We start from the raw sequence: 56,219 nt of genomic DNA on the forward strand, positions 1-56,219 counted from the left end.
GAACTATGGGGGTCGTCCTCGTAATACTCTGTAATCGCTTCAACTTGCCGCATGATCGCTGCGTCAATTGGCGCGGCTGTTGGGCGGCTTTGTCGCATTTAGGGAGGGGTTTATGGCCATAGGTGACTGGACAGAGAAATTTCAGGGCACGAAGGCATTGCCGCGTCCGGTCCGCGACCGCCTGCTTAACGTCGCACAGATTCGGCACTACGCAAAAGGACAGCAGGTCTTTGGCCCGGAAAACCTGCCCGACAGTTTATTGTTCCTGTTTGACGGTACCATTCGCGTTTCTCAGACGTCTGACAATGGCCGCGATATTGTGCTTTATCGGGTCGATGCCGGGGAAAGCTGTGTGCTGACAACCGCCTGCATGCTGGCCGAAGAGGCTTATAATGCCGAAGGCGTCGCAGAGAGTGATATCACCGTTATTGTGTTGCCCAAGTTGGCCTTTGACAGATTGGTGGCAGAGGAGCCCGCGTTCCGCTCGTTTGTTTTCGCAGCCTATTCACGCAGGCTGATTGATTTGCTGCGCGTGGTGGATGATGTGGCCTTTGGTCGGATTGATGTGCGCCTCGCGGATCGACTTCTGACGCTTGCAGGTGGCGACAAAGAGATCGCCGCAACGCACCAGCAGATTGCCAGCGAGTTGGGTACAGCACGCGAGGTGATCTCGCGTGTGTTACATGATTTCCAAAAGCGAGAGTTGATCGCGCAATCTCGGGGGCGGATCACCATCACCAACAAACCAGCGCTGCGGACGCTTGCGGATAGCGATTGAGCTTGCAGTATGAAAATCGCGCTTAAGTGACAATATCACTGAACCGCCTAAGCCCGTCCTGTACGTTTTATCCAATCGAATTCAGTTTGGAGGACGTTATGGCGCCCAATGTCGGAACACTTGATCGCCTGCTGCGCATCACGCTCGGTCTGGTGCTTTTATACCTCGCATTTCTGAGTGGGATGCCATTTTTTGATAGCGTTCTCGCCAAATATGGCGCTGCAGCAATAGGCATCGTGATGCTGTTGGTCGCCGCACTCAGGGTGTGCCCGATCTATTCGATCCTTGGCGTGAAAACCTGCAGGAGATAATTGATGGAAACGGCCTTTACACCTTTGATGTCTTTCGGCGGCGGGGCTTTAGTCGGGCTGGCTGCGGTACTGCTCATGCTTGGACTTGGGCGCATTTTGGGGGCGACGGGGATACTGTCTGGTGCAGTGTTTGTGACCTCGCGCCAAGAGACCACATGGCGTGTTGCTTTGATTGCTGGCATGTTGATTGCGCCGGGCGCAATTTTTGTCGTGACGGGCACAATGCCTGAGATCTCAGTCCCCTCAAGCTCGATCATGATCGTGGTTGGCGGTCTCATCGTGGGATTGGGTGCAAGCCTTGGCTCTGGCTGCACTTCGGGACATGGCATATGCGGATTGTCCCGCCTCTCTCTGCGTTCCATCGTGGCGGTGCCGACATTTATGGCGACGGCTGCAATCACGGTTTACCTGATACGACACGCATTCGGAGGCTGAACCTATGCAACTGATTTACACGGTTCTTACCGGGCTTGTCTTTGGGATCGGGATCGCGCTCTCTGGCATGATGAATCCTGCCAAGGTGCTGAATTTCTTCGATGTGATGGGGAGTTGGGATCCCAGTCTGGCCTTTGTGATGGCGGGGGCTTTGACGGTGACTTTTCTTGGCTACCGGCTGGTGTGGAAGCGCGACACGCCCCTCTTTTCGGATCGCTTTCAGATCCCCACATCAACACTGATCGATGCAAAGCTGATTGGCGGCTCGGCGCTTTTTGGTATCGGCTGGGGCATTGCAGGATTTTGCCCCGGTGCAGCCATTCCCGCCCTTGGAACGGGTCGCTGGGAAGTTGCGCTGTTTTTAAGCGCCGTTGTCGGCGGTTTTTTCCTGCGCCGCCTGCTGTCCAATTTACCGCTAAAGGCCACATCGTAACGCGACACAATGCCCGGAGGAGGCCAAATGACCACTTATCCCGTGAAAATGGATGTCAAACCTGAGGTTCAGTCCTTCTTTGACGACGCCACCAATACCATCAGCTACATCGTAAAAGATCCTGCCTCAAATGCCTGCGCGATCATCGATAGTGTAATGGACATCGACTATGCCGCCGGGCGTATCACCTACGACCATGCGGATGAGTTGATCCATCAAATCCAATCTCAGGGCCTGCAGCTCGAATGGATCATCGAGACCCATGTGCATGCAGATCATCTTTCCGCTGCACCTTACATTCAAGGCAAGTTGGGTGGCAAAATCGGAATTGGGTCAAAGATCATGGTCGTGCAGGATACCTTCGGCAAGATCTTTAACGAAGGGACCGAGTTTCAGCGAGATGGTTCGCAGTTTGATCGCCTCCTTGAGGATGGCGATACCTATACAATCGGCACTATGCAGGCATTTGCGATGTATACGCCGGGCCACACACCCGCATGCATGGTGCATGTGGTGGGGAATGCGGCTTTTGTCGGTGATACGCTCTTTATGCCTGATGGCGGGTCCGCACGCGCCGATTTCCCGGGCGGCGACGCCGGAACGCTTTATGACAGTATTCAAAAAGTGCTCAGGCTACCTGATGAGATGCGCCTCTTTATGTGTCACGACTATGGCCCCAATGGTCGCGATATCGCTTGGGAAACCACCGTAGGCGAAGAAAAAGAGCACAACATTCATGTCGGCGGTGGCAAGACGAAGGAGGAGTTCGTCAAGTTTCGCACTGAACGGGATGCCCAGCTTGATATGCCGAAACTCATCATTCCGTCCCTGCAGGTGAATATGCGCGCTGGTGAAGTACCAACCGATAAGGATGGGCGCCCAATGCTCAAGGTACCCGTCAACGGTCTGTAACAATCTGCCCGGGAGGAATTCATGGAACTCAGAGAGATTTCATCCAAAATCACGGTAAGCCCGCAGGTCACGAAAAAAGATGTGGCCGAGATCAAGGCCAAAGGGTTTCGCGCAATCATTTGTAACCGGCCTGATGGAGAAGGGGCAGATCAGCCTTCGTTTGAAGAAATCAATGCTGCAGCAAAGCTTGCTGGAATTGAAACGCGCTACCTGCCTGTCCAGTCCGGCATGGTTACAGATGAGGATGTCGCCGCGTTTCGTGACGCCTTAGAAGAGTTGCCCCGCCCGATTTTAGCCTATTGCCGCAGTGGCACCCGCTCAGCGACTCTCTGGTCGCTCAGCGAAGCACAGTCGCGCCCAATGCCCGAAATCCTCACGGCAACCAAGGCGGCTGGGTTTGATATGAGTGGCGTTGCGCGGCGTATCGCCAATGGAGGCCGGACGCCGACCGATACCGGAGACGCAAAATTTGATGTGGTCATCGTTGGCGCCGGCGCTGGCGGTATCTCGGTCGCAGCGAGTCTGAAAGCGCGCAAATCAAATCTCTCGATTGCAGTGATTGATCCCGCAGATATCCATTACTATCAACCCGGTTGGACGATGGTGGGCGGTGGGGTTTTCAGTGCGAGCCAAACCGCCAAAACCATGGGCAGCCTCATTCCCCGCGATGTGACGTGGATCAAGGCCGCAGTTGCGGCCTTTGAACCCCAGAACAATGCGGTCATCCTGGATGGGTGCCGGGTGGTGAAATATAGCCGCCTCGTCGTCTGTCCGGGCCTTAAGCTCGATTGGGGGCAGGTTGAAGGCCTCGAAGAAACCTTGGGGCGCAATGGCGTCACGTCAAACTACCGCTACGATCTTGCTCCGTATACTTGGCAACTGGTGCAAGAGATGACGCGGGGCAGGGCGGTTTTTACACAGCCGCCAATGCCAATCAAATGCGCAGGTGCGCCACAAAAAGCGATGTATCTGTCTGGCGATGCTTGGTTCCGCCGAGGTGTCGGCAAGGATATCGACATCCAGTTTATGAACGCTGGCGGAGTGTTGTTTGGTGTGAAGGACTACGTTCCCGCCCTGATGAAATACGTCGAGAAATACAACGCAACGCTGAACTTCTTCCACACTCTGATTGCCGTGGATGGACCTGCAAAGACAGCAACTTTCAAGGTATCGCAACCGGATGCCGATTCCCGCGAGATCAAGGTAGAGTTTGACATGCTGCATGTTTGCCCGCCGCAGGTCGCACCCGATTTCATTCGGGTTTCACCGCTTGCGGATGCGGCTGGCTGGGTCGATGTGGATCAGGCAACATTGCGTCACACTCAGTTTGATAACATCTGGTCTCTGGGCGATGTGATGAATGCACCAAACGCCAAAACCGCCGCTGCGGCGCGCAAACAGGCGCCGACCGTGGCCGAGAACATTGTCGCCGACATTGCTGGAGGCTCTGCTGTAGCGCAATATGACGGCTATGGCTCATGCCCGCTAACTGTTGAGCGCGGCAAGATTGTGCTGGCAGAGTTTGGGTATGGCGGTGCGCTGAAACCCTCGTTTCCAATGTGGCTTTTGGATGGCACCAAACCAACTCGTGCCGCATGGTTTCTCAAGGAAAAGATGCTCCCGCCAATTTATTGGCAAGCCATGTTGAAAGGCAAAGAATGGATGGCTAAGCCGGAAAACCTGAAGGCCGCTGCCGAATAGACACGCGATCATGCGATCAGGGACGGCGCGCAACGCGCAAAATCCTTGGCCCCCATCCAAGCCAGCTGTGTCTCAGTTCACGAGACGCGGCAGGCTGCGAAAGGACAGTAAATCAAAGATGCACAGTTTGCGTCAGTACTTCCCAATCCTCGAATGGGGTCGGACCTATAACAAATCGGCGCTCTCCAATGATTTGATTGCGGCCGTGATCGTAACGATCATGTTGATCCCGCAGTCGCTTGCTTACGCCTTGTTGGCCGGATTGCCGCCGGAAGCCGGAATTTATGCCTCTATCGCTCCCATCATTCTCTACGCGGTGTTTGGCACCAGCCGCGCATTGGCTGTCGGGCCGGTTGCTGTGGTCTCTTTATTGACGGCCTCAGCGGTGGGGCAGGTCGCTGAACAAGGGACAATAGGATACGCAGTCGCAGCGCTCACGCTTGCCTTCCTTTCAGGTAGCTTTTTGGTGCTGATGGGCGTCTTCAGGCTTGGGTTTCTGGCCAATTTCCTGAGCCATCCGGTCATCGCAGGGTTTATCACGGCCTCTGGTGTGTTGATCGCAACCAGTCAGATCAAACATATCCTAGGCATCAATGCGGGTGGGCATACATTGCCAGAGATGCTCTATTCGATCCTAACGCATGTCGGGGATATCAACTGGATCACAGTGGCTATTGGTGTGGCCGGAACGGGTTTTCTGTTTTGGGTGCGTAAAAATCTGAAACCAACATTGCAGCGGATTGGAACGCCTCCGTTGCTGGCCGACATCCTGACTAAAGCCGGTCCGGTAGCTGCTGTCGTGACCACTACCTTGGTAGTGTGGATCTTTGACCTCACGGATCGAGGAGTAAAAATCGTTGGGGAAGTTCCGCAAAGCCTACCCCCACTCACATGGCCTGGCCTCTCGCCTGATTTGCTCAGCGCGCTCCTGATGCCTGCGATCCTCATTTCCATCATTGGATTTGTTGAATCCGTTTCGGTCGCTCAGACGCTCGCAGCAAAGAAACGTCAGCGCATAGATCCGGATCAGGAGTTGATAGGGTTGGGTGCAGCAAACCTTGGGGCCGCTTTTACGGGTGGTTATCCTGTCACGGGTGGTTTTGCACGCTCGGTTGTGAACTTTGATGCTGGCGCTGAAACGCCTGCAGCGGGGGCATTCACTGCGATCGGCCTCGCGATCGCTGCCGTTGCACTCACCCCGTTGGTGCATTTCTTACCCAACGCAACGCTCGCCGCGACGATCATCGTCGCCGTTCTAAGCCTCGTCGATCTCTCGATCCTGAAAAAGACGTGGAATTATTCTCACGCGGATTTTGTGGCTGTGGCGGCAACGATCCTGCTGACGCTGACGTTCGGGGTCGAAATCGGTGTTGCAGCAGGTGTGTTGACCTCTATTGTTTTGCACCTTTACAAAACCTCGCGCCCCCATGTCGCAGAAGTTGGCTTGGTCCCCGGCACGCAACATTTTCGCAACATTGACCGTCACGACGTCGAAACCGACCCTACACTTGTGTCGCTGCGGGTGGATGAAAGCCTCTATTTTGTGAACGCGCGCTTCCTAGAGGATCTGATCCAGAAGCGAGTGACCGAGGGCTGCGCCATCAAACACGTGGTGTTGATGTTCTCTGCGGTGAATGTGGTCGATTATTCCGCTCTCGAAAGCTTGGAAGCCATCAATCATCGCCTGAAAGACATGGGAGTGGGGCTGCATTTGTCCGAGGTGAAGGGGCCAGTGATGGATCGATTGCAGCGTTCGCACTTTGTCGAGGAGCTGAACGGTAGAATCTACCTGTCGCAGTATGAGGCGTGGAGCAGTCTCATGAACTCGCCGCAATCCAACGCTGCGCGTTAGCGACCGCGTGGCCTGGTGCTCCTGGCCGGGCAGAATGTGGTTACTTGTAGAAACCTTCTCTCAGGTTGATACCGTGCTCAAGCCATGCCTTCATCGCGCAGATCATGCCTGTCCATCCTTCGCAGTTTACAAAAGACGAGGACAGACCCTCAGGCGTTGAAGGCCAACCAAATTCAGTGATCCGAACCAGTGTTCGGTCATCATCAAGCGGTTGAAATTCCATTATAACTGTCGTCCATGTTGCGGAGTCCTTTTCCGGCTCCCACTGTAGGACAATCTTGCGGTTGGGCACGACCTCCTGAACCAGTACAGGGCACGCGCCAGTGCTTTCATGGAAATTCCACGCGACCTCTACACCTGCCTCCAGCCTGCCTGACGCACCACCCGTCGCAAAGTATTGCGTTAGCTGCCCCGGTTCGACCACAGCTTTGAAAACCTCTTCGACAGGTTTGGAAATACGTCCAGCGACGGTGAATTTTGGTTCCATTGGGTATTCCTCCCTTTGCTTCACGCAATTAATGTTATAATATTATAACATGTCAATAGAAGACCAATACGACGCTCTGTTCAAAGCACTTGGGCACAGAGTGAGACGGCGGCTCGTTGACCTGTTGAGGTCAGGACCGCAAACGACAGGTCACCTGTGCGAGGCGATGCATGAACTTGATCGATGCACTGTGATGCAGCACTTGCGCGTATTGGAAAGGGCTGGATTGATCGTCGTCGAGCGACGCGGAAGAGAGAGGTGGAACCACTTTGACGCCTTGCCCATCCACGATCTGCAGACGCGCTGGATTGGGCCCTATGCAGACTATGCAGTTTCTGTGCTTTCTGATCTAAAAGCGGGCGTGGAAAACGATGACACAGAGCTGAATGAGCCGCCCATGCAGGCTCAGGACCAGATCAAGTAAACGAAGGCCACTGTCCATGCGATCTGTGAAACCTAAGGATATGCCCCACCTTCATGACGGGCAAAAAACTCAACACATTTGCCAAGAATCGATCTTGTCTTTTAAATCCTGTCGCGATAAACGCTCTGCACGGTGAGGACGAGGTTCTCGCTACTTGCGTTTTAGCTGGCTGCAACCTTGGTCAGTCATTAAATGCGAGAAAAGTGTAGTATTAGTGCCCCTATAGCTCAGCTGGTAGAGCAACTGATTTGTAGCGTCGTCTCAGGCTCAATTCTGAGGCAAGTTGCAGCCCTCGATGGAAACGTTGAGGTGAACTGGTGTCAAATTCGGGGAAACCTTAGCAGCTTCGGTTGTTGGCAATCCCGAGCGAAGCTTTCCGAGGCAACTTGGATTGAACGTGTAGAGACTTGACGGCACCCACCTAAAGCCTTTCGGGGTCATGGTGAAGAGAAAGTCCAGACCACAAAGCGCCATGTGCGTGGCGGCGAAAGTCGTAGTGGTATGAATCAGTAGGTCCGCGGTTCGAGTCCGTGTGGGGGCACCATATCATCACCTTAACTACATGATAAATATCCGGTATTTTCAGGTGCTGCGTGTCTAGTCCCCCTTTAAGTCCCCCTTTCACGTGTTGCTACGTCGTCAAAATCCATCATGCTCGAAATCAAGCGTCTAGTCGCGGGGTCGTATCCATAGCGCTCTAAGAACAAAGAGCAGGCTTCCCGCGCGGCATCATCTGCGCCGCGCCGCAAGCGCTCATAGGTTCGCCAGTGCATTCCTTTGGGTTTGGCCTCCGGCAAGTCAAAAATCCCACCATGCCAGCCAAGGCGCGCACGTAGGCGTTCGCAGCGCCGCGCTGCGCGGTCGGGGGCAGCTTCCTGCTGTGAAGGGTAAGCGAGGTCATGGCAGCGACGACACGCAAATACAGCGCCCCCATACAGCTTGGCAGCACGGTTTCCACAGCCCGTCGCTGGACAACGGAACCAAGGGCGTTCGCCTCCGAAGTGGCAAGAGGTCCAATCCATCAAGACCGGGTAGTCAAAGCCCTTCCAATCTGTGCCGGGTGATCGGCTGCGATAGTTCAGGCGCAAGGCGTGGCGTGTTTCTATCCGCACTTCAATGGACGCGGTGATTTTCTCATCGGTCCTCCACTGCCAATGAAACTGAGTAGAGGGGCGCAACAGTCCGTCGCGCGCCCAGCGCCTAATATCAACAGCCTTCAGGCTATCGGTAGTGTCTTTTGCTGAGAAAAAACTGCGCTTGCCGATACCTTTCGCCCCCATGGTCAGTCGTGATATCCTTCGAAATCATTTGCAAAGTTTATCATAGCGCCTAATCCTTGGCGAGAATGCGACAAGCCGGGGAAGCAATGAAAGTTGCGCGATGTTTGATGTGTGTCGCCTTTCTGTTCTCAGGAACGCTGGTCAGTGCCGGGTCAATTTCGGGAAACGATTTGCTTGAAGGGTGCGAAGCGGACAACCCAATAGGAGTAGAACGTGGTTTTTGCCTCGGCTTTATAATGGGGGCAGTGGATGGTCTCAAATGGGGTGCTTTGCGCGGCATACAGTTGGTCAAGCCAGATGAGTTTGACAGTGAAAGTTACAACGCCATTACGGATTTGGCTTTGCAGACCTGCCCACCGGACGGCGTTGAGAATGGGCAAATCGTGGACATCGTGGTTCAATACCTTGCCGCCAATCCCCAAGCTAGACACAACAGCGCAAGAGCGTTGATCCAGTTGGCTCTATCCGAGAGCTTTCCTTGCTTTTGAATCCCTCGTGGCGGCTTACTTATTCCCCCTGCCCATGGCTATATCTATAAATGCCCCCAAATTTTGGGCAGAGGAAACAAACAATTTTCTCGGATACTGCCCCAATTTTTGGGGTGATAACCGCTGCGGATCGGGCCTCAATCACAGTTTTTGGGATGGCCACGCACAGATTTTGCGCGGGGGGTCTGTTTTTTCCATCTGGCAAATTCGCGGGTGGCGGGCTTCCTGTCAGCCGTCTGAGCTTCCGTCAGCGCGTAGAGTGAGGCGCGCCCGTTGCCCTCTGGTCCGAGGTAGCCTTTCCGCGTCACGCGGATGAACCCATGTTCGATTAACGTTTTGAAGTAGGGACCAATCGTATTGCGCGAAACGCTGATTGCCTTCGCGGCCTCTTCGTGACTGATAGAAATGCGCCCGTTGTTGTGACCGTTATACCGCCGCTTGATAGCGACATAGAGTGCACGAGGGCCAGGTTTCATATGCGCCCATGCCTCTGTCGACTGTAGGTATTCAGAGAGCTGGACGTGACGCCCAGCCCCCTTTTTTCGCTGTTTGTAGGGCTTGGCCATCAGTCGGGCAGCCCCTTGCGAAGATCGGCGTATGCGCGCGCCAGAGGTTGCGGGAAGCCGTGTTTGCGGATCAGGCGGCGTTCCCAAGGGTCGCGGGGCTTTGTGTGCTTCTCAGAGGCCATTAAGCTGCGTCCCCGTTGTCCAAACGCGTGACTGTGGAGCGGATCACATAACGCGCATGTGTCCCCTTGAATGGGCCGTCATGCGGTTCTGTGATGGTTTCAATCGTGACGCCCAGTTTTCGCAGATTGTGGACATATCCCGACCAACGTGGGCCGGGGGTATCGATGGGGGTGCAGCCCTTTTGGTCTGCGTCGATCAGGCATTCCAGCGCCCAGCGGTCTCGCCCGGATACGGTGATGGTCTCGCCAGCGCCGCAAGTTTTGGTCACAGTGAAGCGCGCCGCGCCCCATTTGGAGTCGGTTGTCATTGGTCGTCCTTTACATTGAATGTGCAAGGCGCTGGGCTTATGTGTGGGGGATATCTTGCCGGATATATTCCCGCCTCCGCCCAGCGCGTTTGCGCAGGTGGGGCGGGTCTTACTCTGCAAGAGCCGCGATTGCGGCGTTGACAGCATCTTCACACCAATAAAGGCGAGAGCCGATTTTCACCGGACGCGGCAAGCGGCCTGCTTCAACGTCGCGGTAGATTGTGGTCCGGCCACGGTTGCCGAGTTTGGACTGAAGGTCTCTGAAGGTCAGGTACTTCACATGATACTCCTTGGGTTGTGTAGGAGCATCATGAGTAAATTTAGAATTCTTCGGTCGGAAAAAACTTCATAAGTCTTTTCCAATTCCCGGGTTTGCGACCGGCCTTATCGTAGCTTTCAATCGCGGAATAACTCAAGTGGCAGCCTCTTTTGGAAAGGGCGACGCGTACAGCGTCAATAGCAGAGTGTTCTTCCAACGTGGCGCTGTGCCGCCCCTTTTGCAGCCCGAGTTCCTCAGCTATCACAACAAGATAATGCGTTAGCGATTTTGCGAATTCGCTGGCTATGTTGGGTTTGGGGCCGCTGCTTGATGGTTTTTTCACATCTCCAGCCATGAAGTCTGCGCTCCACTCAGCAGTTTTTGGGTCAAGATAGTCCATGTGTTTTTGGGTAACGATTGCACCCCTTCGCATTGCTTCGAAGGCCCATCCGTCACTCTCAGCCTTATCTATCAGGCGATCCAGTTTGCGAGTGTCGTGCTTGGCGATACCGTTGGCAATCAAGCCGTAACTCTCTTGGTAAAAATCATTAATACCGTCCGCATTTGAAAACATATCGGCGACGATGTCCACGAATCCAGTCTTGAGTAAATCATCAACGACGTCTTCAAACCTTTGCTTCATTTGTTTCCTCCCTACTGGAAACATAGGCGGACCAAGATTGTGATAAATGCCGCCTTTGGTCGAGAAAATCTGTTCGCCGATATGCACGCTCAACTTTCCCGCCGACAGTGTGCCCGAGAGCGGTCTCTGCCACATCATGCGGCGTGCTGGTCGCCTCCGCGACCCAATCCCGAAAGCTGGACCGAAAGCCATGCGGGCGCGCCTCCATCCCGCGCCGCTTCATCAGGTTTGACATGGTCATGTCTGAAATCACCCCCTTGCGCGCGCCCGGGAAAAGCGACCCATCACGGGCGAAGGGCTTGGCCTGTTCAATGACTGTCAGCGCCTCTGATGAAAGAGGCACGCGGAAATCACTGGTCGCGTCGCGCCGCCCCTTCATGTTCTCTGCCGGTACGGTCCAAACATCACCCTCGATCTGGTCCAGATGCAGAAACCGCACGGCCTTTGAACGCACTGCCGTTAGGATCAACAGACGCAAGGCAAGGTGCGTCGGGCTGCCTTCATCAAGGCTCTGATAGAAGGCTGGCACCTCCTGCCATGGGAGCGCCGGAATGGATTGCGCCTTGTGCCGCTGCTTGCCAAGAAGGGCGCGGGCTTTGTCTGTGGCTTGCAGGTCCACTTCCAGCCCCAAGGCCGCAGCATGGCGCATACAGATGCTAAGCCGGTTCATAGCCTTTCGTGCCGTATCCGCCTTGCTGTGCCAGATGGGGGCGAGCGTGTCGCGAATGTCGCGTTGATCCAGTTCTGAGACGGGCACCTTGCCCAGCTTTGGCAAGACGTGGATTTCCAGCGGCGAGAACCACCGTCCTGCCATACCGTCGCCTTTGAGTTCTGCCTTCCTGCTTTCGAAAGCATCAAGGGCCACATCTTGAAGAAGGTGCATTTGACGGGCTTCCTCGCGCCGCTTGCGCTCCCGGTCCTTGATCGGGTCTTTCCCTGCCTCGATCAAAGCGCGCCCCGCTTTGGCCTTGTCACGCGCTTGCGCGAGGGTGACAGAAGGATAAGCCCCAAGCCCCATTTCGCGCCGCCTGCCGTGGACCGTGAAGCGAAAGACCCATTTCGCATGATCGGCATCTTGCTTGTAGAGCCACAAGCCGCCGCCGTCAGAATGTTTGCCGGGGTGGGCATTCCTGATTTCAGCTGCGCTGAATTTGTGCAACGGGCGCGCCATTCCAGTCCCCCTTTCGGTCCCCCTCCAATATATAGTATAGGATGGGGCAAGACGGAACAGGCTGAAACACCTTAGCCTATATTTTTATGGGTCGATTGGTGCGCAGCGGTCAGGGCGGCACATCAAGATATAGATATAAGATGCCGTGTGGGGGCGCCATTCTACAATCAACCCATTGATAAAAATGACTTATTTCAGATTGTGGACCGCACTGAAATTGCGCGTGGTCCACATTACCAGGAAAACCCACTGATCGAGCGCATCGCTTCGGCGGCTATCGCGCGACGTTCTGCGCCTTTCGTGTAGATTGCAGAGGTACTAGGTCGCGTGTGCGATAGAACGGCCATGATCTGGTGCTCACTGCGGCCTTCTTCGGCCAGAATTTCAGCCAAGGCCTTTCTCACGCCATGGGATGACCTGCCCTGCAGGCCCGCCTCATCACAGCGTTTCCTAAACCAATTACGGTAGGTATCAGCACTTTTGAATGGATTGCCGTGCTCACTCAGGATGTAGGCGTCGCCAATTCTGGCCACTGCAGAAATAGCTTCACGCAACGGTGCGGCCATAGGGATTTCGACGAAAGCAGCGCCGCGTTTTTTGGGTTGCCAACCCAGCCACCGTGAACCGTGGCTTTCAAATTCTTGCTTGCGGCCCAACCAAATTGCATCGCTCGATCTAGCCGCCGTAAACATGTGAATGGTTAGCGCGAGGTGAGCCATGGTCCCGGTGGGGTGGGCTTCTTTGAATTTGCGTAGGTCATCAGGTGTCCATGGAGTTGCGCCGCCTTGGCTGCGGTGAATTTTCCTTATTCCTACGAGTGGGTTCACCTCGGCATGCCCAGCGTCGCAAGCCCAGTGATACATTGACCGGGCAGCTTTCATCATGTTGTCAGCTTCTGCTGGCGTCGCCGCGCGCACATCTCGTACTTTCACAAAGGCCGCTGGCAGTGCGTTCAGGCTCGTTCTCCGTATTCATCGCCATCATCTATCTTGTGTTGGCACAGGCGGGTTAGAAGGCTTTTACGCTGGCGAAGTGTTGCTGCAGAAGCCTGTCGGGCTTCGATTATACGTTCCAGATGCTGAAGATCCTTGTCCCTCAGCCATTGGATCGATTGACGCACGGTGGTCGTTTCTGGCTCATGTTTCAATTCGATACCCGCGCGTCTGCTCCAGTAGTGCTCCGAAAACTTGGGGTGATCCATCCCGACATTCAGGCGGATCTTTCTATTCGGGTAGCCCTCGACGCACACCTGAATGCGTGCTTGCCTGATTTGAGCGTTTCAACTGTTAGCCGGGATAGTTCTTGCGAACGTCGGTCACCATTGCTTTGGCCCTAGAGCATTGCGCTTTTTCTCAGGCTCGTCCACTGGGCAGAAAATTCTGATGGATCCGTCCGGACCTAATTCCACAGCGGAGACCACAAGATCACAGGCCTTTGCGGCCTCCACTCCGCGCGTGATTTCTGCTTTAGTGATATGGTTTTAGCCATGGCTAATCCTTCCATACCCAAGGCTGCCGCGCTATGGTGGCGTTACCTACATCGAGGCGGGCTTTCACGTTTAGCGCGCTTTGGCGGGATGTGCCGGTGTATTGATGTCCATCAGAACCACAAGCCAGAGCGCCTCGTCATAGCCCCATGCATCTGACATACGCGAGTGATGCATCCGCCGAGGTCTGAGAATTGTTCTGACCTCTCGTGCATCAGTATCGCTCGGAGGGTTTCAGTCGCGGCATTGAGCGTGAGAGCATTGAACTCGGCGGATGTTGCGCGGGCTGTGGGCAACTTGGTGGATTGATCTGCCCGTGCGAGTTTCGCACCGCAGGAGCAGTGCGAAACCTCGGGGCAGTCGGCGGCGCGCCGCGTGTGGTCAATGGCCGCAGAGGGGCGGGGTCGTCGGGATGGGTCCGCCATGATTTCGAAATGTGAAGAGATAGAGTTTGTAATTGCGGGCGAGCCTGAGATCTGCTGCGCATTTCGCAGCACGGTTTCCAGTCTGTCTTGCATTCGAGCCTACCTCGATTGATGGGGAGGTCGTAATCCGAAAAATATGAACCACCCAAGGCAGTGATTCAAATATGTTGGACTATTTCGTGTTGGCGTTTCCTTGTGAGCCTAGGGTCACGACCCATTGATTTTCATCGGATGGCATGAATCACAGTTCAAAAAACGAGCGGTGCACATGACTGATCTTGTCTGGCTGACCGACGCGCGGATGACGCGTCTTGAGCCTTTCTTCCCGAAATCCCACGGCAAACCTCGCATCGATGACCGGCGTGTGTTGAGCGGTATTATCTTCATCAACCGCAATGGCTTACGGTGGCGTGACGCACCAGCAGCCTATGGCCCGCACAAGACACTCTACAACCGCTGGAAGCGGTGGAGCGATAGAGGCATCTTTGCCCGGATGATGGCTGACCTAGCGTCCGAGCACTGCGAACAGAAGACCGCCATGATCGATGCGACCTATCTCAAGGCCCACCGAACGGCGACCAGTATGGGCGTGGAAACGGGGGGCGTGGACGCCTGATTCGCCGAACCATAGGCGGCATGAACACAAAGCTGCTCGCCATCTGCGACAGCAAAGGCCGCCCACTGAGCCTGTTTGTGACCGCTGGACAGATCAGCGATTGCATCGGCGCACAAGCAGTGCTGAGCAGCCTGCTGGATGTCGACTGGCTGTTCGGGGACCGCGGCTATGATGCCGACTGGTTCAGAGAAGCGTTGAAAGATTGAGGAATGCGCGCATGTATCCCTGGTCGAAAGCAGTGGAAGAGAACCGTCAAGTTCGACAAGCGCCGATACAAGCGGCGCAACCGGATCGAGATCATGTTTGGCAGGCTCAAGGATTGGCGGCGTGTGGCAACCTAATACGACCGTTGTCCCACAGTACTCCTCTTGGCTATCGCACGGGCTGCGATCGTCATCTACCGGCTGTGAAAACCAATGAATCCAGACCCTAGCTCCTTGCTGTATCTGCGGGTGCTTTCGGTCAGGTTATTCTGAACATCTTTCATGTTGCAAAAATGCAGCTCCGAAAAACTGTCAGAAAATTATTGATGCCACAGTTTTGACATAGCCCACGCTGTTTGGCTTTCCTGACATCAGTCTGAGAAGACGTGGTGTTAAAATTAGCCGCACCACATAGATGCTGACCCTTGGGATGATCCTGCGGAGAGATCCGTGTCGGCGCAGGCAGCAGGCTGTTTGGTTTGTGCTTCCGCTTTTGGCGGATTCATATGCTTTGCAGGGTTGTCAGTTTGGACGGAATTAAGATTCATACTCGGTTTTGGGATCAAGGCATCTCGATAGGTGGAGCCTGGGGTCGCCTGCAGGCTTGGGGCCGCGTTCTCAAGCCGATCTCTACTTCTCTCAAAACCATTGCGCGCGACCACTCTGGTCAAGGACCACCAAACGCTGTGTGCGAATGCAGCGTGCCGGATCGGTCATGGGTGAGAGCCAACGCACAAAATGAAACACGATCATCAGGCAAGCGGCACTGGGGCTCTTACTGCTCAACTCAAACTACACGCCACTCTTGCATGATTTCAGATGAGGACAAAAAGTGAATTTTTCAATGTCGATTTTTCAATCGTTCTGGCGCGTTAGTCAGTTGGCAGCACTGTGGGTCATGCTCATTTTTTGCGCGCCTGCTCAGGCACAATACATTACCAGCCAAACAGCTTCACCGAGTAATTTTTCCGGATCTGGTGAGACGATTACCTTTACGGTGGCGATAGATACCCACAATTCCGCGGTCTCGGCAGTGAGTGTATCCAATAGTGTCGGGCCGATGCTCAATTGCTCTCCCACAAGTGCTGGTCTCAATTCGACCATTACCTGCACTGGTACATATATCACAGCAGCGGGTGACACATCGGTGACGGCGGCGGGTACCATTACGCTCACGACGGGCAGCTCGGTCACGCTAAGTTATAACGTATCTGCCGCCGATCCCAGTCCCAACACACCTTATTTCTCAATTGGTAGCGCGCCTACTACGGCAGCTGAAGGCAGCTCTGTCTCACTGGCGTTGGTGACACCGTCTGGGATGACGCCCTCATTGGCCAGCAATACATCCAGCGTGTGTACGGCGTCTGGGTTAACACTGAATATGGTGGGTGTCGGAACCTGCAATGCTGTTGCGACCGGGCCAGCGTCTTCTCCGTTCTACACCGAAGGTACACTAAATATCTCAATAAGCGTCACCGACACAGAGCCGCCGGTGATCACAGCCCCCGGTGCGCAATCTGCGTCCACCGATGCTGGCGCAAACACCGCGACGCTGGATGTTACGTCGCTGGGGTCGGTCACGGACAACAGCGGCACCACGCCAGCCATTACCTATGCCATCGGTGGCACACCTCTTGCCGGGGCATATGCCTTTCCGATGGGGGTGACCACGGTGACGATGGATGCCTCTGACGGGGCGGGCAATGCGGCGGTGCAGCAGAGCTTTACGGTTACCGTGACGGATGGCGAAGTGCCGGTGATCACTGCCCCCGGTCCTCAATCCGCGTCCACCGATGCTGGCGCAAATACCGCGACGCTGGATGTCACGTCGCTGGGGTCGGTCACGGACAACAGCGGCACCACGCCAGCCATTACCTATGCCATTGGCGGCACGCCTCTTTCCGGGGCTCATGCCTTTCCGATGGGGATGACCACGGTGACGATGGATGCCTCTGACGGGGCGGGCAATGCGGCGGTGCAGGAGAGCTTTACGGTCACCGTGACGGATGGCGAAGTGCCGGTGATCACTGCCCCCGGTCCTCAATCCGCGTCCACCGATACGGGCGCAAATACGGCGACGCTAGATGTCACGTCACTGGGGTCGGTCACGGACAACAGTGGCACGACACCAACCATTACCTATGCCATCGGCGGCACGCCTCTTTCCGGGGCTCATGCCTTTCCGATGGGGGTGACCACGGTGACGATGGATGCCTCTGACGGGGCGGGCAATGCGGCGGTGCAGCAGAGCTTTACGGTCACCGTGACGGATGGCGAAGTGCCGGTGATCACTGCACCCGGTGCTCAATCCGCGTCCACCGATGCTGGCGCGAATACCGCGACGCTGGATGTCACGTCGCTGGGGTCGGTCACGGACAACAGCGGCACCACGCCAGCCATTACCTATGCCATTGGCGGCACGCCTCTTGCCGGGGCTTATGCCTTCCCGATTGGGGTGACCACGGTGACGATGGATGCCTCTGACGGGGCGGGCAATGCGGCGGTGCAGCAGAGCTTTACGGTTACCGTGACGGATGGCGAAGTGCCGGTGATCACTGCCCCCGGTCCTCAATCCGCGTCCACCGATGCTGGCGCAAATACCGCGACGCTGGATGTCACGTCGCTGGGGTCGGTCACGGACAACAGCGGCACCACGCCAGCCATTACCTATGCCATTGGCGGCACGCCTCTTGCCGGGGCTTATGCCTTCCCGATTGGGGTGACCACGGTGACGATGGATGCCTCTGACGGGGCGGGCAATGCGGCGGTGCAGCAGAGCTTTACGGTCACCGTGACGGATGGCGAAGTGCCGGTGATCACTGCCCCCGGTCCTCAATCCGCGTCCACCGATGCTGGCGCAAATACCGCGACGCTGGATGTCACGTCGCTGGGGTCGGTCACGGACAACAGTGGCACGACACCAACCATTACCTATGCCATCGGCGGCACGCCTCTTTCCGGGGCTCATGCCTTTCCGATGGGGGTGACCACGGTGACGATGGATGCCTCTGACGGGGCGGGCAATGCGGCGGTGCAGCAGAGCTTTACGGTCACCGTGACGGATGGCGAAGTGCCGGTGATCACTGCACCCGGTGCTCAATCCGCGTCCACCGATGCTGGCGCGAATACCGCGACGCTGGATGTCACGTCGCTGGGGTCGGTCACGGACAACAGCGGCACCACGCCAGCCATTACCTATGCCATTGGCGGCACGCCTCTTTCCGGGGCTCATGCCTTTCCGATGGGGATGACCACGGTGACGATGGATGCCTCTGACGGGGCGGGCAATGCGGCGGTGCAGGAGAGCTTTACGGTCACCGTGACGGATGGCGAAGTGCCGGTGATCACTGCCCCCGGTCCTCAATCCGCGTCCACCGATACGGGCGCAAATACGGCGACGCTAGATGTCACGTCACTGGGGTCGGTCACGGACAACAGTGGCACGACACCAACCATTACCTATGCCATCGGCGGCACGCCTCTTTCCGGGGCTCATGCCTTTCCGATGGGGGTGACCACGGTGACGATGGATGCCTCTGACGGGGCGGGCAATGCGGCGGTGCAGCAGAGCTTTACGGTCACCGTGACGGATGGCGAAGTGCCGGTGATCACTGCACCCGGTGCTCAATCCGCGTCCACCGATGCTGGCGCAAATACCGCGACGCTGGATGTCACGTCGCTGGGGTCGGTCACGGACAACAGCGGCACCACGCCAGCCATTACCTATGCCATTGGCGGCACGCCTCTTTCCGGGGCTTATGCCTTTCCGATGGGGATGACCACGGTGACGATGGATGCCTCTGACGGGGCGGGCAATGCGGCGGTGCAGGAGAGCTTTACGGTCACCGTGACGGATGGCGAAGTGCCGGTGATCACTGCCCCCGGTCCTCAATCCGCGTCCACCGATACGGGCGCAAATACGGCGACGCTAGATGTCACGTCACTGGGGTCGGTCACGGACAATAGCGGCACCACGCCAGCCATTACCTATGCCATCGGTGGCACGCCTCTTGCCGGGGCTCATGCCTTTCCGATTGGGGTGACTACGGTGACGATGGATGCGAGCGATGATGTAGGTAACGCGGCAACGCAGCAAAGTTTCACAGTGACTGTGACGGATGGCGAGGCGCCGGTCATCACCGCACCAGCCGACCAAACCGCGCCTGCAGATATTGGAGGTGTTACCGCCACATTGGATGTCACCAATTTGGGTTCGGTCACCGATAACAGCGGCCCCACACCGTCCATTACCTATCGTGCAGGCAGTACTATTCTGACCGGGCTACATGTTTTCCCTCTTGGGGTGACCACGGTGACGATGGACGCAACAGACAGTGCGGGCAATGCTGCGACGCAGGTCAGCTTTACGGTCACCGTCACGGATAATGAAGCCCCTACGGTCACCTTGACGACCAATTCGACACAGGTGGCCGCCGGAGATCGCGTGGTCGTTAACATTGCATTCTCAGAACCAGTCACGGGTTTTTACGGGTCCGAACTCAACTTGGGCAATGCTACGCTTACCTCCTTGTCCGGAACAGGTACTGCGTGGGTCGCGACGCTTTCTGCAATAGGTGGAGGTGAAGTCACCGTCTCTGTTCCCGCAGGGGCTGCCACAGATGCCGCAGGCAACGGCAATGAGATGTCAAATACACTCAGCGTAAGGGACACGACGATCACTGAGACACAGACCCAGATCTCTCAGTTCATGCAATCACGTGTTGATCTATTGCTTAAAAACCAACCGGAGCTCGCACATTTACTGTTGGGATCGGAAACCGGGCGTCTCAATAGTCAGGTGTCTCGAGGGACGGGGACCTTCAACTTTGCCAACCGGTCGGACGCTCCGGTCTGGATGATGCTAAATGGTTCTTGGACGAATGAAAGCGACCGTGATCTGACATATCTGTTTGGCTCTATCGGTAGTCATATAAAGCTCAATCCGAACTTGCTTGTTGGCGGCATGCTGCAGTTTGACCACATGGATCAGACAGATGGCGCGGCTACAGTCCAAGGTACCGGCTGGCTTGCTGGTCCGTATTTTGTTGCTCGCCTTCCTGAGAAAGACCTCTACTTTGATGGGCGGCTGCTCTACGGGCAGTCCTCAAATAAAATCACCCCATTCGGCACGTATACTGACAAGTTTGACACCAATCGATTGCTCGCTTCGCTTCAGGTGTCCGGTGTGCTGGACTACGGGGAGGTCGATATCATTCCAAGTCTGAAGGCATCTTATGCCCGAGAGGCTCAATCCGCGTATACGGACACACCCGGCAACCGGATACCTAAACAGACCGTTGAGCTTGGGCAGATCGAGGCGGGGCTCGCTTTTGTTGCCCCGATGCCCCTTTACACCGGGGAAGGTGAGATGACCCTAACTGGTGGCGTCAAAGCCATTGGCTCGTTCGTCAACGGGTCAGGGCATGCTGCATCGGTTAGCCCTGACTACGAAGGGGGGCGTGCCCGTATCGACCTGGGAATGATGCATAGAATGGTGAATGGCGGACAGTTCCAGATCCAATCCTACTATGACGGGATTGGAGCCAGTGGATATGACAGCTATGGGATCTCTTTCAGACTGGAATATCAATTCTGAGGCGAAATTCAGCCAGAGGTCGGTGTGAAAGCTGATTGATCGCAACGCTCTCCGGGGACTTCAACCGGTGCAGATGGGCAGATAGGTGTCATCGCATCTGCCCATCCGGACATCCAATCAGCTGTGCTCTGGCCCTTTTTTCGCCATATCGCGTGGCCACGGGATTTCGATGATCTTACCCCTTGATCTGGGTGATATAAGCTCTGTTGGCTAGGTGTTAGATCAAAGCGGTTGAAAGCAAGGGAAAGCGGCTTAACAGAACAAGAATGATCGCCACCGCGAGCAGAAAGGGCCAGAGCGATCTCAGAATACGGCCGGGTGAAACATTGCTCATCGACGAGGCAATATAGAGCCCGACGCCGACAGGAGGTGTCAGCAGACCCAGCACGAGGTTCAAACACATCACGACGCCGAATTGATACGGGCTGATATCATAGTCGTTCATTGCAATTGGCAAGAGAATCGGTGTGATCAGGATCACTGCCGCGATGCCATCAATCAGCATACCGGCGAACAGTAAGATCAGGTTCACGATCAATAGAAACAAGAAAGGATCGCTGGAAATCGAAGTGATCAGAGCGGCCAGCTTTTGCGGGAGAGCTTCGTAGATGATCACCCAACCAAACACATTGGCGGTCGCGATCATAAAGATGATCATTGACGCATTAACTGCAGTGCGGCGGAACATCCCAAATAGCGTTCTGGGTTTCAGCTCTCCGTAGATCAACCACCCAATCAGAAACGCCAGCAGGGATGCAATTGCGGCACTTTCGGTTGGGGTTGCGATACCAAATAAGACGCCTCCAATGATGGCACAGGGGATCAGTGCAGCGGGCAGGCAGTAAAGCAATGCCGAGAATGCCTCACGGCCTGTGAACCAACTCCCTTTGGGAAAACCCGTCATGACGCCGATGACAAAAATCACCAATGCAAAGGCCGTGGCAAGCATCAGGCCAGGCAGGATACCGGCGAGGAACATATCCCCAATGGGAACCTGCGCCAGAACGCCAAAAATCACAAACATCATCGAGGGTGGAATAACTGGCGCTAGCAGCCCACCTGCTGCTGTCGTTGCGGCGGCAAACCCCGTGTCGTAACCTTCTTTTTCCATCTCCGGCGTCATGGCACGGGCCATAACTGCAATCTGGGCCGTCGCTGATCCAATGATTGCCGCCATGAACATATTCGTCAGGAGGTTGATATAGGCCAGACCGCCACGAAACCCGCCGACAAAGACTCGAGCGGCATTAATCAGGCGGCGCGTCATGCCGCCTTCATTCATCATCTCTCCGGTGAGCATAAAAAGTGGGATCGCGAGCAGGCCGTAGTTTTCGAGCCCTGAGAACATTTTCTGTGCGAAACTGTCATACAGGACAGTGTTTCCGCTTTCCCAAATGTACCAGATTGCGGTCAGTGCTAGAACCAAAGCAACGGGTACAGCGATCAGCAGTTTGAAGGCAAAAATCAGCGGTGTCATGAGGGGTCATCCTGCTGCTCGGTCCCTTGGCCGATCAGGTTGGCAAAGCTATGTAGAGTAGCGCCCAAGGAGAACACCCACATCACCGACCAGATCCAATACTTGGGCACGCCCAGTGTCGTAGTCGGCTCGGCATAGACAAAATTGAACGTGGCGCCCTGAAACGCCTCGACGTCGAAGCCATTTTGGATCAGCGCCAGCGGGGCGTACCAACGCCAACAAAACCACAGCATCGCGAGCGCAAAGATCAGTACGATCAAGTCCACCAATTTCGCCGCAATTTTGCGAACCATTGACGGCAGCGTATCCGTGAGGATTGTGACGGCCACGGCATGGCCAAAGTGCAGTGCTGCTGATGCCCCCAGAAAGGCCATCCAGGCCATGGCGTAGATGGCCAGTTCATCCACCCAAAACAAGGCCGCGCCAATGCTTCGTGTCACAACATTGAGCAGAATGAGCACCGTGATAGAGACAGCGAGGAATGCAGCCAGTGTCAACTCAATCCGCGCCCAGCCTGCCGAGATACGTCCGATCATGTAGGTCTCCGCATAATAATCGCGGGCACGTGTCCGTACCCGCGACGGATACTTCGGGTCGAGTTACTCTTGCGCAGTCGCAGCGGCAGCGTCGCGCAGGTCAACAAGCATCGTTGAGCGCTTTGACCAAATTTCATTCCAACTCGAGATCGCATCACTAAAGAAGCTCGCATCCACAATCTTATAGGTGCGACCTGTGTCTTTGATCTGGTCCAGCCAGATTTGCTCTTTCTTGACGTAAGTATCGATTGTGCTGTCGACATGCTGCGCCATCAGATCACCGATAAGAGCACGATCTTCCTCGGAAAGTCCCGCCCAAACCCGAGCAGACACAAGGCCCACCATCGGAAACATCATATGGTTGGATTGCACCACGGTATCTGCGTGCTCGTAGTATTTCAGAACCCAGATCAACTCTGCGTCCATGTCGATGGCATCGACCTGCCCATTTGCAAGTGCATCATAGACTGCGGGCAGCGGCATCGGCGTCGGGGCTGCGCCAATGGCGTTGTAGAAATCTAGGATCGGCTCAAACGGAGTGATCCTTAGTTTCAGGCCTGACAGATCTTCGACGCTGTTGACCTCCCCGCGGGCCACAATCTGACGCAGACCTGCCATTCCGTAGCCGGTACCGACCACCCCAGTCTTTGCCGGGAGTTGCGCCAGCATTCCTTTTGCAGTCTCGCTGCGCAGAATGCGACCTGCATGGGCGATATCATTGGCCAAATAGGGCGCATAGAGGGCCCCAAAGTCGGGTGCGCGGTTTGATACCTCGGCAACGGTCATAAATGCCATATCGAGCGCACCAGTTTGCAATTGCTGCAACATCTCCGCTTCATTGCCGAGCTGCCGAGCGGGAAAGACCGTGACACTATGGGCACCATCGCTCGCTTCCGCCAAGTCTGCTCCAAATGCTTCTGCCGCTTTGGTCCAGATGTGCGGAGGGGGGGTAATGAGACCCAGTCGAAATTCTTTGGCTTGGGTTGCGACAGCAGAGGCCAGCAGGATTGCTGCGCCGGTGATTGAGTTTCGAATGATGTTCATTGGCCGTTTCCCTGTTCTATTTTTGCTTTGTTTATGTGTTCAAAGCTGTACCCACTCCGCAGGTGGTTTTCCCTTGCCGGGGTGAAGCTCGCCGCAATGCGGACAGGTGCGGGCTTCTACGCTGTCATGAAATTTGCTGTAGATTTTGGGGAGCGCGGTTACGATGCCCTCGGCACCATCCAGAGCGACCTCCTCGCGGTGAACCAGCCCCTCGCATTTGAAACAGTACCACTCAAAGCCCTCTTTCATACCGGGCTGACGTGGGGCCTCTACGACAATCCCCACAGATCCTTCCTGCGGGCGCTGAGGTGCATGTCGTACATGCGGCGGCAGCATGAAGACCTCACCCTCGCGGACGGGGACATCATAGATTTTGCCGCCATCTGCGATCTTGAGCATCATGTCGCCCTTCTGTTGGAAAAACCATTCCTCGACAGGGTCATCATGAAAATCGACACGCGTGTTGGGGCCACCAACAACCATCACAATCATGTCGCCTTCTTTGTGGAGCAACTGGTTGCCGACGGGCGGACGCAGCTTGTCAGCGTTTTCTTCCACCCATTTCTTGAAATTGAAGGGCTTCAATGTGGGATGTTGAGTCATGGGTCTCTCCCGCGTGCAGTCCCTCACTCAGAGGGAGTGGATTTCTGTCTTCTTTCGTTCAGCCTAGAAAATCTTGGCCTTGCAAAATATTTATTTCTACGAAAGTAGATATCCGGTTTCCTGATACCCATGTCAGCCAACAACAAGAAGTGCGGTACCGAGCGCCGCAAAGGCCGACGCCAGCAAGAGTTTTTTGATCTCAACGGCTTCACATCTGCTGACAAACAAGACGAGTGCTGCCGAAAACAGCACTTCCAGTGAGCCAAGAATTGCAACGGTGGCGACAGATGTGAATTTCAGCGCAAAGAACTGAAGCAACTGGCCTGCACTCAGTGCAATGGCTGTGCGCCAATGAGCGGGGGTGCGGTCTGATGTGAGGTGCCAAAACCCTTGCCGCACACCGTGTCTGACCATCGTGGCATTCATGAACCAAACAACGGCGACCGAAGCCCCAACTAGCGTGCCAAGTGCCGCATCTGGCACCGTGCGCAATCCCGCTGCACGCAGACAATATGCCAACGCATATGCGGCGGCTGACAACAAGCCCAACACCACGCCGATCGACGGCAATCTTCGACTAAGGTTGCGGGACGGGCGCATATAGAAAACGACACCGGCTATAACAATAGCTCCGCCTAAAACGGTGCGCCAGTTCGGGATCTGACTGAGGAGCATATACGCGCAGGGCAGGGCAAAGACAGGTATCAGACGACGCAGCAGGCCGGCCCTCACCGCCCCTATTTTTTCGGTCGCACGATACATGGCTTGCCGTCCGAAAATATTTGACGCAAACCCTGCCAATGCAAAAAATGCAGCGGCCCAAAGACCTTCCGCGCTCTTCAACGTCACGGCCGAAGTCGTGCCCCATCCGAGCCAGAGTACACCTGAAGCGATCAGTGTAATGACCACCGACAAAAAGACGCCATTGTCGCCTTGTGCGGTGGTCTTACTATGTACGATGGAGACGCCAGCACAGCCATATGCCGCTGCAGCGAGGAGCGCCAATGTTTCTCCGAGCATCCCGCGTGATCAGAGCAACAATCCGCAATCCTCAAAGGCGACTGAGGTCGCTGCTTTTTCCGCTTCAGTCAGCTCCAGCATCGGATGACGGACACGCCCACCGGTTTGTCCCAGTAACTCCTGCCAGTATTTTCCATGCGCTGTGGGCTTACCCGCAGGTTTGGAGTTGCGAATGGCGTCTCGAACGGGTTGCAGACTATCGTGCACGCGACGCGCAGCTTCATATTTGCCCGCGAATGCCAATTCTGTGTACTCATGCATGCGCCGGTCATTCTTAGTCTGCAATTGGTATGGAGGTGAGGAGCAAAGATAAAGCTGCCAGCCCAGCTCCTCAATATTGTCGAGCCAATCGTCCTCCGCAGACGTCGAAACCAAAATCTTGTCCCCGACCATCTTTGTGAGACGGGCGTACATGTCGCGTGGAACGGAGTATTTAATGGCCATGATGTTGGGAAGTTCAGCGATACGAGCGCAGGTTTCTGGCTCCATCAGATAGCCGCTGTCGGGGTGGCTCCACATGGCAATGCCGATGTCGAGCCGGTCACATAGGTATTTGTAGTAGTTATACAAAACCTCATCGCGATCATGGCAAAAGCTCAACATTGGCGCATGCACGACAACATAATCCGCACCACAATCCTGCGCGTGGCGGCCAAGCTCCAGAACGGTGTCGACGTTCTGATCCGAAATCGACATGATCGTGCCTGCTTTGTCGGCGCATTCTTCGACTGCGACGGTCATGTTCCGCTTGCGCTCCTCAAGCGACATGGACCAGAATTCACCTTGTTTCCCTGCGATGAACAGCCCCTGAATACCCAGATCATCAATCCAATGACGAATATTGGTGCGCAACCCTGCCTCATCTAAACGCAGCTCGTTATCAAACGGGTTCAGCGCAGCTGCCCAGATCCCCCGCATTGTCTCGCGCGCATAGTCCTTGGCTTGATTTTTGCTGTACTTCATTGATTTAGCTCCAGTTTGCACGAGGAAACGGCAATGTGTTTCCCGGCATTTAGGGCCGGTAACGAGGCAAAACCAACTGGATTGACGGAAACTAGATATCCAATATTCTGATATCAAGGTGCGCGCAGTTTCCGATATTCTAGCTCCAAAATCAGGAGGCACGTATGCAGATCGGACTGATCGGAGAAGGAGCAATTGGGCGTTATGTCATGGAACAATTGCGGTTACGCGGGTTGCGGCCACAATTTATTTTGACAAGATCAGATCACACCCCAGACCATTCGGGTGATGCACCGACTTACGTTCGATCCGTTTCGGATTTGCCCTCAGAACTGACGCTTATGGTCGACTGTGCAGGTCATAGTGCTCTGGCACAGCACGGTGCATCAATCCTGGAGCGCGGAACAGACTTGGTCACACTCTCGCTAGGTGCGCTTGCAGATGAAGCGCTCGCATTCGAACTCGCCCGGGCAGCAGAGCGAGGATCTGCGCGCCTGCATCTTGCGAGTGGCGCAATTGGTGCTCTTGATTGCCTGCGCGCAGCCAAAGTCGGCGGTCTAGAAACAGTCACATATACAGGTCGTAAGCCCCCAAAGGGGTGGAAAGGATCTGCGGCTGAAAATGTTTTGGATCTCGATAGCTTGCAGGAAGCAGTCATGCACTTTCAAGGGAATGCCCGCGACGCGGCGGTGCGCTATCCAAAGAATGCAAATGTCGCGGCGGCTGTCGCGCTGGCCGGGCAGGGGTTTGATGAGACCCGCGTGGAACTCATTGCAGACCCCACGATCGCCTCGAACATTCACGAAGTGCATGCATCGGGTGCCTTCGGCAGTTTCCACTTTCGCATTGCAGGGCAGACATTGCCGGATAATCCGCGTAGTTCAGCACTTGCCGCAATGAGTGCTGTGGCAGCAATCGAGCGTGAGATTGATGCAATCACCACCTAGGGAGATCCAATGGCCACTCGCCATACTCGTATCGTTGAGCGTGCTCTGACACGTCTGAAGCTGCGGCAGCTAAGGCTTTTGGTTGCCGTGGGGCAGCATGGTAGCATTCAAAACGCGGCCCATGATCTGAATATTTCGCAACCCGCGGCAACAAAAATGATTCAGGATCTTGAGGTCGATTTTGAGGTGAAATTATTTGACCGGACCAACCGCGGCGTCGTGCCTACGGTTTTCGGCGAGTCCTTGACCCGACATGGAAAGCTCATCTTTGCTCAGGTCTCAAACGCAGCGCAGGAGCTTGATGATCTAAACGAGGGCAACAGTGGTCGGGTGGTTGTCGGCACGCTTCTGGCGGCGTCTCCGTCACTGCTGCCGATGGCGATTGAGTTGCTGCTGGAAGACCGCCCCAAGGTCGCAATCAAAATAGTCGAAGGCACCAATGAAGTGCTGATGCCAGGACTGCTCTCCGGCGAAATTGACATGGTTGTTGGCCGGTTGCCCAGCCAGCGGCACCGCGAAAATATCGTGCAAGAGAAATTCTTCGACGAGCGTGTGCTCGCAGTTGTGGGCACGCAGCACCCGCTTGCACAACGCAGCAATGTTTCATTTGAGCAGCTCAAGCCCTTTGGTTGGCTTTTACCTCCTGTTGAAACGACGTTGCGGCGACAAACAGATCAGTTCTTCGTCCGCCAAGATCAGTACACACCGCGCACTGCCATTGAATCAGTCTCTTATCTTGCCAATCGCTCCTTGTTGCGCAGTCATGACTTTGTCGGGTTGATGCCCGCCCATGTCGCGGCGCTCGACATTGATAGTGGCCTATTGGCTCCGGTCGACTGGGTTGTCCCATTTGGTGCCGGACCGGTGGGCGTTTCGTATCGAGGCAAGCAGAGCCTCTCGCCAGCAGGTAGCGCACTCTTAAAAGCGCTTCATGCCGCGTCGGGTGACATCAAGCATTCACAGCCTCGAACTTGATATCGGCGTTTGTGATACCTGTATTTGTTCAATTCGGTTGAGGTGATGCCGTTGGCGCAGGACAGTTGAACCATGGCAACTGCAAGCAACGAGGCCGAAATGAGCACCTATCCGGACCTGAAACTCTTTATCGGTGGCAAGTGGCGTGAAACGCCAGACACTCTGCCAGTTGTGAACCCAGCCACCGAAGCAGAGTTGGGGCGGCTACCGTGCGCGCGGATTTCGGATCTGGAAGAGGCTTTAACCGCAGCTCAAAAGGGGCTGGAAGTCTGGCGTAGGACGTCGCCTCGTGCGCGCTCCGAGCTGATTATGCATGCAGCCTCGATCATGAGAGATCGACAAGAGGAAATTGCACAAGCGATCACTGCTGAACATGGAAAACCGTTGGCGCAAGCGCGGCTCGAAGTTATTCGCGGTGCTGAGTTTTTCGAATGGGACGCCGGAGAAGCCATGCGAGTCTACGGACGGGTGATCCCTTCTGCTTCTGGCTCCAAAATCTCCGTTCACCATCACCCGATTGGTGTCGTAGCTGCCTTCTCGCCGTGGAATTTCCCGATGAGCCAGCCAGCACGTAAGATCGCAGGCGCGCTCGCTTCGGGGTGTTCTATCATCCTGAAAGCCGCTGAGGAAACGCCTGCGGGTGCGATCCATATTGTTCGGGCTTTTGAAGAGGCAGGGCTTCCCGATGGTGTGCTCAATCTGGTTTTTGGCAAGCCATCCGAGATCTCGGAGTTCCTGATCCCACAGCCAGCCATTCGACTTGTTGCCCTGACCGGATCAACCGTTGTAGGGCGGCAACTGACAGGGCTTGCTGCACAAAGCGATACGCGGGTGTTGATGGAACTTGGTGGCCATGCCCCAGTGATCGTCTGCGAAGACACCGACGTCCAAAAAGCCGCGATCAGCGGCGCAATTCGAAAAATGCGCAACGCCGGGCAGGTCTGCACCTCGCCCACGCGCTTTTTTGTGCATGAACGCATCTTTGACGAGTTTGCCCATGCCTTTACTGCACGGGCTGCGACAACTGTGGTCGGAAATGGTATGGATGATGGCGTGGAGATGGGACCAACGGCAAATGAGCGCCGTATCCCTGTTTTGTCAGAACTGGTTGAAGATGCCGTGTCTAAAGGCGCAGAGCTGCGCACCGGGGGGGCACGCCTTGGTGACAAGGGATACTTCTTTCAGCCAACTGTATTGGCAAATGTGCCAGACACAGCCCGCATCATGCAAGAAGAACCCTTTGGCCCGATTGCGATCCTCAATCCGGTTCGCGATCTTGATGACGCGATCACACGGGCAAACTCGGTTGACTACGGACTCGCGGGATACGGCTTCACCAATCGTGCAGACTATATCGATCGGATGATTGACCGGGTGGAAGTTGGCAACTTCTCCATCAACACGTTGGAGGCGTCTCTGCCAGAAACCCCATTTGGCGGTGTCAAAGCGAGCGGCTACGGACGTGAAGGCGGCACCGAAGGATTGGAGAGCTATCTGACAACGCGCAACGTCTGGTATAGCACAGAGATCGTCTGACCTTACACTTACAGTTGCCTGTGCCATTCAGAGCAGTTTGACTTCTCTCGCCACACTTGATACCCGGATAGAGAACCGTTGGGGTGCCTCATAGAGGCTGAGAGGCGCGAATGCGTTAACCCATCGAACCTGATCCGGGCAATTCCGGCGTAGGGAACGGTCTTCTGATATGCGGACTCTCTCTTTGCCGGTGCCCCAATAGTGTGGGAGCATTGCTATGGCGCATATCGCATTGACCATCGCAGGGTCTGACAGCGGAGGCGGCGCAGGCATTCAGGCTGATCTGAAGACAATGTCGGCCCTCGGTGTTTATGGTGCCAGTGTCATCACGGCAATCACCGCACAGAACACACGTGCAGTCACAGCGGTGCATTCTGTCCCGCTCGATATTATAGCGGCGCAGATTGATGCAGTCCTCGAAGATCTTGATGTGCGTGCGATCAAGATTGGAATGCTTGCGACCCCCGGTATTATCGAACGTGTCGCACAAGCCCTTGAAAATTATGGAGAGGCAATCGTTGTTGATCCGGTGATGATCGCAAAATCAGGCGATGCGCTGCTTGCACCAGAGGCGGTGGAAACTCTACGGGACCGGTTGCTTCCTCGCGCGTCGGTGTTGACGCCGAACCTGCCAGAGGCTGCCTGTTTGCTTGGCCAAGATACGGCAACGTCAGCCGATGAAATGATCACGCAAGGCATTGCGCTCTGTGATCTCGGGGCAAAGGCAGTACTGATGAAAGGCGGTCACGCCTCCGGAGATATCTGCGAAGATATCCTGATTTCCGGCGGGAGTGTTGTCGCCACATTCAGCGCCGCACGACAGCACACAAATAACACTCATGGCACCGGTTGCACGTTGTCATCGGGAATCGCTGCGGGACTAGCCAAAGGAATGGTGTTGCGCGAGGCCGTACAAGAGGCACATCGCTACCTCCAAAACGCCATCACCGCAGCAGATGAGTTGAACGTTGGACACGGTCATGGGCCTGTTCATCATTTTCACCCTTTCTGGTCAGCATGACACTCTATTCCGTCATAGGGGCAGGGGTTGCAGGGCTAGCTGTCGCGACCGAGCTGGCAGAGAGCGGCGCAAAAGTTCAAATCTTTGATCCATCTGGCCCTCCAGGCGCACATGGCTGTTCATGGTGGGCAGGAGGTATGCTCGCCCCGTGGTGCGAGTATGAAAACGCCGAGGAACCGGTGTTGCGGCTGGGTCAGGAAGCGATCCACTGGTGGAAGAGCAAAACCAATGTGACCGAACGCGGCACCCTTGTGGTCGCCGGGCGACGCGATCTGCCGGATCTGCGCCGCTTTGCACGCCGTACCGAGGGATACCGTCAGATCGGGCCGGAGTTGTCAGAACTGGAACCGGATCTCTGCGGTTACTCGCAAGGATTGTATTTCGCGAATGAGGCACATCTTAATCCACGTCGGGCGCTGATGGATCTTTATCACGCGTTGCGGGATAAGGGCATCATCTTCCACAAGGAAACCGCTCCAGATCAACTCGTCAACGCAATAGATTGCAGAGGCTTACAAGCACGTGAGGCACTGCGAGATCTGCGCGGCGTCAAGGGTGAGATGCTGGTGATCCGCTGTCCGGATGTGACGATAACGCGGCCAGTACGTTTACTGCATCCGCGCATACCGCTCTACATCGTGCCGCGCGGCGATGGTGTCTACATGCTTGGCGCGACGATGATTGAGAGCGAAGACAGCGGGCGCATTACGGCCCGCTCCATGCTGGAATTGCTGAGCGCAGCCTACGCGCTGAACCCAGCTTTTGGTGAGGCCGAAGTGCTTGAGGTCGGTGTCGATCTACGGCCCGCATTTCCTGACAACCTGCCACGCATCCGCCGTCTCGGCGGGCGGATCTATGCAAATGGGCTTTACCGGCATGGCTACCTGCTCGCACCTGCGCTTGCACGCGGCGTAGCTGATTTGGCGCTGAACAACATACATTCGGAGATGGTCGATGAAGATCGTAATTAACGGTGCCGAGTTGGACGTTGTCGCCACCACGCTGGCAGCGCTTCTCGAGGAACGTGGGTTTTCCGGGCGCGTGGCGACAGCGGTGAACGAGACGTTTGTTCCCGCCGCAATGCGCGCAACCCACATGTTGCAAAACGGCGACCGCATTGAGGTCGTCGCGCCAATGCAGGGAGGCTGATCATGAAAAGTTTCTACGGGACCCAATTGCCCAACCCGCTGATGCTGGGCACTGCACAGTACCCAAGCCCTGCGATCCTGGAGCAAGCCTTTCGCCAGAGTGGTGCAAGTGTGGCAACCGTTTCCTTGCGCCGTGAAGGGGCAGGGGGAGCAGGGGCCTCATTTTGGAAAATGATACAAGACCTCGGTGTTCTGATCCTTCCGAATACCGCTGGCTGCCATACGGTAAAAGAAGCCGTCACCACTGCTCATATGGCACGCGAAGTCTTTGATACTAAATGGATCAAGCTCGAGTTGATAGGTCATACCGACAGTTTGCAGCCCGATGTGTTTCAGCTGGTCGAAGCCGCGAAAATCCTGACTGAGGACGGCTTCGAAGTTTTTCCCTACACCACAGAGGACCTGATCGTAGGCGAGCGACTTCTGGCAGCAGGTTGCGAAGTCTTGATGCCTTGGGGAGCGCCGATTGGATCGGGCAGGGGGCTCAACAACCCCTATGCACTGCGCGCGATGCGGGCCGAATTTCCAGAGGTGCCATTGGTGGTCGATGCGGGCATTGGCCTGCCGAGCCACGCATCCCAAGCAATGGAACTGGGTTATGATGCGGTGCTTTTGAATACCGCTGTTGCACGGGCTGGTGATCCTGTGGCGATGGCGCGCGCGATGATGGCTGCGATCGAGGCTGGTTTATTGGCTCATCAAGCAGACCCAATTGAGGCGCGTGATATGGCCGAAGCCTCAACGCCAGTCATTGGAAAGGCTTTCCTATCATGACCTTGGATCGTTTCTATCCGATATTCGATCATGCCGACTGGCTGAGGCGCATGCTGCCCTTGGGGGTGAAACTGGTTCAATTGCGGATCAAAGACCAGTCCAGGGACGTTGTGAAAGAGCAAATCGAACAATCTCGCGATCTTTGCAGCAGATATGGAGCCGTTCTGGTCGTCAACGATTATTGGCAACTCGCGATAGAGCTCGGTTGCGATTGGCTTCATCTCGGCCAAGAAGATCTGGATGAGGCTGACCTCAAGGCGATCCGCGCGGCGGGCATCAAACTGGGTGTCTCGACCCATGACGAAGACGAACTCGACCGCGTGCTGTCAATAGATCCAGATTACGTGGCGCTTGGACCAGTCTATCCGACGATCCTCAAAAAGATGAAATGGCATCAACAAGGGCTGCCTCGGGTGAGCGAATGGAAAACCCGCATCGGGGACATCCCATTGGTGGGCATTGGTGGCATGTCGGTTGAACGCGCTGCGGGAGTGCTGGAGGCGGGAGCCGATATTGTCTCCGTGGTGACTGATATTACGCTAAACCCGGATCCCGAAACGCGGGTGCGTCAGTGGATCGAGGCCACAAGATGAGCCGCTACGCGCGTCAGATGATCCTTCCCGAGGTCGGGCATACAGGGCAAACTCGTCTTGCCGCAGCCCAAATCTTGGTGGTTGGAGCCGGTGGTCTGGCTGCACCGGTGTTGCCGCTCCTCGCTGGTGCAGGCGTTGGGCATATCACGCTGATTGATGGCGATGAGGTGGCCCTTTCCAACCTGCACCGCCAGACATTGTTTACCGAAGCAGACTGCGACCACATGAAGGTCGACGTGGCCGCAAAACGCTGCCGCGCACTCAACAGCGAGATCACCGTCGAAACCGTCGCGCAAAGGTTAACTCCGGCTAATGCGCCGGCTCTACTTGCGAATGTGGACCTGGTTCTGGACTGTGCGGACAGCTATGCAGTCAGCTACCTGCTGAGCGATCTCTGCTACGCAAAACACATTCCGCTCATGAGTGCCTCTGTTCTGGGACTGGGCGGATATGTCGGTGGGTTCTGCGGCGGTGCTCCTTCGTTGCGCGCAGTCTTTCCCGAGGCACCGGATAGTGGTGCAAGCTGTGAAACAGCAGGAGTCTTGGGCCCTGTTGTTGCGATGATCGGCGCACAGCAAGCGCAGATGGCGCTAAATGTGCTACTGGATCTGGACCCTTCGCCGCTGGGGCAGGTGGTGCAAGTCGATTGCCGATCTTTCCACTCCACCAGCTTTCGCTTTGATCACGCGCCCGAGCCTGAAACCGCATTTCCCTTTGTGGCAGCGTCGGATCTGCAAGATTGCGATCACATTATTGAACTGCGCAGCGATGCCGCGTTGCTTCATCCGACTGCGCGATATGCCAGTGCAGAGGCCCTCGAACAAGATTTGCCAGATCCGGCCAGCCGTCTGGTCCTGTGTTGTGCCACTGGCCTGCGAGCCTGGCGGGCCGCAGAAAAAATCCATGACATCTGGCCGGGCAAGATTGTGCTCGTCGCGGCCTCAGCATCCTAAAGACACGAAAGAAACGCACTATGAAAAACATCATCGCCGCATTGGCCATTGTGGCTGCAACCCCGGCCATGGCGCAGGATAAAATGACCCTGCTCTTGGACTGGTTCGTCAATCCCGACCACGGTCCAATCATTATCGCTGAGGAGAACGGCTATTTCGCGGATGAAGGCCTTGAGGTGGAGGTCGTCGCACCTGCTGATCCTTCGGCCCCTCCACGATTGGTCGCTGCAGGTCAGGCGGATCTGGCAGTGTCTTACCAGCCGCAACTGCATTTGCAGATCCATGAGGGCTTGCCACTGAAACGCGTGGGAACGTTGGTCGCAACCCCGCTGAACTGCCTTCTGGTATTAAACGATGGCCCCATTCAGGAGCTATCTGACCTCAAAGGCAAAAAAATCGGCTTTTCAGTTGCGGGAGTCGAAGAGGCCGTTTTGCAGGCCATGCTGGGCGAACATGGCGTGACTCCGAACGATATTGAGATGATCAACGTGAACTTCTCGCTATCGCCATCTCTCATGTCCGGACAAGTCGATGCAGTCATCGGTGCGTTTCGGAACTTTGAACTGAACCAGATGGAAATCGAAGGCGTTGAGGGCCGCTGTTTCTATGTCGAAGAAGAAGGCGTGCCGTCTTATGATGAACTGATTTATGTCGCCAATCCCGACCGTATGGATGCCGACAAGATCGCACGTTTCCTCGCAGCGACAGAAAAAGCGACCCAGTATATCGTCAATAATCCTGAGAAAAGCTGGGAGATCTTCGCGGCTACCTCCACTGAGCTCCAAGATGAGCTGAATGCCCGTGCTTGGGTCGATACGCTGCCACGTTTCGCATTGCGTCCGGCAGGATTTGACGCGGGGCGCTATGCACGGTTTGAGGCCTTTCTCAAAGACAGCGGTATGATCGACAGTCTGAACCCTGTTGAGGCCATTGCAATCGATGTGACAGCACAATGAGCACCTCATATGGCAAAGCTTTTGCACTGATGCGCGAAAGTGCTTCGCAGGCGTGGCGCGCCTATACCCGCCATGCCTTTGTAGAAGGCCTCAAAGATGGCTCTCTCTCGAGAGAGGCGTTTTTGCATTACTTGCGCCAGGATTACGTCTTTCTGATCCACTTCTCCCGCGCGTGGGCGCTCGCCGTGGTCAAGTCCGAAACCCACGGTGAAATGCGCGCCGCAGTGGCCACTGTGAACGCTTTGGTGGCAGAAGAGATGCAGCTTCACATCGGCATTTGTGAGGCTGCTGGCATATCACAGGAAGACCTGTTTGCGACGACTGAGCGTGCGGAAAACCTGGCCTATACACGCTTTGTGCTTGAGGCGGGCTACAGCGGTGACCTTTTGGACCTGCTCGCAGCACTTGCGCCCTGTGTAATGGGATATGGCGAAATTGGGTTAAGACTGTCGACTGAGGCCAGTTCGCAAACCTATGCAGACTGGATCGACACCTACGCGGGCGATGATTACCAGGAAGCCTGTAAAGCCGTTGGTATACTGCTGGACAATGCGTTGGAGCGCCGTTTGGGCAAAGACTTCACCACCTCCCCACGCTGGCCGCGACTGTGCAAAACCTTTAAAACCGCGACCGAGCTTGAAGTGGGCTTTTGGCAAATGGGCCTCACTCCGTGAAGCCTGCGCCCGGCATCATGGTGAAGGGATCGGCGTCGATTGACGAGGCGCCGCTCTTTCGACCGCTCTCATTGTCCCTTGAAGCTGGATGTTGGACTTGCCTGTTGGGCGGGTCAGGTGTCGGGAAGTCAACGATTTTGCGTCTGGTTTCGGGCTTGCCCACAGAGGCAGTGTTCGAGGGCGACGTTACTGCCAGTGACAACATCGCAGTTGCCTCTCGCGTGGCCTATATGGCCCAAGACGATCTGTTGCTGCCTTGGGCAACGCTAGAAGAGAACGTCCAACTGGGCGGACGTCTTCGTGCAGAACCAAGGTGTAAACAGAAATTGCAGGATATTTTGGCGTGCGTTGGTTTGTCCGATCACGCAGGCAAGCGCCCATCAGAACTGTCGGGCGGGCAACGCCAACGTGCCGCATTGGCCCGCACTTTGATGGAAGACAAACCAATCGTTCTGCTGGATGAACCGTTTTCAGCACTGGATGCCCAAACCCGCGCCTTGATGCAGGATCTGGCGGTCGATGTGTTGCGCGGCAGAACAGTTCTTATCGTGACACATGATCCAGCTGAGGCTGCGCGTTTGGGGCATGCGATTGTAGTGATGACCCCAGATGCCCTGATTGCATGCCCGACGCCAGAAGCGCAAGTGCCTCGGCCCGTGGATGATTTGGCGACATTGGAATGTCAGGCAGCGTTAATGCGACTTTTGCGGGGGCAGGCCGCGTGAAGTATTTTCCGGTCCTCGCGGCAACCCTATTTGCGTTACTCCTATGGCAGGCAGTGGTCAGCCTCACGGGTTTGCCCAAGTTCATTTTACCCGGTCCAATCATCGTAGCTGAGGCTTGGTGGGGCAATGTCGCGATCATTGCAGAGCATACATTGGTCACAGCCTCAGAAGTTTTGATCGGGCTTTTGATTGGGGTAATTCTGGGTGTGATTACCGCAGTTCAATTGGCTACATCTCGCATCGCCCGCGTATTGGTTCAGCCAATCTTAGTGTTTACGCAAGCACTGCCAGTTTTCGCCCTCGCACCGATCCTGACCCTTTGGTTCGGCTTCGGGCTTTGGTCTAAGATTGCTATGGCTGTTTTGATTATCTACTTTCCAGTGACGGCATCGTTTTTTGACGGATTGATGAGAACGCCCCAAGGCTATCTGGATTTGGCACGGACCATGCAGGCAAGCCCGTCGCGCATATTGTGGCACATCCGTATCCCAGCTGCATTGCCATCACTGGCGTCAGGCATTCGCCTTGCTGCGGTTTATGCTCCGATCGGAGCAGTTATTGGGGAATGGGTCGGCGCATCCCGCGGTCTGGGCTATTTGATGTTGCTGGCCAATGGCCGTGCGAAAACCGACTTAATGTTTGCCGCGATGCTGACGCTGGGCGTGTTTTCAGTCCTGTTGCATCTGGGCGTAAGAAGGCTCACTCGGGATCTGGGACGGCACGGTGTCTAGATGATGCCTTCGTGTACGTAGTATTAACATAACTACCATTATAGGACATTTGTGATTGTTGCGGTGCAACGCACCGCAATTGTCATATCTCTCGGCTCACAAACCCAAGCGACAGTAAAGACCTGCAGCCAGACGTGCCCGTTCAACAAGGCTGTCTATCTCAATGTGTTCCTGCAAGGTATGTAGACCCTTCCCCCTTACCCCAATGGAGTCGAGCGTAGGTAGCCCCATAAAGCCAGTAAAGTTCCCATCAGATCCTCCACCTGCAGATCCTGCAGGAAGGTCAAATCCGATTTCGCCAGCGATTTCGCGCGCGATGCTAAGCATTGCCATAGTGCCCGGTTGGTCCGGTTCCCACACGGGCCGTGTCACACCACGGCGGACCTCCATGACCACATCGCCCTCTGTCGTATTCAGCGCCATCATTTTCGCGATGCCCTCATCAAGGAGTTCCTGCGTTTTGGCCATCGTAAGCACTTCGGCGTCACAGACTGACGAGACGCAGTTTACCCATTGGCCTGCGTTGAACACACCGACCGAGTAGGAACAGTCAGCACTGGTCATCGCCTCGATGCGTGCAACACTGCGCGCCATCTCTGCTATGGCAGAGCGTCCCTCCGACAGCGCCCAGCCTGCATGACTGGGACGACCACGGGTCTGGAGATTGAAACGTGCGATTGCGTAGCGGCCGATGACAGCGCCCCCATCAGGACGTGCGGGTTCAGGCACAAGAATATACTGGTGGCGCGCGGCCTCCATTTCAATCAGCCGACGCGCCATAGGCGTTCCGATTTCCTCGTCTGGAGTGAACAAGAACGTCACCGGTAACGGTGTCTCGATCCCGGCAGCCAGGATCTGGCGCATGGCTTCCAGATAGACGTAATTGCCACCTTTCATGTCCATGATACCGGGGCCGTAGCAGAGATTGCCTTCACGTTTAAACGGCAGGGACGCAAGTGTGCCAACCGGATGCACCGTATCAAGGTGTCCCAGAACAAGGATACCACCCTCGCCAGCACGCGGATGCGGCATGGTGGCTCGAACGCTATCCCCCAGCCCCATACGCCCGGGGATACGTTCAACACGCGCGCCAAGCGCAGCAAGGTCATACTGTGCGACGTCCATCATTCGGTTAACGGCGCTTGCGTCAAAAGTTGGGCTTTCGGTCTCAACCCAAAGCCGCAGCCCCTCGAGCATTTCATTCGCATCAAATGGCAGTGCGATTGGAGTATTCGTCATGCTCAGTTCCTTTTCAGGCGCGTCTCGATAATGCGCGCGTAGACAGACGCACCCACCGGCAGGATTGCATCATCCAATACAAATCCAGGGTTATGCAGCGGCACAGTGCCCGCGTGACCGACGCGACAATAGGCGCCGGGCACGACCTGTAGCATGTCGGCGAAATCCTCGGACCCGGTCGCCTGTTCTTCGGTGATCACTGCCATATCAGCGCCCACCACATCGGCGGCAGCTTCAATGTAGGCTTGCGACAGTTCGGGATCATTCTGCAGCACGTCAAAGACGTTACGCAAGTCCAGCTCGATCTTGACACCATAAGCCGCAGCCATACCTTCGCATAACTCGCGCATACGTGCTTCGGCCATCTCAATCACATCGGCATGGAAATAGCGGATAGTTCCCGCCACGCTCGCGCTGTCTGGAACCACGTTGTAAGCGGAGCCGGAGTTGAATTTGGTCACCGACAGGACAAGCGGTTTTGTCGGTGGTGTATTGCGGCTGACCACGCTTTGAAGTTGTTGAACCAATGCGGTGCCAATCACAATCGGATCTTTGGATTGATGCGGCATGGCGGCGTGACTGCCTGTCCCGGTGATCTTGATGTCAAAGAAGCTAGCCCCCGCCATTGCCGGTCCGGGCGTGATCTCTACCCGCCCCGGCTGACCATTGGGGCTATTGTGCATGCCGTAGATTTCATCGACGGGAAACCGCTCGAACAACCCCTCTTCAATCATACGGCGCGCGCCACCAAGACCCTCTTCGGCGGGTTGAAAGATCAAAACTGCGGTGCCGTCAAAATCGCGGGTCGCTGCCAGATAACGTGCCGCGCCGAGCAGCATCGTGGTGTGACCATCATGCCCACACGCATGCATTTTTCCCGGGTTGGTCGAGGCATAATCTACGCCCGAGGCTTCTAAGATGGGCAGTGCATCCATATCGGCACGCAGTCCAATACGACGGTTGCCACCCCCCTGCCCTCGGATCACCGCGACAATGCCGGTGCCGCCGAGACCCTCGTGCACCTCATCAACACCATAGGCTCGCAGCTGCTCAGCGACGATACCAGCGGTGCGGGTTTCCTCAAACCCCAGCTCGGGATGAGCGTGGAGGTCCTGGCGGATTGCGGTCAGGTCAGACGCGAAGGCGTCGATCTTGGGAAGTACGCTCATGCGTGATCTCCTGTCTGATGGGTTACCCCTTCCAGGGCGCGAAAGTTTGCAAAATCCCAGTTGCGACCGGGGGCGGCCTCAATCAGGCTTTGCGTGTATTCATGGGCAGGATTGGCGAGTACCGCCGCCGCTGGCCCTTGCTCCACAACATGGCCGCGCTGCATGACGATCACGTCGTCGCAGATCTGGGCAGCCACGCGCAAATCATGTGTAATGAACAACATCCCGATGCCAAAGCGAGCCTGAACGTCGTCCAATAATTCGAGCACCTGCGCCTGTACGCTGACATCGAGTGCCGAGACGGCCTCGTCCGCAACAAGCAAATTTGGACGCATCGCCACAGCACGGGCGATAGCAATGCGTTGCCGTTGGCCGCCGGAAAATTGGTGTGGATATCGATCTAGCGCGTTCCGTGGCAAATCCACGAGTTCCATCAGATCCCCTGCATGCGCCATCGCTTCGTCCTTTGATGTGCCGAAGTTGATTGGCCCTTCACAGAGCGAACGTGCCACAGTCCAGCGCGGGTTGAGAGAGCGATACGGATCCTGAAACACGATCTGAAAATGCTTGCGATGCGGCTGCAACTGACGTCGGCTGAGATCAGCGACCTCAGTATTTGCAACACGGACGGAACCATTGGTCGGGTCGATCAGACGCATGATACAGCGTGCAACCGTGGACTTACCCGACCCGCTTTCACCCACGATTCCAAGGGTTTGCCCCGGTGCAATTGCAAAGTTTACGTTCTGCGCAGCTTGAACCTCATCCCGTTTGCGCAAGAACCCACCGCCACCATAGGTCTTTTTCAGATCACTGACGGTCAAAACCGGCGCCTCACTGACGGGAGGCCGCGCTGGACGGGGGGCAAGATTGGGCACCGCCCGCAGCAGTTTGCGGGTGTAGTCTTCTTGCGGTGCGGTCAGCAATTGCTGGATGGGTGCGCGCTCCACGATCTGGCCTTTTTGCATGACGCAAACCGTATCGGCGATCTCGGCAACCACTCCCATGTCATGCGTAATAAACAGCACCGCAGTCCCGTGCCGTTCCTGCATTTCTGCGATTAGCTTCAGGATTTGCTGCTGCGTTGTCACATCCAGCGCCGTTGTCGGCTCGTCCGCGATCAGAAGGTCTGGATCAAGAACAAGCGCCATTGCGATCATGATCCGCTGCCGCTGCCCACCCGAAAGCTGGTGTGGAAAAGCCGAATAGATCCGGTTTACGTCTGGCAGGTGGACTTGCTCCATGATGTCGAGCGTCCGCGCCTTGGCCTCCGCTCCAGAGAGATCGGTGTGCATGTTCAGCACTTCCTCGATCTGCTCGCCCACGCGCAAGACCGGATTGAGCGCAGTCATAGGTTCCTGAAAGATCATCGCCACGCGTTTTGCGCGCAAATCACGCATCTGGGAGGCACTCGCAGCAGTGATCTCCACTTCCTTTAGGTCAATGCGCCCGCCGGTGATTTCCAGTGCGTTTTTGGGCAGCAATCCCATTGTTGCAAGCGATGTTACCGACTTACCTGAGCCGCTTTCCCCCACCAGACAGAGGGTTTCGCCTGCGCGAATGTCTATGTCGACCCCGCGCAGAACGGGCTCGGCACGCAGGTTTGCACCAAGGCTTACAGTGAGGTTGCGGATCGTGAGCACCTGCTCCGCGTTTGTGAAGTCCTTTGATTTGAACTGCATCTTATGCCTCCCGCTTTTTCAGACGTGGATCGAGAAGATCGCGAGCGGTATCACCCAAAAGGTTGATGGACAGGATACAGAGCGACAACATCACTCCGGGCCAAAAGATCAGTCCCGGTTTGATCTGAAAGAACGTCCGCCCCTCGGCCATGATGTTGCCCCAGGTCGGGATTTCAGTGGAAACGCCAGCACCCAGAAAGCTGAGGATGGCCTCGATCAAAATGGCAGAGGCACAGATATAGGTGCCCTGTACAATGAGCGGTGCCAGCGTATTTGGCATCAGGTGCTGGATCAGAATTTTCGGCATTGACGACCCAAGCGCGATGGCCGCCTCAACATAGGGTTCCTCTCGCGCGCTCAGCACCACCGAACGAACCAGTCGCACCACGCGAGGCACTTCGGGAATGGTGATTGCGAGGATCACGGAATGCAGGCTCGGCCCATTCAACGCAACCAGCGCAATGGCCAGCAGGATTGCAGGGATCGCCATCAGGCTGTCCATGATGCGCATGATAATGCTGTCGGCGGTTCGGAAAAACCCAGCCACCAGACCAATCGCCAGCCCGATCGTCACGCTGACGATTGCGGCACCGATCCCGATCAAGAGCGACACACGCCCGCCGGTCATCACACGACTGAAGATATCGCGACCATATTGGTCGGTCCCTAGAATATGGGTGTCCGAAGGTGGTTTGAGGCGCGCCAGCGCATCCATCGACAGCGGATCATAAGGCACATAGAGCGGTGCCAGCAGTGCTGCCAGCACGATGATCACTAACATAAGCGCCGCGAAGATCGGACCGATTCCGATGCGGGCACCGGCAGGCAGCGACAAAAGGCGGATCAGCGGTTGGAAGGCACTCTGACTGGAAGAAGAATGATCGATCATGTCAGTAACGGATCCTCGGGTCAAAAATGGAGTAAGAGATATCCACCAAGAGGTTCACCAGTACGTAGATACCTGCTGTCAGCAGGATCATCGCCTGAATAACTGGGTAATCTCGTGCAAGGATCGCATCCACAGTCAGTCGGCCGATACCGGGAATATTGAATACGCTCTCCGTCACAACCACGCCGGAAATCAGCAGGGCAAATCCAGTGCCGATGATGGTCAGGATCGGCACGGCCGCGTTGCGCAACGCATGGCGAAACAGAACCGTGTTTTCACGCACGCCCTTGGCGCGGGCGGTGCGGATATAGTCCTCCCCCAACACCTCAAGCATCGATGCGCGGGTCATGCGTGCAATCAAGGCGACATAGATCGTAGCCAATGTGAGCGAAGGCAAGATCGCCCGGATGAAGAAGTTCCAGATCCCATCCGATGGCGCGGCGTATCCCTGCACAGGCACCCAGCGGAGTTCAATTGCAAAGATCTGGATGAGCACATACCCGATGACAAACACAGGCACGGAAAATCCCAGAACAGAGAACGACATCACGGCAAAATCTACCCACGTGCGATGACGCCATGCTGCGATGACCCCCATGGGCACAGCCAACAACACGGAAATGATGATCGTCATCACTGCAATATTGATGGTGGGGCCCAGGCGGCTGGCAATCATGTCAGAGACAGACGTATTGGAAATCAGCGACGTCCCGAGATCCCCCTGTAGCATTTGCCCAGTCCAAGTGAAGAACTGAACATAGAGCGGATCATTGAGACCCAGGTTGTCACGAATACGCTCAAGCTGTGCTGGCGTTGCGGCATCCCCCGCAAGGATCGCCGCCGGATCGCCGGGCGTCAGCCGGAGCAACAAGAAGACAAAGACAGCCACAATGATCATGACCGGCACCGTCGCAAGGACGCGCTTCAGGATATAGCTGAGCATGAACAGCTACCTTTTGATTGGGTTCTGAAAAGGCGGGGCGCGGGCCTAAGCCGCACGCCCCGGAGTGGGGAGAGGTATCAGTCGCCCTTGGTCATATTCCAGAACACCGGCACAGGCGATGGAATGATATTTTGGATCGCGTTCTGTCGCGCTTGCGGCATGATGTATTCACCAAGATGGATGTAGTTGACGTTGTCCATCACGTGTTCTTGGATTTTCACTGCGATTTCTTTGCGTTCCGCATCAGACGCTGCGGCGACGAAATCTGAGCGTAGAGCCTCGATTGCGTCATCCGAGGGCCAGCCAAACCATGCGTCATCACCACGGCCATTGACCATCACATTGATCAGCGGGTCCGAAATCTCAGGCACCATCCAATTGGTGAAGAAGATGTTCCAGCCGCCCTCAGCCGGCGGTGATTGCTGGGCACGGCGGTTGACAACGGTTTGCCAGTCCATTGGCTGCATATCGACGTTAAAGCCCGCCTGACGCAATGCCTGCGCAGCAACCACGGGCTGATTAACCAATGCAACCACATCGGTCGGTGCCATCAAAACGATTGGCGTGCCGTCATACCCTGCCTCCTCAAGAAGAGCCTTAGCTTTGTCGGGATGCGCCCCGGAGGTAATTGGTTCTGAACCGGCTTCATCACCCAATGGCGTGTCACAGCCAAAGATCGCACCGCAAACTTTATAATACTCTGGGTCTCCCATCATGGTTGCCAGAACATCTTCTTGGTTCAGAGCTTCGAGCGCGGCCTGACGGACCTTTTTGTTGTCAAATGGTGGGTGCAGGAAATTTGGACGCCCGATCGTCACATAGCCAAGTGGATCTCGGGTCTCGACGGTCACGTCTGGAGCGCTTTGCAAGATCGGCAACAGGTCTACCTGGACTTGCTCCAGATAGTCGATTTCGCCCGCAGCCAATGCATTGATGGCTGTCAGAGAGTCCGGCATCGTGGTCCAGACAACCTTGTCAACGTTGACCACTTTGCCGCCGGCCATCCAGCTGGCGGGCTCATCGCGCGGAACGTAATCGTCGTATTTGGTGTAAGTCACGGAGACACCCGGCTCATAGAGGTCCGTCTCGAACACAAAGGGACCAGAGCCGATATATTCAGTGATGGTTTCATCCGCAGATGTCTCCGCCACCCGCTTTGGCATGATGAAGGGGGGAACCGCAGACTGTTTGGAGATTACATTCATCAGCGGTGGGAACGGTTCAGACAGCGTCCAAACCACGGTCTTGTCATCGGTGGCCTCGAGGCTCGCGGTGACGTCGAATATCATCTGGCCGCCACTGTCGCGTTTGCCCCAGCGCGTGAGGGAGGCCACAACATCCGCGCCGGTAACTGGTGCTCCGTCGTGGAATTTTAGCCCATCGCGCAATGTAAAGGTGTAGGTTAGGCCATCATCCGAGACTGCAAATTCTGCCATTTGTGGCTGCGGCTGGAAGTTCTCATCTACCGCAGTCAACACGTCATAAACCATGTAGCCATGGTTGCGGGTGATATGGGCGGTGGTAATCACCGGATCGAGCACGCGAAGACCGGAGTGCATCACCGCAGTAATGACCTTTTCTTCCTCTGCCTGCGCCGCTAGGGGCGTGAGCATGGTTGCACCAGCCATAAGCGTTGCAGCGAGGCTGCCACGCAAGGCTGAGAGGGGACGAAGTGTTTTCATCTTTGTATTCCCTGTTGATATGAAAATGAACGTTTTGTTCTTTTTTGTATTGGGGTCCGGCGGTTGCCGCCGAAACCAGAGCGCAGAACGCTATTTTGTGTCAGGCCGCAAAGGCAGGCCCGTTGGGGGACAAGCGAAGGCCGGCCCGCAAGCGCGTAAACGGAAGATCCGCTGGGCTGAAAGCCATCGGCCCTGGTGCAAGACAGATAAGAGTTGCCCCTGCAATCGGGTCGAAATCTGCCCGAAAGTGTGTCGAACTTTTCACGACAAGGATCGCTTGTTTCTCGGGTTCAATTCCAACGAAGCGGAACATCTCCCGATCTGCAAGTTGTGCGATCTTGCTGGTCACAACCACACGCACACCACCGATGCGCAGGCAGGCTGCAGGGCTGAGGTCGAGCCAGCTGCCGCCGTAGTAAGGACCGGTGGCATGAAGTTTTTCGGTAACGAGCCGTTCCACTATCACGTCAGTTTCAAACGGCTGATCGTCGGGAAAGTCGGGATGTCCGCCCAGCGACATATGCGCACGCGCGCCCTCGCCGGCATCAAAGGCCTGTTGCACGGATGTGGGATCGACCAAGAGGCCCAATGCCGCATCTTGCGCGTCAGTATCCACCAATGCGCGCAACATGCCTGTTGTCGTGGCCGCCCCTCCTGCCCCCGGATTATCCTGTGTATCGGCCAGCACAATGGGTGCAGAGGACCCGGACCTCAGCAATTGCATGGCTTTGGCGACCCCGTCAGCCGCCGAATAGATCGGCCCGTCAAAGGCATCCTCTGCATCCTCATAGGCGTTGGCGATGGCTGTTACTGCCTGATCCGCCTCGACCTGACTGGGGGCATAGGCAATCGCAACCGGACCACAATCCGGAATATCCGCTGCCGGGAAACCCATGAACAATGAGGCGCAAACGCCTTGCGCATCTTGCCTTGCAACACCAGCGTAAAGGCTGGCGGCAGGTTCCATTGTTGTGCTCTGCAGAGAAATCGGAACCATGAACGGCAATTGCCTGTAAGCACGTACATATCTTTTGCCGCTGCGCATGATCTCATCCAAAAGTCGCGCCGCACGCGCGCCAGTTTCCGCCATGTCGACATGGGGATAGGTTCGAAACCCAGTCAGTACGTCGACGGTGTCGACCAGACGCCGGGAAATATTTCCATGTAGATCCAGCGCCACTGCAATCGGAACGTCCGGGCCAACCGCCTCTCGTACGCGGGCAGCAAGCTCACCTTCACCATCGTCCAGATGACTTGTCACCATCGCGCCATGCATATCTAAAAACACACCATCCAAAGGACCTGCATCGCGCAAACCACTGATGATACGGGCAGAGATCGCTTCAAACGCATCCTCGGTGACATGGGCCGAGGGGATCGCACCTGCCCATAAGATCGGGACCATCTCCCAGGAACATTCAGCGCCCACGCAGAGCGCCCCACTAATCCCAAGGTTTACGTCCGCACCAGCATCGATCAGCGCGGGTCCTTCTGTCAGCGGAATGTATCCTCCGCCCTGATGGAAAGCGCACAAATCTGCCGGATTGCGCGCAAAGGTATTCGTTTCGTGCAAAAACCCGGCCAACGCAACGCGCATGTCATCCTCCGAATGGAACGAGGTGCCGTTGGGGCACCCTTGTCAACAGTATCACATAGTAATACAATCGTATTGATAATTAATCGTACGCATCCAGTTTTGGATTCGTCAACACTTAGGCGGTCAGATGAAATCCATTGTCAGGGCGACACCAGGCAAAGAGCTGAAATTTGAAGCAGAGGAAGGGGACGCGCTGTTTGTCAGATCAGCTGCACGCTCGATGCAGGTGTTGGCGGCATTTCATGGTGTTAGTCAGCCGCTAAGCCTTGGTGATATCGCAAGGCTCTCAGGTCTGGACCGTTCCGCGGCGCAACGGATTGTTCATACACTCTCAAAACTCGACTACCTGCGTCGCAGCTCCGATGATCGCGGCTATTTGCCGGGCATACGACTGTTGGATCACACACTTGACGTTTTGCGCCTAGATCCGTTGGTGCAAAAAGCAACGCCGGTTTTACTTGAGCTGCGCCGCACTCTGCGCGAGCGGATCGACCTGAGTTTGTTCGACGACACACGTCTCATTTATGCATTTCGCATTCAGAGCAAGCGGGAGACTTTCTATGCCACATTGGTGGGACATAGCGTGCCAGCCTACGCTACCGCTGGTGGGCGCGCCGCGCTTTCGTTGCTGAGTGATGACGCGGTGCGCGACGTACTAGAGCGATCTGAGCTGCTCCAATACACCTCTGACACGCGAACGGATGTCGATGATATTCTCGCGCAGGTGCAACGCGCACGCAGCAAAGGCTATGCGCTCATCGTCGACGAATTTCTTCGAGGCGAGGTTGCAATCGGCACAGCAATTGCACGCGAAGGCGTGCCGATCGGTGCGATTCACGTTGCGGGATCTTTGTCGGAATGGTCGCCAGACGAGTTCGAGCAGCAGGTCGCCCCTCTCGCGATGGAAGCAGCCCGCGCGATCATGGCGAGCCTATAGAACATCGCGCTCAGGAGAAGTTCAGGTAAACAAACGCCTGCCGGAAACTTTCCGGCAGGCGTTTGTTTTTTCTTAGAGGTTCGGCATTGCCTTGCGGACTTCGCGTGCGATCAAGACGGTCAAAACAGCCTTGATCAAATCGCCGGGCAAGAAAGCGACGGACCCAACGAGGGCTTGCCACAGGGTGATCTCTGCAACGGTTGCAAGCCACGGCACACCGAAGACATAGACAACCCCGATCCCGCCAATCAACACGTAGATCAAGCCCTGTAGAAAAGAAGGCTGCCCAATGTGACGATCAAACAGATAGCCGATGACAAATGCACCAACAGGGAAGCCGAACAGAAAGCCACCGGATGCGCCAAAGAACACCCCTGCACCACCGCGACCACCGGAGAGGAGCGGCAACCCGACCGCAACCAAGACGAGGAAAAGCACTATTGCTAAGCCGCCGCGCTTCGCTCCGAGTAAGGCACCAGCCAGCATAACGCCCATGGATTGTGCGGTGATCGGAACTCCGCCCGCCATTGGCAAGGTGATGTTAGGCACAACCCCAAGTGCTGCAACAAGTGCTGCAAACAATGCGATAAGTACGATGTCCTTCGTGGCCATGGATGGCTCCTTTATGTCCGCATGACAGTATTCAGATGTTCAGAATCCACGCGCATCTATGGCGTCAGAGATTTCTTCTGACATCCTGAGCGTTCGGATGATTGATGGGATCGCAATTGCAAAGACGCTGCGTTCAAGACCCCGAGCGCTCTGCGCCTCGCGGACCTCGCGTACGACAGATGTCAGAACCGGAATGAACCTAAGAGTTAGTGAAATCGCTAAGCTGATGCTCTCAGTGCGCACCCCCGGTCGGTGCAACGGGCGCATTCCCGCTTCTAATCCGTCGATCATATCGCTGGACCGGGTGGTCAATGTCAGCAGTCCGGCCAAGAGTAGCAACACAGCAAATCGAATGATCACCAAGAGACCCAGCTGCCAGCTGTGTAACAGGACTTGCACCACAAAAATTAGCGCGAAGAGCCATAGAGCTGGGCGGATTTGTCGCCAAGCCCGCCAAAGCGGCAGCCCCGCGACAGCGTAGAGAGTGAGCGATATAGCAAGCCACAGGATCGACAGCCAGACATGGTCCACCGCAAAGAGAACCGTACCAGAAAACGCCAGCCCGAGAATTTTCCACCCTGGTCCCAGACGGTGCAGGGCCGAACGCCCGTCGACATAGAGATCAAGCATCCAGCATGGCCTCTACGTAGCGCCGCAGCGCTTTGTTTGGCACGTCGTCCGCGATGACCCGCCCTTGGTCAAACACGATGACACGATCAAAATTTTCCACGAGATCAAGATCATGAGTGACCATGATGGCAGTCTGATCCAACCCATCAATCGCCTGACTGACCCGCAACTTATTGCGTAAATCAAGCAGGGTTGTCGGTTCATCCAGCACGACATACGCTGGTTTCATCACAAGTACACCAGCAATGGCGAGCAGCTGCTTTTGCCCACCGCTCAGCGTATGAGACGGTTGCTTGCGCTTAGACAGCAGGCCGTAGCGATTGAGCACCTCGTCAACCATCTGGTCGCGTTCTGCAACGGGAACCCCTAGGTTTTTCAGCCCAAAAGCAACGTCTTCTTCGACAATCGGAAAGACGATCTGGTTGTCTGGGTTTTGAAATACAAACCCGACACGCCGACGCACCTTGCGCCCCTCGGTTTGCGTATCATAGCCATCTACGAGCACCCTGCCCTCGCTCGGCTTGCGCAACCCATTCAGCAATCTTGCGAAGCTGCTTTTACCGCTGCCATTGCTGCCAACGATCGCGATCCGCTTTTCTGTCAACGTGAGCGTCACCTCGTGCAGGATCGGGTTGTCATCCAAAGTCAGGCTGACATTTTGAATTTCGATCATACGTCTTGATCCCAGTTTCCTAGCGGCACGCCGAACAGGTGGTTCGTCAAGCGCTATACGGGAAACGGCTCAATATGGAAAGAATATATTATCTATAATATTCCCGCGCAGTGCTAGGCATGGTCTCTTCCGATGTCCTGCGGCGCGATCGCCACGGACTTCATCACCGCAAATACGGGCTTTCCGACTTCCAGCTCTAACGTCGCAACTGATCTCTGCGTCACCCGAGCGAGCAATGAGCCTGCCGCAGTCTCAAGCGTTACCAGCGCGCCCGGTCCGCCCCCCGAATGAATGGCGGTAATGGTGCTGGGCAAGATATTCAGCGCTGAAAGGCCCTCCGGTTTTTTGAGGGACAGGATGATTTCATGTGCCGCAACCCGCAGTCGCATGACGGTGCCAATTGGGCGGTCGATGCGCGGAACGAAAAGCGGAACACCCTTACAGCTCAACTCGCTCAGCCCATCTACGTGATGCTGAAGAAGCTGCGCCGTGATAACCGAGCCCACATTTCGCACACCTGTGGGAACGATTTGCGGATCGGATAATACCTCACTGGCGGAACCGACCTGCGTGACACGCCCCTGATCCAGTACAACAACGGTGCTCGCCAATCTCGCCACTTCCGTGACAGCATGGCTCACATAGAGCACCGGCAACTTTAATTCATCTCTGATGCGCTCAAAATAAGGTAGGATCTCTAGCTTTCGCGCTTCATCCAGTGCAGTCAGAGGCTCATCCGCCAACAGCAGTTCCGGTGCCGCTAGCAATGCGCGCCCAATCGCAACCCGTTGCTTTTCTCCACCAGAAAGCTGTTCAGGGCGGCGTTGCAATAGCGCCTCTAACCCCAAGAGCGATATGATCTGCTCTGGATCGGTCTTGCCAAGGGATCTGGGCAAAAATCGTTGGCCATAGAGCAAGTTCTTCTGAACGCTGAGGTGGGGGAACAGTCGGGCATCCTGAAAGATGTAACCCAACCGTCTTTTGTGAGCAGGAAGCGCAATCTTTTGCTCTGAGTTGAACAAGACACGCTGGCCAACACGCACCCGGCCACGATCTGGCATCAGCAATCCAGCAACTGCGTTGATCAACGTGGTTTTGCCCGAGCCAGATTTCCCAAACAGCACCGTAAGACCGCTTGGTACGGAGAACTTTGCATCGAGCTGAAAGCGACCCTGCGCCAGCGCGATATCGACGTCAAAACTCATGTGGCCGCCAGTCGCTTGATCAGGCGACGATTTAGCGCCTCAGACACTAGCAAGGCTGCAAAGGAGATCAATACTGAGACGACGACCAGCCTGAGCGCGGACGTCTCTCCACTGGGCACCTGAAGAAATGCGTAGATCGCGGATGGTAAGGTTTGCGTCTCTCCCGGAATATTGGCGACGAATGTGATCGTGGCCCCGAACTCCCCCATCGCCTTTGCAAACGCCAAAACGGTTCCCGCCACAACACCCGGCAGTGCGAGAGGCAAAGTCACACTCCAGAACACCCAAAGCGGCGAGGCCCCAAGGGTAGACGCTGCGCGCTCCAACTTTGGGTCGATCAGCTCAAACGAGAGCCGCAACGCGCGGACCATGAGTGGAAACCCCATGATCGCGGCCGCCAGTGCGGCCCCCGTCCATCTGAACGCAACCGTGATGTTCAACGCTGCGAGCAACTGACCTATGGGCCCCATTGGCCCAAACAACAGCAAGAGCAAATAACCCGTTACAACCGGAGGCAGGATCAGGGGCAAGTGAACGAGACCATTCAACAGCTGTTTACCGGGAAAACTCCACCTGGCGAGCGCATAGGCCGTTAGAATCCCAACCGGCAAGCTTGCGACCATTGCCCCAAATGCCACTTTGATCGAGAGGCGTACGGCCTGTAATTCCTCCGGTCCAAACCACGTCATCATGGTCGCGATCACGGCGCACCGATGGGGGTAAAGCCCTGAGACAGGAACACTTGTCGCGCGGCGTTCGACTGAAGGTGTTGCAGAAACGCGCGGCTGGTTTCTGTGTCGCGCATGGCGGCCGCTGGATAGATAATCGGGGGGTGGGCCGTTTCGGGGATATTGAACGCAACAGATACGCGTGTTTCGGCATTCGCATCGGTTTGATACACAATGCCAAAAGGCGCCGCACCAGTTGCAACCAGTGCCAAAGCCGCGCGGACATTGTCGGTCTGCGCAACGCGTTCTGAGAGATCGTCCCAAACGCCTGCATGTTGCAGCGCAGCTTTGCCATATATTCCCGCTGGCACGGCATTGGTTTGTGCCGTCGCGAGCCGTCCGTCATCCAACGCATGTGACAATTCCCCGAGATTGCCAAGGGGCACAGATTGTGATGCTGCGATCACAACCAACCGATTTCGCAATAGATCAATCCGGGTGCCTTTAACGACGCGTTCCTGCTTTTCCAGTTCATCCATCCAACCCACATTTGCAGAGATGAACACATCCGCAGGTGCACCCAACCCAATCTGACGCGCGAGTGCAGAAGACCCTGCGTAGGAGATCGAAACCTGCGTACCGGTGTCCTTGGAGAACTCAGTCGCGATTTGGTCCAAAGCTGTTTTTAAACTCGCTGCAGCAAACACGCGCAAAGGCTCCGCCGTCACTTTCGCCGGTGACACCATCGACACCAAGCAAGACAACGCGAGCGCAACATAGGTCCAGAGTGGGAGGCGGAGAGATTTCATGCGACATTTCTTAGCATTGTGAGGTGATGACGAACCTAAGTTGTGAACACCCGCCGCGCAATACTCCGAAGTTCAGCGCGTCTTCACCCACAAGAAAAAGGCCAGAGATTGATGTCTCTGGCCTCTTCGGTGAACTACTCGGTCACTCACAATGTCTGCTCATGCTAGCATTCGAATTTCCATCTCAGAGCTGCGCTCAGGCCGCTGACTTTCGCTTCTGAAAGAGCAGTGAGATCAGGCCAAGTGCTGCGGAAACGATGATCAGCAGCAAAGACACCGCATTCAGTACGGGCGTCGACCCTTGCTTGAGCTTGTCGAACATCGTGATGGTAAGCGGTGAATCCGAGCCAACCAACATCAACGTGGTGTTAAAGTTCTCAAAACTCATCAAGATAGATACCACCGCGGATGCGACAATCGCCGGGAGCAAGAATGGCAGTGTGATTTGCTGGATTGCGCCCCATTTGCTCGCGCCTAGGTTCAGTGCAGCCTCTTCGAGGCTTGGATCAAACTTTTGCAGGCGCGCTGTAATCACCAATGTGGCGAACGTCGTGATGAAGGAAAACTGACCAAGGATCACCAGTGGCAAGCCCGGTCGCAGCCCATCGAACCACATGCCGGTTGCATCCTCTAGTGCATTGGCCGCAGAGCTCGAGAACACCAGAATTGAAATACCAAGGATCACGCCTGGAATGATCAACGGCATCAACATCAGCATGTAGAGCAGCGCTTTGCCGCGAAAATCATGCCTGACAAAAAGGAAGGCGTTGCAAGTGCCCACTGCCACTGCGAGGCCAGACACCCAGAACGCAACAAATGCCGATGTACCAATGGAGCGCAGGATGGAACGTTCGTTGAACACACCGATGTATGGCGTCTCTGAGCCAAAGAACCATGCGAGCGTAAAGCCTTCCCACGGCAACGAAGGAAAGACACTATTGTTAAACGCAAAGACGCAGACGACGGTCAGAGGCAGCGCAAGATAGACAAAAAACACGGTGACATAGGCACGATAGCACCATTTTGCGAAGCCGGGTTGGGGAACTGTAGGTATCATGAGCGCCCCATCGTTTGCGAAAGTGTTTGACCGGAGAGTTTCAGGCCGAGAAACACCACCAGAGACGACAGTCCCAGAAGCAAGAACCCAAACGCAGACCCTAGCTCCCAGTTAAACCGGGTGATGAATTGCGTGTAGATCATGCCTGTGAACCAAAGGCTGTCTTTGCCTCCGAGTAGGATCGGCGTCAGGTAATTTCCTAGCGACAGCATAAAGACCACGATGCAACCAGACACAATCCCCGGCATCGCATGCGGAATGACGATTTCGCGCATGATGGACGTGCTCGTCCCGCCCAGGTCATAGCCCGCTTCGATCAGGCTGTCGTCGAGGCTGTCGAGTGTGGTGACAAGCGGAACCACCATGAACAGGATCGATGTGTAAACAAGCCCTACCATAATCGCTGCGTCGTTATAGAGCATCTCGACGGGACCACTCACGAGGCCGAGCGACTGCAACAGATTTGAGAAAACACCCGTTTCCCGCAGAAGGATCATCCACCCGAATGTGCGGACCAGTTCTGAGACCCAAAACGGGATCATGCACATCAGGAACAAAACCGTCTTGGTGCGCCCTCGCGTGAGTTTTGCGATGTAATAAGCAATCGGAAACCCAAGAACCAAGGTCAGCGCCGTTGCGAGGATCGACATAATCGCAGTCCGCGCAAATGTCCGCCAGTAGAGCGGTTCGCTAAAGAAGGCCGTGTAATTCCCGAATCCGGTCTCGTATTCTCGCGGGCCGAGTTTCTCACTGATTGAAACGATGAACAGCCCGATATGCGGCAAGATTATCAGCACGACCAGCCACAACAATATCGGCGCGAGCAGGAGATAAAACCCTAAGCGGGAGGCATCGGATCTCATGATCCAGCCCCCGCCGCTGAAAAGCAGCGCGCGTCTTTGGGTTGCCAGCGCGTGAACACCGCATCCCCTTTTTGCAGTGCCGCAAACCCACCGGTTTGAGGAAGCGCGACTTTTACCAACCCTCCTGCACTGTCCCGCACAGTCACCGTGCTGTTCGCACCATTGAACAACACGGACTCGACCACACCGGGACTGACATTGCAGCCCTCGTCGTTTGTGGCCGCGGTGGCGACCAATTCAATGGCCTCGGGGCGCAAGAACACCTGCGTGCGCTCGCCTGCGTTAAGGCTGGCCCCAGCAGCATCGATTTTCATCTCGGTTCCGGCGTCTGTCACCAGCGACAGCATCGAGCCATTCGCAGAGGTCACCTTTGCGTCGAACTTATTCGCATCCCCAACAAAGCCGGCGACAAAGGCCGTTGCGGGTTTGTGGTAGACGTCATGCGGTGCGCCAATCTGTTCAAACCGGCCTTTGTTCATGACCGCAATATTATCACTCATTACCAAAGCTTCAGACTGGTCATGGGTGATGTAGACAAAGGTTGTGTTGAATTCGGCCTGCAGCGCTTTGAGTTCAACCTTCATATGTTCGCGTAGTTTCAGATCAAGCGCGCCTAAGGGCTCGTCCAGCAACAACACATCTGGTTCCAGCACCATACAACGCGCAATCGCGACACGTTGCTTTTGCCCACCTGACAATTGATCCACACGGCGCGCAGAGACACCCGGCAACCCGACCCGCTCCAGAACCTCTTCTACGCGCTTTTTGATTTCGGTTTTGCCGACCCCACGCTGCCGCAACCCGAAACCCACGTTATCCCCGATATTCATTGTCGGGAACAATGCAAGGTGCTGAAACACCATCGAAACAGGCCGTTTGTTCGGCGGCACACCGATCATGGACTTGCCCTTGATCCGCAGATCACCACTGGTGGGCGACTGAAAGCCGGAAATCATCCGCAAAAGGGTTGTTTTGCCGCAACCGGACGGGCCAAGAATGGAAAAGAAGGACCCTTGCGGGACGTCAAAGCTGACACGATCTACAGCTTTGAAATCACTGAAGTCCTTTACCAGATCGCGGCATTCCAAATCGGGGTGAGAGTCAGTCAAATTGTAACCTCATAAGATGAGAAAGGGCACCCTTCGGCGCCCTTCACTTGGGTTTTGTCGGGCCTTAGTTCGCGGCGTTGATCCGGTCGAGGCTTGCCCCTTCCATCGCTTCCAGACCTGCGGGAACCGGCGGATACCACTTGATGTTGTCGATGGCCTGCTGATCAAAGCTGCCCTGATAGCGCGCTTTCAGATCCGCATTCACCTCGGCGTCACCATTCACTGCCGCAGTAAAGTTGCCAGCGGTATTGGTGATCATTGCAGCGATTTCTGGCTGCATCACGAAGTTGATCCAATCATAGGCTGCATCGTCGGCGCGGCCACGCGCGGGCAGAACGAAGGTATCAATCCAACCCAGAGCACCGGATTTTGGCGCGACAAAAGTGATGTCTGGGTTGTCAGCATTCAATTGCCAACCGCCCGTATCCCATGCCATCGATGCCACAACCTCGCCAGAGCGCAGCAGGTTTTTGATCTCGTCGCCACCGTCCCAATAGGTTTTCACATTGGCCTTACATTCGGTCAGCTTGGCTTCGACTTGATCGAGGATACCCTGATAGGCGGCGCTGTCGCCGTAGGCGGCAAACGGATCGAGACCCATGGAATAGGCAAAGCCGATCAGGGTCGGACGCTTCAGACGGTAGGAGACCTTACCCGCCACCGCATCATCGCAAAGGTCGGTGTAGTCCTGCACGCTTTGCGCCATGGCAGTGTTCACCACCAACCCGCTGGTACCCCAAACATGCGGCAAACCATAGACTTCACCGTCAAACGTCGTATTTGCGGCAGTCGCACTCAGCATCGATGGGATGAACAGATCCGCGTTGATACGGGACATGTCGATGGGTTTGTAGATGCCAAACTCTTCTTGCGCGCTGGTGATGCGATCTTGGCTTGGCTGTGCCAGATCAAAACCACCGCCGTTTGTGGCGCGCAACTTGGCGATCATCTCTTCGTTGTTGGAGGTCGTAACCTCGACGGTATGACCCGTCTCTTCCTCAAACTTGGCAATGACTTCTTCGGGCGCATACCCGCCCCAAGTCAGCAGGCGCAATGTCTCGGCTCCTGCCATCATCGGCACGGCAACCATTGCTGACGTCGCAATGGCCACGCGACCGAACTTGCTGAGTTTAACTGTCATGGTAAAATTCCCCTTTGTTGTCGTTTGGTGACCAAGAGTACTGGCGCAATGGCTCCTGCCACCTCGGCAGTTGACCAATGAAATCCGCAGTCTGCTCAGTGCAGAATACAACGCAGTATGCTCCCTTTGTGTCGCCGCCCTT

The 56,219-nt window shown here is 55.8% G+C and carries 56 protein-coding genes, 1 pseudogene and 1 riboswitch; of the genes and pseudogenes, 25 read left to right on the forward strand and 32 right to left on the reverse strand.

Annotation, left to right across the window (positions count from 1 at the left end; all coding sequences use genetic code 11):
• Positions 1–112 precede the first annotated feature (112 nt).
• From K529_RS15710 to K529_RS15740, 7 genes are all read left to right on the forward strand, one after another.
• Entirely contained in the window at positions 113–778 is a 666-nt protein-coding gene (locus K529_RS15710) for a Crp/Fnr family transcriptional regulator (protein ID WP_005613150.1), read from the forward strand.
• A gap of 98 nt (positions 779–876) precedes the next feature.
• On the forward strand, positions 877–1,089 hold the full coding sequence (locus tag K529_RS15715; RefSeq protein WP_005613148.1) for a YgaP family membrane protein: 213 nt from the start codon (positions 877–879) through the stop codon (positions 1,087–1,089).
• A 3-nt stretch (positions 1,090–1,092) separates the two neighbouring features.
• A complete protein-coding gene (locus K529_RS15720) occupies positions 1,093–1,524 on the forward strand; it encodes a YeeE/YedE family protein (protein WP_005613145.1) in 432 nt (143 codons plus the stop codon).
• A gap of 4 nt (positions 1,525–1,528) precedes the next feature.
• Positions 1,529–1,957 (forward strand): DUF6691 family protein, encoded by a 429-nt coding sequence (locus tag K529_RS15725; RefSeq protein WP_005613142.1) that lies wholly within the window; start codon positions 1,529–1,531, stop codon positions 1,955–1,957.
• A 27-nt stretch (positions 1,958–1,984) separates the two neighbouring features.
• Positions 1,985–2,869 carry an MBL fold metallo-hydrolase gene (locus tag K529_RS15730; RefSeq protein ID WP_005613138.1) on the forward strand — a complete coding sequence of 295 codons (885 nt, stop codon included), beginning with the start codon at positions 1,985–1,987 and terminating at the stop codon, positions 2,867–2,869.
• A 21-nt stretch (positions 2,870–2,890) separates the two neighbouring features.
• Positions 2,891–4,570 (forward strand): bifunctional protein tyrosine phosphatase family protein/NAD(P)/FAD-dependent oxidoreductase, encoded by a 1,680-nt coding sequence (locus K529_RS15735; RefSeq protein WP_005613136.1) that lies wholly within the window; start codon positions 2,891–2,893, stop codon positions 4,568–4,570.
• A gap of 118 nt (positions 4,571–4,688) precedes the next feature.
• Positions 4,689–6,422, forward strand: coding sequence for a SulP family inorganic anion transporter (locus tag K529_RS15740; RefSeq protein ID WP_005613134.1), 1,734 nt, complete (start codon positions 4,689–4,691; stop codon positions 6,420–6,422).
• A gap of 40 nt (positions 6,423–6,462) precedes the next feature.
• On the opposite strand, the gene K529_RS15745 is transcribed toward K529_RS15740, so the two are convergent.
• On the reverse strand, positions 6,463–6,909 hold the full coding sequence (locus tag K529_RS15745; RefSeq protein WP_005613133.1) for an SRPBCC domain-containing protein: 447 nt from the start codon (positions 6,907–6,909) through the stop codon (positions 6,463–6,465).
• Between the two features lie 49 nt (positions 6,910–6,958).
• On the opposite strand from K529_RS15745, the gene K529_RS15750 reads away from it, so the two are divergent.
• Positions 6,959–7,333 carry an ArsR/SmtB family transcription factor gene (locus K529_RS15750; RefSeq protein WP_040641510.1) on the forward strand — a complete coding sequence of 125 codons (375 nt, stop codon included), beginning with the start codon at positions 6,959–6,961 and terminating at the stop codon, positions 7,331–7,333.
• A gap of 608 nt (positions 7,334–7,941) precedes the next feature.
• Here the strand turns inward: K529_RS15750 and K529_RS15755 are convergent.
• A complete protein-coding gene (locus K529_RS15755; protein WP_005613128.1) occupies positions 7,942–8,613 on the reverse strand; it encodes a hypothetical protein in 672 nt (223 codons plus the stop codon).
• An 86-nt stretch (positions 8,614–8,699) separates the two neighbouring features.
• Here K529_RS15755 and K529_RS15760 point away from each other — a divergent pair, with 86 nt between their 5' ends.
• A complete protein-coding gene (locus K529_RS15760) occupies positions 8,700–9,101 on the forward strand; it encodes a Rap1a/Tai family immunity protein (RefSeq protein WP_065335393.1) in 402 nt (133 codons plus the stop codon).
• 137 nt (positions 9,102–9,238) lie between these two features.
• Here K529_RS15760 and K529_RS15765 read toward each other — a convergent pair whose 3' ends face one another.
• The 7 genes from K529_RS15765 to K529_RS15790 all read right to left on the reverse strand — a co-directional run bounded on the left by K529_RS15765 (position 9,239) and on the right by K529_RS15790 (position 13,054).
• On the reverse strand, positions 9,239–9,667 hold the full coding sequence (locus K529_RS15765) for a helix-turn-helix domain-containing protein (protein ID WP_005613123.1): 429 nt from the start codon (positions 9,665–9,667) through the stop codon (positions 9,239–9,241).
• Positions 9,667–9,789: a hypothetical protein gene (locus K529_RS23980; protein ID WP_264753296.1), complete on the reverse strand. Its 123-nt coding sequence runs from the start codon at positions 9,787–9,789 to the stop codon at positions 9,667–9,669. Before K529_RS23980 ends, K529_RS15765 begins: the two co-directional genes overlap by 1 nt.
• A complete protein-coding gene (locus K529_RS15770; RefSeq protein WP_005613120.1) occupies positions 9,789–10,097 on the reverse strand; it encodes a winged helix domain-containing protein in 309 nt (102 codons plus the stop codon). Before K529_RS15770 ends, K529_RS23980 begins: the two co-directional genes overlap by 1 nt.
• A gap of 109 nt (positions 10,098–10,206) precedes the next feature.
• Positions 10,207–10,377, reverse strand: coding sequence for a helix-turn-helix transcriptional regulator (locus K529_RS15775; protein WP_005613117.1), 171 nt, complete (start codon positions 10,375–10,377; stop codon positions 10,207–10,209).
• A gap of 40 nt (positions 10,378–10,417) precedes the next feature.
• A complete protein-coding gene (locus K529_RS15780) occupies positions 10,418–10,999 on the reverse strand; it encodes a hypothetical protein (protein WP_005613114.1) in 582 nt (193 codons plus the stop codon).
• Positions 10,983–12,170 (reverse strand): tyrosine-type recombinase/integrase, encoded by a 1,188-nt coding sequence (locus tag K529_RS15785; RefSeq protein ID WP_005613111.1) that lies wholly within the window; start codon positions 12,168–12,170, stop codon positions 10,983–10,985. The genes K529_RS15780 and K529_RS15785 overlap by 17 nt, the downstream gene beginning before the upstream one ends.
• A 233-nt stretch (positions 12,171–12,403) precedes the next feature.
• A complete protein-coding gene (locus K529_RS15790; protein WP_052032002.1) occupies positions 12,404–13,054 on the reverse strand; it encodes a tyrosine-type recombinase/integrase in 651 nt (216 codons plus the stop codon).
• Between the two features lie 1,295 nt (positions 13,055–14,349).
• Between K529_RS15790 and K529_RS23135 the strand changes: the two are divergent.
• Both K529_RS23135 and K529_RS23140 read left to right on the forward strand, forming a co-directional pair.
• Positions 14,350–15,107 (forward strand): annotated as a pseudogene (locus K529_RS23135) (IS5 family transposase).
• Between the two features lie 826 nt (positions 15,108–15,933).
• A complete protein-coding gene (locus K529_RS23140) occupies positions 15,934–20,496 on the forward strand; it encodes an HYR domain-containing protein (RefSeq protein ID WP_157888509.1) in 4,563 nt (1,520 codons plus the stop codon).
• Between the two features lie 217 nt (positions 20,497–20,713).
• Here K529_RS23140 and K529_RS15810 read toward each other — a convergent pair whose 3' ends face one another.
• The 6 genes from K529_RS15810 to K529_RS15835 form a co-directional block, all read right to left on the reverse strand.
• Positions 20,714–21,973 carry a TRAP transporter large permease gene (locus K529_RS15810; protein ID WP_005605951.1) on the reverse strand — a complete coding sequence of 420 codons (1,260 nt, stop codon included), beginning with the start codon at positions 21,971–21,973 and terminating at the stop codon, positions 20,714–20,716.
• Positions 21,970–22,509, reverse strand: a complete 540-nt coding sequence (locus tag K529_RS15815) for a TRAP transporter small permease (RefSeq protein ID WP_005605949.1) — start codon at positions 22,507–22,509, stop codon at positions 21,970–21,972. The genes K529_RS15810 and K529_RS15815 overlap by 4 nt, the downstream gene beginning before the upstream one ends.
• A gap of 63 nt (positions 22,510–22,572) precedes the next feature.
• The gene (locus tag K529_RS15820) at positions 22,573–23,553 is read right to left on the reverse strand and encodes a TRAP transporter substrate-binding protein (RefSeq protein WP_005605946.1); all 981 of its coding nucleotides are present in this window, start codon (positions 23,551–23,553) and stop codon (positions 22,573–22,575) included.
• A gap of 39 nt (positions 23,554–23,592) precedes the next feature.
• Positions 23,593–24,156 carry a 3-hydroxyanthranilate 3,4-dioxygenase gene (locus K529_RS15825; protein WP_005605943.1) on the reverse strand — a complete coding sequence of 188 codons (564 nt, stop codon included), beginning with the start codon at positions 24,154–24,156 and terminating at the stop codon, positions 23,593–23,595.
• A gap of 132 nt (positions 24,157–24,288) precedes the next feature.
• Positions 24,289–25,176 (reverse strand): EamA family transporter, encoded by an 888-nt coding sequence (locus K529_RS15830; RefSeq protein ID WP_005605941.1) that lies wholly within the window; start codon positions 25,174–25,176, stop codon positions 24,289–24,291.
• Between the two features lie 9 nt (positions 25,177–25,185).
• Complete coding sequence (locus K529_RS15835) at positions 25,186–26,139, reverse strand: dihydrodipicolinate synthase family protein (protein ID WP_005605938.1); 954 nt, start codon at positions 26,137–26,139, stop codon at positions 25,186–25,188.
• Positions 26,140–26,303: 164 nt separating this feature from the next.
• Between K529_RS15835 and K529_RS15840 the strand changes: the two genes are divergently transcribed.
• The 13 genes from K529_RS15840 (at position 26,304) to K529_RS15900 (ending at position 37,172) form a co-directional block, all read left to right on the forward strand.
• Positions 26,304–27,086 (forward strand): aspartate dehydrogenase, encoded by a 783-nt coding sequence (locus K529_RS15840; RefSeq protein WP_005605934.1) that lies wholly within the window; start codon positions 26,304–26,306, stop codon positions 27,084–27,086.
• Between the two features lie 9 nt (positions 27,087–27,095).
• On the forward strand, positions 27,096–28,061 hold the full coding sequence (locus tag K529_RS15845) for a LysR substrate-binding domain-containing protein (RefSeq protein ID WP_005605931.1): 966 nt from the start codon (positions 27,096–27,098) through the stop codon (positions 28,059–28,061).
• A gap of 72 nt (positions 28,062–28,133) precedes the next feature.
• The gene (locus K529_RS15850) at positions 28,134–29,597 is read left to right on the forward strand and encodes an NAD-dependent succinate-semialdehyde dehydrogenase (RefSeq protein WP_005605928.1); all 1,464 of its coding nucleotides are present in this window, start codon (positions 28,134–28,136) and stop codon (positions 29,595–29,597) included.
• Between the two features lie 69 nt (positions 29,598–29,666).
• Positions 29,667–29,770: riboswitch (TPP riboswitch) on the forward strand.
• A gap of 44 nt (positions 29,771–29,814) precedes the next feature.
• Positions 29,815–30,618 (forward strand): bifunctional hydroxymethylpyrimidine kinase/phosphomethylpyrimidine kinase, encoded by an 804-nt coding sequence (gene thiD, locus K529_RS15855; RefSeq protein ID WP_005605926.1) that lies wholly within the window; start codon positions 29,815–29,817, stop codon positions 30,616–30,618.
• Positions 30,615–31,589, forward strand: coding sequence for an FAD-dependent oxidoreductase (locus K529_RS15860; protein WP_040641183.1), 975 nt, complete (start codon positions 30,615–30,617; stop codon positions 31,587–31,589). Before thiD ends, K529_RS15860 begins: the two co-directional genes overlap by 4 nt.
• On the forward strand, positions 31,573–31,767 hold the full coding sequence (gene thiS, locus K529_RS15865; protein WP_005605921.1) for a sulfur carrier protein ThiS: 195 nt from the start codon (positions 31,573–31,575) through the stop codon (positions 31,765–31,767). Before K529_RS15860 ends, thiS begins: the two co-directional genes overlap by 17 nt.
• A 2-nt stretch (positions 31,768–31,769) precedes the next feature.
• Complete coding sequence (locus tag K529_RS15870; protein ID WP_005605918.1) at positions 31,770–32,540, forward strand: thiazole synthase; 771 nt, start codon at positions 31,770–31,772, stop codon at positions 32,538–32,540.
• Positions 32,537–33,133 (forward strand): thiamine phosphate synthase, encoded by a 597-nt coding sequence (locus K529_RS15875; protein ID WP_005605915.1) that lies wholly within the window; start codon positions 32,537–32,539, stop codon positions 33,131–33,133. The genes K529_RS15870 and K529_RS15875 overlap by 4 nt, the downstream gene beginning before the upstream one ends.
• On the forward strand, positions 33,130–34,086 hold the full coding sequence (locus K529_RS15880; RefSeq protein WP_005605914.1) for a HesA/MoeB/ThiF family protein: 957 nt from the start codon (positions 33,130–33,132) through the stop codon (positions 34,084–34,086). Before K529_RS15875 ends, K529_RS15880 begins: the two co-directional genes overlap by 4 nt.
• Positions 34,087–34,106: 20 nt before the next feature.
• A complete protein-coding gene (locus tag K529_RS15885) occupies positions 34,107–35,042 on the forward strand; it encodes an ABC transporter substrate-binding protein (RefSeq protein ID WP_005605912.1) in 936 nt (311 codons plus the stop codon).
• Complete coding sequence (gene tenA / locus K529_RS15890; RefSeq protein WP_005605909.1) at positions 35,039–35,716, forward strand: thiaminase II; 678 nt, start codon at positions 35,039–35,041, stop codon at positions 35,714–35,716. The genes K529_RS15885 and tenA overlap by 4 nt, the downstream gene beginning before the upstream one ends.
• The gene (locus K529_RS15895; protein ID WP_005605907.1) at positions 35,713–36,441 is read left to right on the forward strand and encodes an ABC transporter ATP-binding protein; all 729 of its coding nucleotides are present in this window, start codon (positions 35,713–35,715) and stop codon (positions 36,439–36,441) included. Before tenA ends, K529_RS15895 begins: the two co-directional genes overlap by 4 nt.
• Positions 36,396–37,172, forward strand: a complete 777-nt coding sequence (locus K529_RS15900) for an ABC transporter permease (protein WP_046002688.1) — start codon at positions 36,396–36,398, stop codon at positions 37,170–37,172. Before K529_RS15895 ends, K529_RS15900 begins: the two co-directional genes overlap by 46 nt.
• A gap of 96 nt (positions 37,173–37,268) precedes the next feature.
• Here K529_RS15900 and K529_RS15905 read toward each other — a convergent pair whose 3' ends face one another.
• The 7 genes from K529_RS15905 to K529_RS15935 form a co-directional block, all read right to left on the reverse strand.
• A complete protein-coding gene (locus K529_RS15905) occupies positions 37,269–38,411 on the reverse strand; it encodes a M20/M25/M40 family metallo-hydrolase (RefSeq protein WP_005605903.1) in 1,143 nt (380 codons plus the stop codon).
• 2 nt (positions 38,412–38,413) lie between these two features.
• On the reverse strand, positions 38,414–39,580 hold the full coding sequence (locus K529_RS15910; protein WP_005605901.1) for a M20 aminoacylase family protein: 1,167 nt from the start codon (positions 39,578–39,580) through the stop codon (positions 38,414–38,416).
• Positions 39,577–41,262: an ABC transporter ATP-binding protein gene (locus K529_RS15915; RefSeq protein ID WP_005605899.1), complete on the reverse strand. Its 1,686-nt coding sequence runs from the start codon at positions 41,260–41,262 to the stop codon at positions 39,577–39,579. Before K529_RS15915 ends, K529_RS15910 begins: the two co-directional genes overlap by 4 nt.
• A gap of 1 nt (position 41,263) precedes the next feature.
• A complete protein-coding gene (locus K529_RS15920) occupies positions 41,264–42,151 on the reverse strand; it encodes an ABC transporter permease (protein ID WP_005605897.1) in 888 nt (295 codons plus the stop codon).
• 1 nt (position 42,152) lies between these two features.
• Positions 42,153–43,094, reverse strand: a complete 942-nt coding sequence (locus K529_RS15925) for an ABC transporter permease (RefSeq protein WP_005605895.1) — start codon at positions 43,092–43,094, stop codon at positions 42,153–42,155.
• Positions 43,095–43,171: 77 nt separating this feature from the next.
• Positions 43,172–44,776 carry an ABC transporter substrate-binding protein gene (locus K529_RS15930; RefSeq protein ID WP_005605893.1) on the reverse strand — a complete coding sequence of 535 codons (1,605 nt, stop codon included), beginning with the start codon at positions 44,774–44,776 and terminating at the stop codon, positions 43,172–43,174.
• A 100-nt stretch (positions 44,777–44,876) separates the two neighbouring features.
• Positions 44,877–46,373 (reverse strand): M81 family metallopeptidase, encoded by a 1,497-nt coding sequence (locus tag K529_RS15935; RefSeq protein WP_005605891.1) that lies wholly within the window; start codon positions 46,371–46,373, stop codon positions 44,877–44,879.
• Between the two features lie 127 nt (positions 46,374–46,500).
• Here K529_RS15935 and K529_RS15940 point away from each other — a divergent pair, with 127 nt between their 5' ends.
• Positions 46,501–47,310, forward strand: a complete 810-nt coding sequence (locus tag K529_RS15940) for an IclR family transcriptional regulator (protein WP_005605889.1) — start codon at positions 46,501–46,503, stop codon at positions 47,308–47,310.
• Between the two features lie 72 nt (positions 47,311–47,382).
• On the opposite strand, the gene K529_RS15945 is transcribed toward K529_RS15940, so the two are convergent.
• The 10 genes from K529_RS15945 to K529_RS15990 all read right to left on the reverse strand — a co-directional run bounded on the left by K529_RS15945 (position 47,383) and on the right by K529_RS15990 (position 56,077).
• Positions 47,383–47,922, reverse strand: a complete 540-nt coding sequence (locus tag K529_RS15945; protein WP_005605886.1) for a biotin transporter BioY — start codon at positions 47,920–47,922, stop codon at positions 47,383–47,385.
• A 39-nt stretch (positions 47,923–47,961) separates the two neighbouring features.
• Entirely contained in the window at positions 47,962–48,552 is a 591-nt protein-coding gene (locus K529_RS15950; protein ID WP_005605882.1) for an energy-coupling factor transporter transmembrane component T family protein, read from the reverse strand.
• Entirely contained in the window at positions 48,545–49,225 is a 681-nt protein-coding gene (locus tag K529_RS15955; protein WP_005605879.1) for an energy-coupling factor ABC transporter ATP-binding protein, read from the reverse strand. Before K529_RS15955 ends, K529_RS15950 begins: the two co-directional genes overlap by 8 nt.
• Positions 49,226–49,338: 113 nt before the next feature.
• Positions 49,339–50,430, reverse strand: a complete 1,092-nt coding sequence (gene modC, locus K529_RS15960) for a molybdenum ABC transporter ATP-binding protein (protein WP_005605876.1) — start codon at positions 50,428–50,430, stop codon at positions 49,339–49,341.
• Positions 50,427–51,119, reverse strand: coding sequence for a molybdate ABC transporter permease subunit (gene modB / locus K529_RS15965; RefSeq protein ID WP_040641185.1), 693 nt, complete (start codon positions 51,117–51,119; stop codon positions 50,427–50,429). The genes modC and modB overlap by 4 nt, the downstream gene beginning before the upstream one ends.
• 11 nt (positions 51,120–51,130) lie before the next feature.
• On the reverse strand, positions 51,131–51,907 hold the full coding sequence (gene modA, locus K529_RS15970; protein ID WP_005605870.1) for a molybdate ABC transporter substrate-binding protein: 777 nt from the start codon (positions 51,905–51,907) through the stop codon (positions 51,131–51,133).
• 196 nt (positions 51,908–52,103) lie between these two features.
• On the reverse strand, positions 52,104–52,964 hold the full coding sequence (locus K529_RS15975) for an ABC transporter permease (RefSeq protein WP_005605868.1): 861 nt from the start codon (positions 52,962–52,964) through the stop codon (positions 52,104–52,106).
• Positions 52,961–53,827: an ABC transporter permease gene (locus K529_RS15980; RefSeq protein ID WP_005605865.1), complete on the reverse strand. Its 867-nt coding sequence runs from the start codon at positions 53,825–53,827 to the stop codon at positions 52,961–52,963. Before K529_RS15980 ends, K529_RS15975 begins: the two co-directional genes overlap by 4 nt.
• Complete coding sequence (locus K529_RS15985) at positions 53,824–54,936, reverse strand: ABC transporter ATP-binding protein (RefSeq protein WP_005605858.1); 1,113 nt, start codon at positions 54,934–54,936, stop codon at positions 53,824–53,826. The genes K529_RS15980 and K529_RS15985 overlap by 4 nt, the downstream gene beginning before the upstream one ends.
• Positions 54,937–55,000: 64 nt before the next feature.
• Positions 55,001–56,077 (reverse strand): extracellular solute-binding protein, encoded by a 1,077-nt coding sequence (locus K529_RS15990; protein WP_005605855.1) that lies wholly within the window; start codon positions 56,075–56,077, stop codon positions 55,001–55,003.
• Positions 56,078–56,219 lie beyond the last annotated feature (142 nt).

This window comes from Tritonibacter mobilis F1926 (genome assembly GCF_000376545.2).
Classification (GTDB): Bacteria; Pseudomonadota; Alphaproteobacteria; order Rhodobacterales; family Rhodobacteraceae; genus Epibacterium; species Epibacterium mobile.

What these genes read in the sequence shown, in the direction of transcription:
- K529_RS15710 (WP_005613150.1), top strand. Translation starts at nt 113, where the DNA reads ATGGCCATAGGTGACTGGACAGAGAAATTTCAGGGCACGAAGGCATTG.
- K529_RS15715 (WP_005613148.1), top strand. Translation starts at nt 877, where the DNA reads ATGGCGCCCAATGTCGGAACACTTGATCGCCTGCTGCGCATCACGCTC.
- K529_RS15720 (WP_005613145.1), top strand. Translation starts at nt 1,093, where the DNA reads ATGGAAACGGCCTTTACACCTTTGATGTCTTTCGGCGGCGGGGCTTTA.
- K529_RS15725 (WP_005613142.1), top strand. Translation starts at nt 1,529, where the DNA reads ATGCAACTGATTTACACGGTTCTTACCGGGCTTGTCTTTGGGATCGGG.
- K529_RS15730 (WP_005613138.1), top strand. Translation starts at nt 1,985, where the DNA reads ATGACCACTTATCCCGTGAAAATGGATGTCAAACCTGAGGTTCAGTCC.
- K529_RS15735 (WP_005613136.1), top strand. Translation starts at nt 2,891, where the DNA reads ATGGAACTCAGAGAGATTTCATCCAAAATCACGGTAAGCCCGCAGGTC.
- K529_RS15740 (WP_005613134.1), top strand. Translation starts at nt 4,689, where the DNA reads ATGCACAGTTTGCGTCAGTACTTCCCAATCCTCGAATGGGGTCGGACC.
- K529_RS15745 (WP_005613133.1), bottom strand. Translation starts at nt 6,909, where the DNA reads ATGGAACCAAAATTCACCGTCGCTGGACGTATTTCCAAACCTGTCGAA.
- K529_RS15750 (WP_040641510.1), top strand. Translation starts at nt 6,959, where the DNA reads ATGTCAATAGAAGACCAATACGACGCTCTGTTCAAAGCACTTGGGCAC.
- K529_RS15755 (WP_005613128.1), bottom strand. Translation starts at nt 8,613, where the DNA reads ATGGGGGCGAAAGGTATCGGCAAGCGCAGTTTTTTCTCAGCAAAAGAC.
- K529_RS15760 (WP_065335393.1), top strand. Translation starts at nt 8,700, where the DNA reads ATGAAAGTTGCGCGATGTTTGATGTGTGTCGCCTTTCTGTTCTCAGGA.
- K529_RS15765 (WP_005613123.1), bottom strand. Translation starts at nt 9,667, where the DNA reads ATGGCCAAGCCCTACAAACAGCGAAAAAAGGGGGCTGGGCGTCACGTC.
- K529_RS23980 (WP_264753296.1), bottom strand. Translation starts at nt 9,789, where the DNA reads ATGGCCTCTGAGAAGCACACAAAGCCCCGCGACCCTTGGGAACGCCGC.
- K529_RS15770 (WP_005613120.1), bottom strand. Translation starts at nt 10,097, where the DNA reads ATGACAACCGACTCCAAATGGGGCGCGGCGCGCTTCACTGTGACCAAA.
- K529_RS15780 (WP_005613114.1), bottom strand. Translation starts at nt 10,999, where the DNA reads ATGAAGCAAAGGTTTGAAGACGTCGTTGATGATTTACTCAAGACTGGA.
- K529_RS15785 (WP_005613111.1), bottom strand. Translation starts at nt 12,170, where the DNA reads ATGGCGCGCCCGTTGCACAAATTCAGCGCAGCTGAAATCAGGAATGCC.
- K529_RS15790 (WP_052032002.1), bottom strand. Translation starts at nt 13,054, where the DNA reads ATGATGAAAGCTGCCCGGTCAATGTATCACTGGGCTTGCGACGCTGGG.
- K529_RS15810 (WP_005605951.1), bottom strand. Translation starts at nt 21,973, where the DNA reads ATGACACCGCTGATTTTTGCCTTCAAACTGCTGATCGCTGTACCCGTT.
- K529_RS15815 (WP_005605949.1), bottom strand. Translation starts at nt 22,509, where the DNA reads ATGATCGGACGTATCTCGGCAGGCTGGGCGCGGATTGAGTTGACACTG.
- K529_RS15820 (WP_005605946.1), bottom strand. Translation starts at nt 23,553, where the DNA reads ATGAACATCATTCGAAACTCAATCACCGGCGCAGCAATCCTGCTGGCC.
- K529_RS15825 (WP_005605943.1), bottom strand. Translation starts at nt 24,156, where the DNA reads ATGACTCAACATCCCACATTGAAGCCCTTCAATTTCAAGAAATGGGTG.
- K529_RS15830 (WP_005605941.1), bottom strand. Translation starts at nt 25,176, where the DNA reads ATGCTCGGAGAAACATTGGCGCTCCTCGCTGCAGCGGCATATGGCTGT.
- K529_RS15835 (WP_005605938.1), bottom strand. Translation starts at nt 26,139, where the DNA reads ATGAAGTACAGCAAAAATCAAGCCAAGGACTATGCGCGCGAGACAATG.
- K529_RS15840 (WP_005605934.1), top strand. Translation starts at nt 26,304, where the DNA reads ATGCAGATCGGACTGATCGGAGAAGGAGCAATTGGGCGTTATGTCATG.
- K529_RS15845 (WP_005605931.1), top strand. Translation starts at nt 27,096, where the DNA reads ATGGCCACTCGCCATACTCGTATCGTTGAGCGTGCTCTGACACGTCTG.
- K529_RS15850 (WP_005605928.1), top strand. Translation starts at nt 28,134, where the DNA reads ATGGCAACTGCAAGCAACGAGGCCGAAATGAGCACCTATCCGGACCTG.
- thiD (WP_005605926.1), top strand. Translation starts at nt 29,815, where the DNA reads ATGGCGCATATCGCATTGACCATCGCAGGGTCTGACAGCGGAGGCGGC.
- K529_RS15860 (WP_040641183.1), top strand. Translation starts at nt 30,615, where the DNA reads ATGACACTCTATTCCGTCATAGGGGCAGGGGTTGCAGGGCTAGCTGTC.
- thiS (WP_005605921.1), top strand. Translation starts at nt 31,573, where the DNA reads ATGAAGATCGTAATTAACGGTGCCGAGTTGGACGTTGTCGCCACCACG.
- K529_RS15870 (WP_005605918.1), top strand. Translation starts at nt 31,770, where the DNA reads ATGAAAAGTTTCTACGGGACCCAATTGCCCAACCCGCTGATGCTGGGC.
- K529_RS15875 (WP_005605915.1), top strand. Translation starts at nt 32,537, where the DNA reads ATGACCTTGGATCGTTTCTATCCGATATTCGATCATGCCGACTGGCTG.
- K529_RS15880 (WP_005605914.1), top strand. Translation starts at nt 33,130, where the DNA reads ATGAGCCGCTACGCGCGTCAGATGATCCTTCCCGAGGTCGGGCATACA.
- K529_RS15885 (WP_005605912.1), top strand. Translation starts at nt 34,107, where the DNA reads ATGAAAAACATCATCGCCGCATTGGCCATTGTGGCTGCAACCCCGGCC.
- tenA (WP_005605909.1), top strand. Translation starts at nt 35,039, where the DNA reads ATGAGCACCTCATATGGCAAAGCTTTTGCACTGATGCGCGAAAGTGCT.
- K529_RS15900 (WP_046002688.1), top strand. Translation starts at nt 36,396, where the DNA reads ATGTCAGGCAGCGTTAATGCGACTTTTGCGGGGGCAGGCCGCGTGAAG.
- K529_RS15905 (WP_005605903.1), bottom strand. Translation starts at nt 38,411, where the DNA reads ATGACGAATACTCCAATCGCACTGCCATTTGATGCGAATGAAATGCTC.
- K529_RS15910 (WP_005605901.1), bottom strand. Translation starts at nt 39,580, where the DNA reads ATGAGCGTACTTCCCAAGATCGACGCCTTCGCGTCTGACCTGACCGCA.
- K529_RS15915 (WP_005605899.1), bottom strand. Translation starts at nt 41,262, where the DNA reads ATGCAGTTCAAATCAAAGGACTTCACAAACGCGGAGCAGGTGCTCACG.
- K529_RS15920 (WP_005605897.1), bottom strand. Translation starts at nt 42,151, where the DNA reads ATGATCGATCATTCTTCTTCCAGTCAGAGTGCCTTCCAACCGCTGATC.
- K529_RS15925 (WP_005605895.1), bottom strand. Translation starts at nt 43,094, where the DNA reads ATGCTCAGCTATATCCTGAAGCGCGTCCTTGCGACGGTGCCGGTCATG.
- K529_RS15930 (WP_005605893.1), bottom strand. Translation starts at nt 44,776, where the DNA reads ATGAAAACACTTCGTCCCCTCTCAGCCTTGCGTGGCAGCCTCGCTGCA.
- K529_RS15935 (WP_005605891.1), bottom strand. Translation starts at nt 46,373, where the DNA reads ATGCGCGTTGCGTTGGCCGGGTTTTTGCACGAAACGAATACCTTTGCG.
- K529_RS15940 (WP_005605889.1), top strand. Translation starts at nt 46,501, where the DNA reads ATGAAATCCATTGTCAGGGCGACACCAGGCAAAGAGCTGAAATTTGAA.
- K529_RS15945 (WP_005605886.1), bottom strand. Translation starts at nt 47,922, where the DNA reads ATGGCCACGAAGGACATCGTACTTATCGCATTGTTTGCAGCACTTGTT.
- K529_RS15950 (WP_005605882.1), bottom strand. Translation starts at nt 48,552, where the DNA reads ATGCTTGATCTCTATGTCGACGGGCGTTCGGCCCTGCACCGTCTGGGA.
- K529_RS15955 (WP_005605879.1), bottom strand. Translation starts at nt 49,225, where the DNA reads ATGATCGAAATTCAAAATGTCAGCCTGACTTTGGATGACAACCCGATC.
- modC (WP_005605876.1), bottom strand. Translation starts at nt 50,430, where the DNA reads ATGAGTTTTGACGTCGATATCGCGCTGGCGCAGGGTCGCTTTCAGCTC.
- modB (WP_040641185.1), bottom strand. Translation starts at nt 51,119, where the DNA reads ATGACGTGGTTTGGACCGGAGGAATTACAGGCCGTACGCCTCTCGATC.
- modA (WP_005605870.1), bottom strand. Translation starts at nt 51,907, where the DNA reads ATGAAATCTCTCCGCCTCCCACTCTGGACCTATGTTGCGCTCGCGTTG.
- K529_RS15975 (WP_005605868.1), bottom strand. Translation starts at nt 52,964, where the DNA reads ATGATACCTACAGTTCCCCAACCCGGCTTCGCAAAATGGTGCTATCGT.
- K529_RS15980 (WP_005605865.1), bottom strand. Translation starts at nt 53,827, where the DNA reads ATGAGATCCGATGCCTCCCGCTTAGGGTTTTATCTCCTGCTCGCGCCG.
- K529_RS15990 (WP_005605855.1), bottom strand. Translation starts at nt 56,077, where the DNA reads ATGACAGTTAAACTCAGCAAGTTCGGTCGCGTGGCCATTGCGACGTCA.